The sequence below is a fragment of the Bradyrhizobium sp. URHD0069 genome, assembly GCF_000701345.1.
Taxonomy (GTDB): Bacteria; Pseudomonadota; Alphaproteobacteria; order Rhizobiales; family Xanthobacteraceae; genus Bradyrhizobium.
Window position 1 is genome coordinate 1 of the sequence record NZ_JNIJ01000045.1, and the last position, 51278, is coordinate 51278.

Consider the following 51278-nt stretch of genomic DNA (forward strand, 5'->3'; position numbering starts at 1 on the left):
GCGTTTACCATGCCCTGGACTCGCACAACCCTTTTCACTCGATCGAGGCTGCCGAGGGTCTGGCGAACGTTAGCTAACATGACCAAACCGACTAGCCGAGCGGCTTGATATCCCTGCTCAGTTGTAAGCTCGGTTCCAACCTTTCCGATGATCACCTTGCCGTCGGTATTTCGGGGGCCAACGCCCGACATAAACAAAAGATTGCCGACCTGAACGCCGTTGCTGTAATTCGCTACAGGTCGTGATTCATATTTCGTGACATCTATTCCCATCGCCTTCAATTTGGCTTCGGGACCGGCTTTGTCTTGCGCTCGGACAGAATCGAACGTGCCGAACACCGATGCGGCAATGAACATCGATGCGGTTATGGCAAGTAAGGCCCTCATGACCTCCTCCATCTGACTGCTGGGTACTGCCGTCGATCCGATCTTATTGCGCTGCAGACCCGTGCAATAGTCGAAAATAGAGAACCGGCTCAACAGAGCCGTTTTTTGATGCTTCGCACAATCGCCGTTTTGCGGCTCCGCTGGTGTTCGCGAGTAGGCATCGCTTCCGCTTTTGGCACATTTCGGACGTCACCGATCACGCTGACGATGTCCGCTCATCGGGGTAGACCAGACATCCCGGCTGCGCCAGCCGAGGTTCGGAAATGACCCAATTCGGACCTAGACGCTTCTTATGCGGTCATGGAAATGTGGTGTGGCGTAACTCAAGGAACGGAGGCGATGATGAAGTGTCTGCGCGTTTACTCTACAGCGGACGGCGAGTCCCACTTCGATGAGGTCGAAATCCCGACAACCTCTCGACAGGTTCACCCCAATGCTGCGGCATTCGAAGTGTCGGCGAAGTACGCGGCGTCAAACATCCGTTTCACGCGCATTCCGTCGGGTGTGCGACAGGTAGATTGGCATACAGTGCCGGAGCGCGTACTGACAGTGCGGCTCGATGGATCGGCGGAATACCAGACAAGTGACGGCGATGAGAGGCTCGTACCGGCCGGTAGCTTCGTCTTGTTTGAGGACGTTGATGGCAAGGGACACAAATCGCGACACTCGCCCGAAGAGCAAACGGTCATCTGGATCAGTCTGCCGCAAGGTCTCGACAACCCTTGACGTCGAGTGGCAATGATCGCCGAACCGGTTTGGCCCGACCCTATGACTGTTGATGGCACTTTTCGGACGTCAGCAATCACGCTGACGATGTCCGTACATTGAGGTAATCCCGCTGACCTTCAAGCCGTAACTCCGACAGTCTGCCATGGCTGCTCGTGCGCGGGCAGCGCCGACACCCTGCCGTGGGCGGAGCGGCATCTGGACTAGGCACACGTTCGCCCTTGAAGGTACAACGGACGTACCCGGTACGAACTGGGACACTCCCGAGTTGGCTGTTTCCCGATCACAAACTGGAAATTCCTCCTACCATCAACGCCCTGATCAACTGGCTGAACGAACCGTGATCTGCGAACCTGACAAGTCCGGAATGCGGACCAAAGGGGACGACCGCCGACCACGCTAAAAAATGACTAGCAGTTGGTCGTCACCATTTCGCCAGCGAGATGACGTTGCTCGCGGCCGGATGCGGTGCCGCGCGGGGCTGGCGGAAGGGGTGGGATTCGAACCGACGGTAGAATTGTGGCTGCGGCAAAACAACCCGACGGGCAAGCTTTCACTTTCGCCGTCGGGCAAATCACGTTTAGGACTCCCGCCATCCTGTCCCCGAGGTAGGGGCGTTGGCCATCGTCACCGAACGTTGGGATGGGATGCGGTGGACGCGGCGGCGTTGGGCGCGTGATGTGGTCGCAGGGCGGGTTGGCGAAAGACCCGTGAGCGGCCGAACGGCGCGCAGACGAACGATGCTTTCGCGTACGGCAAAACCGTGTGGTCCTGGCACCCGTTGCTGGTGCTAAGTCGGCGGAGGCGCGTCGGCCCAACCGGGCTTAGACAATCCATATCCGCCGATGACGGTGACAAAACGAATTCGTCGCCGAGGAGAGCGCGGCATAAGCCGTAAAGCCATTGCGCAGGGAATGCCGGATTGCCTCCGCTGAACCTGTATGCTCGTGTGCGTTTTCGTTACCTGTTTTGCACGCGAGACCGCGGGTGCAGCGCGCATCCGGCATTCCTTGCTCCCTCCTGTTTGAGGGACCACGACACGCAAACCTCGGGCGCCTCCCGCCGCGAGAATGCGGACGTGTATCCGCTGTTTGAAATTCGAATCGAATTCCCGGCTCGATGTTCAGGAGCTTGGTGGTGCGGGCCACAACGCCTTCACGATCGCATCCAGCCCATCGGTCAACGCGGCCGGCCCCGGCTGCAGGATTAGCGGCGACTTGATCTCGACGATGCGGTCGTTGGCGACCGCAGGGATATCGCTCCAGCCCGGCCGCTGTCGGATCCGGTCCGGCACCACCTTCTTGCCGCACCATGACGCCAGGATCACGTCCGGCGCTGTCGCGCGGACGGCATCGGGCGCGATGATCCGGTCCTTGGCGGCCTGCTGAAACCTTAGGTTCGGCAGCGCGTCTTCGCCGCCGGCGATCTCGATCAACTCGGAAACCCAGCCGATGCCGCTGATCAGCGGATCGTCCCATTCCTCGAAATAAACTTTTGGTTTTGCATCCGGCCGCGGTGTCGCCGCGATCGTTGCGAGACGCCTCTCATAGCCGGCCGCGAGTTGATCGGCGCGCTCGGCCGCGCCGATCAGCGCGCCCAGGGTGCGGATCATCGCCAGGATGCCCGCGATGTCGCGCTGGTTGAAGACATGGATGGCGACGCCGGCGCGCACCAGATCGGCGACGATGGCCGCCTGCAGATCCGAGAAAGCCAGCACGAGGTCCGGCTCCAGCGCCATGATTTTCGGAATGTCGGCCGAGATGAACGCCGATACCCGCGGCTTCTCGCGCCGGACCTGCGGCGGCCGCACCGCGTAGCCGGAGACGCCGACAATCCGGTCCTGCTCGCCAAGCAGATATAGCGTCTCCACGGTTTCTTCGGTGAGACACACGATACGGCGGGGAGGGAACTGGCGCATGACCGACGATATGGAGAACAATGGATGGTTTGTCACGCCCCGCCGGCAACGTCATGCCGGGCTTTACCTCACACGTAATCGTTTCAAAAACTGTTTTTGACGAAGATTGATGGATGCGCGGGTCGAGCCCGCGTATGACTGGAGCAAACGGGAGCCGCCGATCATGACGCCGCTTGAAAAATTGAACTCGATGAAGATGCCTTTCGCGGAATTGAAAGGCGTGACCTTCACCGAAGCCGGGAAGGATCGCGTGGTGGCGCGGATGCTGGTACGGCCGGACCTCTGCACCCTCGGGCATATCATTCATGGCGGCGCGATCATGGCGCTGGCGGATTCGGTTGGCGCCGCGGCGACCGTGATCAATTTGCCTGAGGATGCGAAGGGCACCACTACCATCGAGAGCAAGACCAATTTCATCGGCGGCGCCAAGGAGGGAGCGACGGTTATCGCCACTGCGACGCCGGTGCATCGCGGACGACGCACCCAGGTCTGGCAGACGCGGCTGGAGACCGAGGATGGCAAGCTCGTCGCGGTGGTGACCCAGACGCAAATGGTGCTCTGAGGGGTGTTAGCTTCGCGCCCCCTGAATGGTTAACGGAATCGCGTGGTCAATGAACATGTCGCGACATCGTGCCGCCTAATTGAGGCGAGACGCCGGCTTGAATTTTATGCTGCGACGCACAATATTCGGACTCTAGGGATTCGACGCCTCCTCGAGGGCAATCCAAGAGGAGTTTTCACGTGAGCCACCAAGACACTGCGCGGCCGGCGCCCGCCAAGGGCACCGTTCGAACGCTGCGTCAGCAGGAAGAATTGCCGCTGCTGCGCGATCATCTCTGGAGACTCGATCCGGCGAGCCGTTATGACCGCTTTCACGGGTTCATGGACGATGATTTCATCGAGCGCTACGCCGCAAAATGCGCGGACGACGGCACTGTCATCATCGCCTATATCGAGGACGGCGTCGTACGCGGCGCAGCGGAACTGCATCCGCCGGACCAGTCGCCCGACGCACTGCCGGAGATCGCCTTCAGCGTCGAGAAGACCGTGCGACGCCAAGGCGTCGGCAGCATCCTGTTCAAGAAGCTGATCGCGGAGGCGCGATCGAAGGGCTATCAGTCCTTGCGGATTACGACCGGCGCGCAAAACCACGCGATGCGCGCGCTTGCCAACAAATTTGGCGCGCACCTGGTTTTCCGCTACGGCGAATCCACCGGAACCATCGATCTAGAGCAGCAACCGGAGCCACAATTTGCGCGGCTTGCGATCACGACACCGATCGATGCGGCACGCGCCATGCTGAACCTCAACCGCGCGTGCTGGCAGTTGTATCTCGGAATGTATGGTCTGGGCCGGACAGCAGAGCGTTACAAATAGGTGCGCTTTGCCGCTGCGCGAATGGCCATCGCGAAGCGCACCTAGGCGGTGCGCTTGTCGTTGCCGAATTTCCTGGTCACCCGGCGTTCGACCACGACCGAGCGCTGCGCGCCTTGTTCGCCGGCGATGACGCGGGTCGAAGAGCGCGCGGATGTGCGCGCGGCCTTCTTCACCTCGGCCTGCACCGATTCGATCGGGAGCCCCATCAGCGAAGCGGCGATTTCAGCCTGCGCTTCCTGGTCGTCGGTAATGCCGATCGCGGCAAAAATGGCTTCTTCCAGCGTCGGCGGATCGCGCCGAACGCGCCGCGTGCCATACTTCGTATTCCAGTCTTCGCTCATCGGGGCCTCTCGTCTGATCCCCATAACTAGGAGCCATCATGCTGCATTGCAATATGAAATTGGTGTGGCAATCCAGCTATGCATCCACCGATTTGTCCACCGATTCGAGGGAATCTTCTCGCGCCGTCACGCTGCCGGTCACTGCGATCATCCTGCCCCCCATCGCCATCGTCATGGAATTGAGTCGCCGGCACCGGCAAAGTCTATGGCCTGCTGCGGCCAGCGCTTCAGCGCGGCACGTCCGGCATCGGTCAGCACATAGATGCCGCGCTCGGCGCGATCGAACCAGCCGTAGACATTGTGCAGCAGAATTTTCGGGGCGTCCGGAATCTCAGGCTTGAGATCCCGCACCCGCCGCGGCCCTCGTGACAGCGCCGACGCGCAGGCCAGCGCCTGCTGGCGATAGGCCGTCATGATCGGTGCGCGCGTGCTCCCGCCCAACGCCGGATCGCCGATGCGGCGTCGATGCTCGGCGACGAGGCGGGAACGCTTTTTGGGATCGCGGCGCGGGCTTGTCGTGGGCGGCTTGACGAGCACCTCAACATCGCCGGTGTTGGTGACCGCGAGCATGCCGAAGCCGAGCCGGCGGCAGAGATTGCGGTAGCGCGCGTCGCTCTCGCGCCCCTTGCCCCGCGCAGATATTTTGGCGGCAAGCCACACCTCGTCGCAGGCGCCGGCGCGGTCGACCGCCTGCAGAACCAATTCAAGATTGAAGGAAAGCTTCAATTCGCCGATCACAACAATGGGAGGATCGTCGCCGCTCAGCGCCACCAGGTCACAGCCGCCGACCTCGCCCTTGACCGTGAAGCCGAGGTTTTCGAGGAAGCGTTTGACGGGCAGATAAAGCGCAGTTTCCAAGGGAGCTCCGTGTCGCCGGCGCGACTCAGTGGCTCCAGTTTAGCAGGGATCGCTGATAGCGCAGACCCGGGATTTGACTAGGGCAGCGCCGGAACGGCTATCCTATGCCGGGAGCGAACGGGCGCGCACGACAAACAAAGCATTCAGTTCAAAATTGAAGCTGCGGTTGTTCATCCCGGACTGAGCGGACGCCCCGCTATCTGCCGTTGTGGGAAATCGGTGGAGGCCGTAGGTTGCAGGCCCGGATGGTGGGCCGGAGCGGCAATGCTGAAGGGACTTTACAAGGTGGAGATGCACACGGTGCATGGTTCGCGCCGCGGCGTTCTCTATGCGTATGACGGCAAGATGATGGGCGGCAATTCGGCTTTCGCGTTCATCGGGACCTACCAGGAGACCGATAGTGGCGAGGTTATGGTCGACATATCGACGGTGCGCCACAATGAGGATCCGAACTTCCAGCCCTTGTTCAGGGCCGACCAGATCACGCTGACGCTCAGAGGCAACAAGCGGGGCGAGCAATATTTTTTCGAAGGCGGCACCACGCAATCGCCCGGCGTTGCCTTCAACTCGGTGATGACCCCTATCAGCGAAGATGCTGCACCGCCGGCACTTCCGGTCGGACACGGTGGTATATGCAACGGCGTTTATTCCATTCATATCCGGATGTTTGACGGCATCGACGGTGGCAACACCGGCGTCATGGTGCTGCACGAGGGCCGGATACGCGGTGGCGACGCGTTCTTCGATTATGTCGGCTCCTACATTTGCGCGAACGGCAGGTGGAAGGGCGAGCTCGTCAACCACGAGCACACGCCGAGCCAGGGCGAGCGGCCGGTGTTCGGCGGCTACGAGGTCGGCATCGGCTTTTCCGGCACCTACACGGATGACGGCGCGGTCGCAGAAGCGACTGCGCTCGTCGGCAAGCGCAGCATTCGCTTTAGCGCAGTCTTGAAAAAGCTGGCTGAGGCGTGAGGTCTCAGCCGATCAACCGATCGTAATCGGCGTGCGACCCGAGAGTGCGGGAGTTCACACCCGCCCGCTCACGGGGAGCAGCGCGCCGGTGACAGCGCTGGCGGCGTCGCTTGCAAGGAACAGGATGACGTTCGCCAGTTCTTCCGGCGTCACCCATTTTCCGAAATCCGCTTTCGGCATGCTGGCGCGATTGGCGGGCGTATCGATCGTCGACGGCAGCACGGCGTTGACCGTGATCTTGCCTTTCCACTCGGCGGCAAGCGCTTCGGTGAGGCGATGCACGCCCGCCTTGGAAGCGGCGTAGGCGCCCATGCCGGCGCCTGCTTGCAGCGCGCCCATCGCGCCGACATTGACGATCCGCCCGGAGGAGGAAGCCGCGAGATGCGGGAGCGCCGATTGCGACGCATTGAGCGCAGTCAGCACATTGAGCGCATACATGCGCTGCCAGGTTTTCGGATCGCCCTCGGCGACGGCCTCGAACGCAAAGCTGCCGGCGATATTGATCAGCGCATCCAGCCTGCCGAAATGCGACGCCACCGCGTCGATGGCGTTTTTGGCCTGCGCCGCATCGGACAAATCGACGCCGCCGAGTTCGACGCGATTTGCTGTCGTCGGAACCTGCGATGCCGCGTGGTTTATGCCGGCCACCCGTGCGCCCCGCGCAAGCGCCGCCTCCGCGACCACCTTGCCGAGCGCGCCCGAGGCGCCGGTCACGACAACGACTTTTTGATCCATGATCGGTCTCCAGGCCAAGGGAAGGGGCTCACACTCTATCGCCACGCGAAATTCATTTGCAATGCTGCGAAATCTTGCGCCCGATGTGGTTTCACGGGGTCGCTTCTGAAAGCGGATGTTCACATGCCCGACGATTTTCCGAGATGCGAGATAGCCCCCAGCCTTATCCGGTTCGACCGTCCGCTCTTTCACCTGGCAAAACAGCTCGAAGGCGCAGGGCCTATCAACATAGTGGCGATCGGGTCGTCATCGACCGCTGGCGAAGGTACGATTCCGCCCTATCCGGAAAGGCTGCAGACGCGGCTCCGGCTTCGCTTTCCTGGTCGTGCGATTGACGTGATCAACAAGGGCCAAGGCGGCGAGGAGGCGGCGGCAGAGTTCAAACGGTTTGATGAGGATGTCATCAGGCGAGCGCCGGTCCTCACCATCTGGCAAGTCGGCACCAATGCGATTTTCCATGACGGCTACGATCTGGACGACGTTGCGGCGGCGATTGACTCCGGCCTGAAGCGGTTGAGCGCCCTTGCGATGGACGTGGTGCTCATGGACCTGCAATACGCGCCGGCAATCCTCCAGCCCGGAAAGATCGCGGGCACCCACCGCATGGTCGATCTGATCTCAGATGCCGCGAAAAAGGCCGGCATCAACGTATTTCGCCGGTTCGTCCTGATGCGGCGTTGGAACAAGGACTGCAATATTCCTATCGATCAGATGATTAATCCCGCCGACGGTCTGCACCAGACGGACTGGTGCACCAACTGCGTCGCACAGGCGCTCGATGCCCTCATTTCGGATGCCGCGGCGAGGGCTTACCCGATCATCCCAACTCATTAAAATTTGCCGGATTTTTGTAAGCGAACGGCAGAACAGCCCCGCTATAGGTGAGGCTGTTCAATCCACGGGCTGGGAACACCACAATGAGATATTTACCTGACCACGGTTTACCGCTTGTTCAGCTTAAGGAGCAGCGGCGTGATCTGATTGTCGCGCTGCAAAATCGGAATGGCCCGGTCGGCGGCTGGGAGCTGATGCAGATCGCCGCGGTTCAACAGGCGATTTCGGCATGCGAGGACGTCATCGCCGACCTCGACGCTGAAATGGAAGCTGCCGCGTAGGGCAATTCGATCTTTCGCCTCAAACGAAAGGAGTTCAGGACTCCAGGTAGCGCGCCTGCAGGCTTGCGCGTTCGCTCGCCCGGAGCCCTAACCCCTCGCTAAAATAGTTTTTGAGGTTGCCGTAATCGGCGGTGATGGCGTCGAATGCTGCAGCTAAGAACGAAGCTTCCACCGACGCCAACACCTGCTTGACGTCCTCGGGAAGGTCAGAGCTCGCCGACGGGTCGCGCCGATAGAAGCGGTTGGTCAGTAGATAATCCTCGGCAATCAGATCGTCCGGTACGCCGAGCGCATGCAGGATCAGTGCGCAGGCGAAACCGGTGCGATCCTTGCCGGCGGTACAATGAATCACCAGCGGCGCGTGGTCCTCAAGCAGATGCGCGAACAGCGTGCGGAAACTTTGCGTGTTGTGGCGTACGTAGTTGCGATACGAATCCTGCATTACCTCCAGCGCATCCGCTGATGACAGCGGGACGCCGCTGGCAAGGCGCGCCCGCAGCGCGGCAACGACGGTCGGCTCGACCGGCAGCGAATGAACCGTGATCTCGGCAAGACCGCACATGGCGGCAACGCGCTCCTCGGCGCCGCGAAAATCAAATGCGCTCTTCAGCCCCAGCAGCCGTACAACCTCGATATCCGCCTCGGTGAGATGACCAAGATGGTTGGAACGGAAGATCTGCCGCCAGCGGACTACGCGGCCATCTCTGGTGGAATAGCCCCCGAGGTCGCGGAAATTGCTGGCGCCGGCGAGATTGAGGTGGCGGGCAGGTGAATCTGACATGGCATAAGCTTAAGCCGGCCTCTGCGGCGGAGAAATGACCCGAACGGCGTATCGCCTGAGCGACCGGGTTCGGTGTATAATTAACTTTCCCGGGGGCGAACATGAATTGGCGAAAGATCTCGATTTTCGGTGCGGCGTTGTTTGTTGCCGGAGTTGCAACCGGCACATCAGCCGCGTTCGCGCAGACGTTCCAGAGCTATCGGTGCACCGACGGCTCGCAGTTTATTGTCGGATTTTTTCAATACGACCCGCGTGCCCATCTGCAGATCGATGGCAAGGCGGTGACGCTCGCCAAACGTCTGGCCTTATCGGGCTCGCGTTATTCGGGCGGCGGCGTCACGTTGAAAATCACCAAGCGGGCCACCACGATCAAGCACGGCAAGCGGCCGACCACGGCGTGCGAGCTGACATGAAAAAGGGCCGAAACGTTTTCGTTTCGACCCTCTTTCTTTCCGCTTCGGATATCGCGCCAAGGACCCGCAAGGCATTGGCCCCGTCGGCATCAGCGCTCCCGCCCCGGCTTGGGCTCCTGAAAAGCTGTATTAATTGCCGCTTCATGGTACCAGCAGCCGGCTTCGTACACGTAAGAGAAATCAGGATCCGTAGCGGGCTTGGTTTCCTCGGAGCGACCTCCGCCGAGAGCCGAGCGACCCCCGGCAGGGAATTGGTAGATTTTGGCGGGCCCGTGATTCAAACTCGTATTCATCGTGGCTCTCCTTGCGTCGAGGCATCCCAACGGATGCTGCGCTCGACTCGTTCTCGACTGGTTATTTAACCCGATATCGTCTGTGCTCTCCGCTCGTGCAACCTGATGAAAACAAAATCATTCGCTGTATAAATTATAGGCACTTTTGCCGTTGCTCCCGAGAAAGCCACCGCTAGCCGGCTAACGCCCAGGTGATCGCCAAGGTTGCGGGAGCGGTTGGCTTTCTGGAGGATTATTGCCGCGGAGTGCCCAGGCTTTAGTCGTAGCGGCAGACCGGGATCCGAAGTGCTTCGGAATCAGGCGTAGTTCTCCGCCTGAGGCCGATCCGCGCGGCTCCCGCCGACACCAACCCGCGCGGCTTTGCCGCACCTCACATGGGCTCCGGCGCCGGGTCGCGGAAGGAGATCTCCCCTGTGGCGGGCGTTCTGCAGCGCCCGCTTTTGGCACTTTAATTGCTTGGCAAGGAGCGGCCGATGATGGCCGGGTACGCTTGTGGTGACCGGAATTTTCATTCCCACCTTCGCATCATCAACTCATGAGAGAGGTCAATGACCAAGTTTAAACTCGAGTATATCTGGCTCGACGGATACACGCCGACGCCGAATTTGCGCGGCAAAACGCAGATCAAGGAATTCAATTCATTTCCGACGCTGGAGCAGCTTCCGCTGTGGGGCTTCGACGGAAGCTCGACCATGCAGGCCGAAGGCCACAGCTCCGATTGCGTGTTGAAGCCGGTCGCGGTTTATCCGGACGGTGCGCGCACCAATGGCGCGCTGGTGATGTGCGAAGTGATGATGCCCGACGGCAAGACCCCGCACCCCACGAACAAGCGCGCCGCCATTCTCGATGATGAAGGCGCCTGGTTCGGCTTTGAGCAGGAATATTTCTTCTACAAGGACGGCCGTCCGCTCGGCTTCCCGTCGAGCGGCTATCCCGCGCCGCAGGGGCCGTATTACACCGGCGTCGGCTACAAGAACGTCGGCGACATCGCCCGCAAGATGGTGGAAGAGCATCTCGACCTCTGCCTCACGGCCGGCATCAACCACGAAGGCATCAACGCCGAAGTCGCCAAGGGCCAGTGGGAATTCCAGATCTTCGGCAAGGGCTCCAAGCGCGCCGCCGATGAGATGTGGATGGCCCGCTACCTGATGCTACGGCTGACCGAAAAGTACGGCGTCGACATCGAATTCCACTGCAAGCCGCTCGGCGACACCGACTGGAACGGCTCCGGCATGCACGCCAACTTCTCCACCAGATTGATGCGCGAGGTGGGCGGCAAGGAATATTTCGAGAAGCTGATGGAAGCGTTCAAACAGAGCCGCGCCGAGCACATCGCGGTCTACGGCCCGGACAACCACATGCGTCTGACCGGCAAGCACGAGACGGCGTCGATCGATACCTTCAGCTATGGTATCGCCGATCGCGGCGCCTCGATCCGCGTGCCGCACTCCTTCGTCAATAACGGCTACAAGGGCTATCTGGAAGATCGCCGCCCGAACTCGCAAGGCGACCCCTACCAGATCGCGTCCCAAATCCTCAAGACCATCGCTTCCGTTCCGACCGCCGCCAAAGCGGTCGCGGCTTAAGTGCTCTACGATACGGCCCGGATGTCCGGGCCGCCAATCTGATCCGCCAAGGCGCAACGCGTTTTGGCGGATCATTGCGTTTTGCCGGGTCTTGATCCCTGATGCGCCTGGTGTAGCCGGCAAACCCGGGACCAAGGATCGCCGATGGAAAATGTCGTTCGCCTGCTCTCGACGCTCGCCCTGATGGGTGCCGTGCGCAGCCTTGCCGGGCGATACCAGGCGGCCGGCGGGGCGCGCATCGATGCCGATTTCGCGCCGACGCTTGGAATACTGGATCGTCTGCGCAGCGGCGAGGGCGCCGACGTCGTCATTCTGACACGGGAGGCCCTCGATGATCTCGCGGCGCAGGGAATCGTGGTTGCCGAGAGTCGCCTCGATCTGGCGCGTTCCTTTGTCGGTATCGCGGTGAAGGCCGGCGCCGATCATCCTGACATCGCAACCGAACCCGCGCTGCGCGCGGCGCTGCTCGGTGCCCGATCGGTGGCGTATTCGCGCATCGGCGCCAGCGGCATTTTCTTTGCGCAACTCATCGAGCGATTAGGGATCGCCCCCGAGATCAATGCGCGTGCCCGCATCATTCCTTCCGGCTTTACCGCCGAACTTCTTGTCACCGGAGAGGCCGAACTCGCGGTACAGCAGATCAGCGAGCTGAAGCAGGTCGGGGGTATTGAAGTGGTCGGAGCGATCCCGCTCGAATTGCAAACTGCTGCGGTGTTCTCCGCCGGGCGCCTGGCGGCGTCAAAGAGAGTGGCGCAATCCGACGCGCTTCTGAAATATCTGGCCTCATCGGAGGTCGCGCCGCTGCTGCGCGCGTCCGGGCTCGAGCCTTGAATCCGCCCGCACTTGGAAGCTAACCTCTCTCCAGCATGTGCGTCATGATGAAACGATCCCAGGTGCTTTCGTCGGCTGCGATCGGCCGGATCGCCTTTTCGGCGATTGCGATCGCGGCGGCTATCCCTTTGACCAATCCCTCGCGTGTCAACGCGCAATCGGCCGATCTCGTGCTGTGCGACCGGGTCGCCGCCGATCCCGCCGATCCGGACAAACCGGCCGACGTCAAGGGTACGCCCGACGTCGCGCCATCGGATGTCGCGACCGCGATCAAATATTGCAAAGTCGCCGCCGGCTCGTCGCGGCGCGCGCTCTATCAATTGGGCCGCGCCTATGCCGCCAACGGGCAATTGCCGGAAGCGATCGGCGCTTGGCGCAAGGCGGCCGACAAGGGCTCGACCTCGGCGATGGTCGAACTCGGCGTGCTCTATGGAACGGGCGCGGGCGTTGCGAGGGATGAAGCGCAGGCGCGCAGACTGTTCGAACGCGCCGCGCAAGCCGGCAATCCGCGTGGCGTGACCAATCTCGCGGCGCTTGGTGGCGGTGGCAGTGCGTCGTCGGATCCCGGGAGAGCCAGAGAGCTGTTGGCGAAAGCCGCCGAGACCAATGCCGAGGCGCAGTATCAGCTCGGACTGATGATGGCGGACGGCACGGGCGGGACCAGGGACGATGCCGGGGCGCGCAACCTGTTCGAAAAGGCGGCCGCGCAAAATCACGCCGGCGCGCTGGAGCGGCTGGGCGCGTTCACCCAGGAGGGCCGCGGCGGGCCGAAGGATTCCGCCGCCGCCAAAACCTATTACGAAAGAGCCGCAGCGCTCGGCGACGAAGACGCCAAGAAGGCGCTTGAACGCCTGCGATGTCCATACGTGATCAAGGACAAGCGCGGGAATGTCGTGACCAACCTTTGTTTTTAGGCGGAGGCAATCGTCCCATGATCCGCAAATTGAGGTCAGGCGAATATCGGCTCTATTCACGGAAGGTGAATCCGAAAACCGGCAAGCGCCGCAATCTCGGCACCTTCAAATCCCGGGCGGCGGCGGAAAAGCACGAGCGGGAAATTCAGTATTTCAAGCGGCATTAGGCCTTTTGCAAGCCTCCAAACCTGCGCCCAAACGCCTGATATACCGGTTTCCCCGGCGGTGCTATCTGGTAGATAGAGATGGGATATGGCTGGCGGGTAGCTGCAGTGTTGGACGGACTTTACAAGGCTGAGTACGGCATAAACAACGCGTTTGGCCGCAGCGTGATGTGCATGCATGCCGGCAAGTTGCTGGGCGGCAATTCCGCCTTCGCCCATCTCGGCAGCTATCGAGAGCGCGACGGCGGCATCGACGCCGAGGTCATCACCGAGCGGCATAATGATGATCCCAATTACAAGCCGCTGATGGGCGCCGACGTCGCCGCGTTCAGCCTGCGGGGCAAGTCGCAAGGCAACACCATCCGCCTTGAGGGCAGCGCGACGCCGATGCCCGGCGCACTGTTCTGGGCGGTGTTGACGCGGCTCGATGACAAAGCCCTTCCGCCTGTCGGCGCGGTCGGGCAGGGCGGCATCGTCAACGGGCTCTATTCCATTCACCTGCGCACCCTCGATGGCATCGACGGCGGCCTGTCCGGCGTCATGCTGCTGCTTGACGGCCGCATTCTCGGCGGCGACGCCTTCTTTTATTATCTCGGCTCCTACACCAGCGCGAACGGCCGCTGGAAAGGCGAAATCGTCAACCAGGAGCATACCCCGGCGAAAGGCGAGAATCCGGTGTTCGGCGGCCGTGAGGTCGGCATCGGTTTTTCCGGCACCTGCAACGAGCAAGGCGCCGAACTGGAAGCCATCGCGCTTGCGGGCAAGCGCAGCATTCGATTGACCGCCGTGCTGAAGCTGATGCGCCCGGCATAGCAACAAAGCCCGGATCACCCCGATCATGTCGGGGAAGGGCATGATAGTGTGGATGCCATGACCCATCGCATTCTCGTGTTCTACGGCTCCTATCGGTCCGATCGCACGGGCATCCGTCTGGCGCAATTCGTCGTCGAAGGCCTGCGCGGCCGCGGCGAGGATGTCGAACTGATCGACGCCAAGGCGGTAGGCCTGCCGATGCTGGACCGGATGTACAAGGAGTATCCGAAAGGCGCGGCGCCTGCCGTGCTGGAAAAACTCGCAGGCCAAATTCGCGACGCCGACGGTTTTGTCTTTATCACCGGCGAATACAATTGGGGCGTCCAGCCAGGCCTCAAAAATCTCACCGATCATTTTCTCGAGGAGTGGTTCTGGCGTCCCGCCGCCATCGCCAGCTATTCGGCCGGCCGTTTCGCGGGCGCGCGCGCCGCAACCGCGTGGCACGGCACGCTCTCCGAGATGGGCATGGTGGTGATTTCGAGCAGCATCGCGGCAGGGACTATTTCGCAAACGTTGTCCGCGGACGGCAAGCCGATCGGCGAGGGCGGCAAAGCGCTGGAGCGCGCGTTTCCACGCTTCGCCGATGATCTGATGTGGTGGATCGAGGCGGCGAAGCTGCAGCGGGCGAGAAAAGCACCGCCGTATTGAGTTTCGTCCGGTGCAAGTTTTGGTAGGCCGCAGATGCGCGCCCGATGACAGGCTCCGCGAAGCAATCCATTTCGCTAAAAGAAAGAATGGATTGCTTCGTCGCGTCCGCCTTCGCTTGTTGAGATACGGCGGACAAGTCGCTCTTCGCAATGACGTCAAGAGTCGTCATACCCCGCGCATGCGGGGTATCCAGTACGCCGCGGCCTCTCGTTTCCATCATCAATGTCTCTGGAATACTGGATCGTCCGCCTTCGCGGACGATGACAACTGGGGCACGACGCCGTCGTACTCGGTGCATTACCAACGATTCACATTTCAAACAGCCAAGGCGCATTGAATTTTGAGCCGGTCATTGCGAGCGAAGCGAAGCAATCCACAGCCCGAGCAACGGTGACAATGGATTGCTTCGTCGCTTCGCTCCTCGCAATGACATCAAGAGTCGTCATACCCCGCGGATGCGGGGTATCCAGTACGCCGCGGCCTCTCGTTTCCATCATCAATGTCTCTGGAATACTGGATCGTCCGCTGGAGCCTGTCATCGGGCGGCGCTATGCGCCGACCCGTTGGCGGACGATGACGGGTGGGAGGGTCGCGACGCAAATCCGCATTCTCGCGGCGCGCTGCGCCCGAGCTTTGCGTCGATTTTCACCCTCGAGAAACAAGAGGGCGCAGGGAAAGCCGGATGCGCGCTGCACCCGCGGTCTCGTGTGCAAGATGCACATAGAAAAACGCACACGAGCATACAGGTTCAGCGGAGGCAATCCGGCTTTCCCTGCGCGATGGGTTACGGCTTATTTCGCGCTCTCCCCGGTGACCGGGCTTTCTTGCCACCGTCATCCCTGAGAAACTTGTTTCTCAAGAACTTGACGCCAGCGTCGGGGCGTCAGGACCACACGGCTTCACCGTCCGCCACAGCAGCATTCGTCATGCGCCGCCATCGCGTCCACCGCATCCCACCGCGCGTTCGTGACGATCGCGAGCCGCCCCTCTCATCGGGTGAGACACGCGGAGCTATAGAGATGATTTGCCCGACGAGTTAAGCGGAATGTTTTTGCGCGAAGGGCTCGACAGGGTTTGGTGATTTGCCCGTCGGGTTGTTTTGTCGCGGTTCGGGGCCGGAAGATTTCGCTTGCGCGCGAGGCGAAGCAGGACCGTAGGGCGCAATAGCCGCCGGGTCCGCGCTTCGCGCGGCCCGAGACAGGCTCCGCATATTGCGCCGATCGGTATGAAGACATCGCGGAATACGCCTTCGCTATTCCGCGCTACGGGCTGCCCGCCGCGCTCGCCTCGGCGACCTCGTCGAGCTTGCCGGTCTTGACGTCATAGATGAAGCCGCAAATCGGGATGTGTTTCGGCACCAGCGGATGACTGCGAATTCGCTGGACATCCTCGGTGACGCTTTTGGCGTTGTCCTTGAAGGTGTGCCAGTGGATGTAATGACCGGCGACGGAGCCGCCGCCGTGCTTCGGATTCGACCAGGTCTTGCCGTCGAACTGCGCGGTTTCAAGGTTGTCTTCCAGCAGAGTCCCGATGATCTCCCCGGTAAACAGCTGCATTCCGCAATCGCTGTGGTGCACGACGAACCATTCCTGGGTGCCGAGCAGCTTATGGGAAATAACCAGCGAGCGAATGGCATCGTCCGATGCTCGGCCGCCCGCATTGCGGATGACGTGGGCGTCGCCTTCGGCCAAGCCGGCGTATTTTGCGGGATCGAGCCGGGCGTCCATGCAGGTGAGGATGGCGAAGCGGCGGGCAGGCGGGAGCGCCAGTTTTCCCTTGTCTCCGAAGTTTTTCGCGTAATCCCTGTTGGCGGAAACGACCTCATCGTAAGTCCTGCTTGGCTTGGCCATGAAATTCGTCCTCATTGCGGTTGCGTTGCTGGATGATCTGCGCTGCGGCTCAAAAGTTGGCGGTGCGCCCAGATTGGGGATTGGAGCGAGCGGCGTGGGAGCGGTCAAGGAAACGGAAATTTGTAATTTACGCGAAGTCGCTATGTCCTTGCTTGGAACCGTGGTGAGCGGCAGAAGATTTTCGTTTTCCGGTCAATCGTTCTGTTGGGGCGATGGGCGCCGCAGGACCGTAGGGCGCAATAGCCCCCGGGTCCGCCCTTCGCGCGGCCCGAGGACAGGCTCCGCGTATTGCGCCGACCTGCGTGTATAACTTGGCGGAATACGCTTCGCTATTCCGCCCTGCGAGTTGTTCCGCCCTACGAGCTAATCCGCCTTTCGCGATGGTTGCCGAGACAGTCATCGGTCGATTTGTAGCGAGGCGCATCCCGAGCACGTGAGGTGATCCGCGGCCGCGCGGAACCATACCTGCACGGGACGCTTGAATGTTCTGTCGTGGCCGCAGTTTCGCGTTCCTGGCCTAGAGCCAATTGGAGCGGCTAACTCTCGCCTGTCGCTCGTCCCGCCCGGTCGCGTTCTTTACGATGAACATGGAGAAGTTGGCATGAGCATGCTGTTCACACCGCTTCGGTTCGGCTCCGTCGAGTTGCCCAACCGCATTGTCATCGCGCCGATGTGCCAGTACTCGGCCGTCGATGGCTGCATGACCGACTGGCACCTCATCCATCTCGGCCATCTCGCGCTCTCGGGTGCGGCGTTGCTGACCATCGAGGCGACCGCCGTCCTGCCCGAGGGACGGATCACCTACGCCGATGTGGGACTCTGGGACGACGCCACGGAAGCCGCGATCGCCAGGACCTTGGAGAGCATCCGGCGCTGGTCCGGCATGCGGGTCGCCATTCAACTGTCGCATGCCGGCCGCAAGGCCTCGACGGAGGTTCCGTGGAAGGGCGAGATACAGATCCCACCCGATCAAGCCAATGGCTGGCAGACGGTCGCGCCCTCCGCGATCCCGTACGAAGACGGCGAGCACCCGCCGGTCGCGCTCGATCGGCACGGCCTGACGCAGGTGCGTGAGGCTTTCGTCGCCGCGGCTCAGCGCGCCGTGCGGCTCGGAGTCGATGCCGTCCAGCTTCACGCCGCCCACGGCTATCTGCTGCACCAGTTCCTCTCGCCGCTCTCCAACCGGCGCGACGATGAGTATGGTGGCAGCCTGGAGAATCGCATGCGCTTTCCGCTCGAAGTCTTCGATGCGGTGCGCGCCGTCTTCCCGCCCGAGCGTCCGGTTACGATGCGCGTGTCCGGCACCGACTGGGCGGACGGCGGCTGGGACATCGGCCAGACCATCGCGTTTGCGCAGGCGCTGGAGGCGCGCGGATGCGCCGCCATTCACGTCTCGAGCGGCGGTCTCACGCCGTCTCAGCAGATTCCGGTCGGTCCGAGCTATCAGGTTCCCAGGTTCCCCTCGCGCGCGCCGTGAGAAGCAATACGCGGATGCCCGTGATCGCCGTCGGGCTCATTACCGAGTTTGAGCAGGCCGAAGCCATTGTCGGTACCGGCGATGCCGACCTGATCGCGCTGGCGCGGACGGTTCTCTACAACCCGCGCTGGCCATGGCATGCCGCCGCGCACTTCGGTGCGCAAGTGAAAGTGCCCGACCAGTATCTGAGGTCACAGCCGCGGCAATATCCCGACCTGTTCGACATCGGGCACTAAAATGCCGTCGGCAGTTCGCCATCGACGGGAGTAGATAGAATCAAGCATCAGGCCTGAGCCGTTCCGACCTGTGAGATCGTCGCAATGACGACAAACAATGCAATTCCCGATTCAATTTTCAAACAGCCTCAACGCAAGGGGTTTTTGGCATAACGGATTGAGCGAATGCTTTGGGAGTAAGGCCGCAAGGCGGCAGGGCCCTTTCGCAAACGTGTCTGCGGACGGCAAGCCGATCGGAGAGGGAGTAGGCGTGGAAATATCAGGCGGCTCGAATCCTAATCAAACGACAACCCAATATTGCTTCAGCATGCCCAAGGCGATAGCGTCGGCCATCATGCCGGGACATGTCGAAATCACCGTGCGGTAGACAACGCGAGTGCCGTCGTCAGGCATTGTTCTTGAAGGAGGCCGCACTTTTTTGTCGGTCTCATGTTCTCCGAAATGCAAGCCATTGGCGCGCAATAAGTGGGGCGTTGCTGCGCCTTCACAACTTACCTTCTTGGGAGGACGCTATGAAGCGCACTTTGTTCTCCGCAATAGGCCTCTCTTTCCTTCTGACGTGGGCTCAGCCAGCGACAGCGCAGGATTTGGCCTCCCAGCTCGTTGGAGTGTGGAAATTCACTAGCCAAAGCACCAAAGAAGTAGCGACAGGCAAGATTAGCCATCCCTACGGGGAGAAGCCGACTGGCCATGCCGTATACACGAAGGGCGGACACGTTGCCTTTGTCCTTGTCGGCGACAACCGCAAAGCTCCCGCGGGGGCCGGTACCACCGACGCCGAACGTATCAACTTGTTCAACACGATGGCCGCCGCCAGTGGGACCTATAAGGTCGAAGGCAATACCATAATCGCGAGCTACGCGGCGTCATGGAACCAGACATGGACCGGCATTACTTCAAAGCGCCAGTTCGAGATAGTGGGAAATAAGCTGACGTTGACATCGGCGCCGGCCAAAGACATGGCTGGCCAAGACATCGTCTTTGTCGTGACCTACGAACGAGTCGAGTAGGGCGTAGGATGGGTTGAGCCCTTTGCGAAACCCATCGAGGCATGAATAGTAATTGATGGGTATCGCTCCGCTCAACCCATCCTACGGGCTGCGCATACGAAAGGCCGTTCGTCGGCTGCATGATAATTCAAACTGCGGCAGGTCCGAGTTGACCCGCAACGGGAATTGCCAAAGGCGAGTCATGGGCTGAACGGGAGTGCGCAGCGCGCACCATCTGGCGCATCCCGTAGGATGGGTTGAGCCCTTTGCGAAACCCATCGAGGCATGAATAGTAATTGATGGGTATCGCTCCGCTCAACCCATCCTACGGGCTGCGCATACGAAAGGCCGTTCGTCGGCTGCATGATAATTCAAACTGCGGCAGGTCCGAGTTGACCCGCAACGGGAATTGCCAAAGGCGAGTCATGGGTTGAACGGGAGGGCGCAGCGCTACCGCTGCGTCCTCCGTTCCGGACACGCGGCAACCCTCCGACAGCCCGATGCGCGCAGGAAGATTGCAGCGGACTCCGTTGACGCCGTCGAGCGGGGACACGACATATCCTGTACCGTCGACCCAGGTCACTGCTCAGGAGCAAGTTATGGACGCGTCGCCAAACATCGATCCCGTCTCCGCGCATTCTTACAGCGACGTTGTGCGCTGGCTGACAAACGACACGCGCGATCAGCGCTTCATTGACAATATTTTCGCTGAGCTGTGTGTCCGGCTCCAGCAAGCGGGCATTCCCGTCAAGCGGGCGTCGCTTCATATCCTGATCTACCATCCGCAGTGGCTTGGCGCCCGGATCATGTGGACCGACGGGATGCGCGAGGCCGAGCTTGCGAGAGTTGACTACGATGTCAGGGAGCGATCCGAATATATCGATAGTCCCGCCAACGAAATCCATGACGGCGCCACCGAGGTGCGCGAGAATCTCGAACGCGATCCCTCGCTTGGCCGCAAGCACGCCGTCTATGACGAGATGCGGGCGAAAGGCCTGACCGACTATGTCGCGTGGCCGCTGTACCATACGCTCGGCAAGCGGCATATCGTGACCTTTGCAACCGACCGGCCCGGAGGTTTCGACGACGCGCATATCGCCGGCCTGTTGAAGCTGTTGCCGGTTCTGGCGCTGGTCAGTGAAATCCGTGTCAAGAACCGGCTGGCGCGAACGCTGCTCGAAACCTATGTCGGATCGCACGCCGGCGAACTCATTCTGGCCGGCGCCACCAGGCGCGGAAGCGGGACGACGGTACGCGCCGCCATCATGATCTGCGATCTGCGTGATTTCACCCGGATCTCCGACAACTGGCCGCGCGATGACGTCATTGATCTTCTGAACGGCTATTTTGACGCGATGTCGGAGCCGATCGCGCGACATGGCGGGGAAATACTGAAATTCATCGGCGACGGTCTGCTCGCCATTTTTCCGCTCAGCCAGCCGTCGGCCTGCGCAAAACTGCTGCATGCCGTGACCGAAGCCCGTCAGGCCATGACTGCCCTGAACGAAAGGAACGGCGAAACCGGTCGTGCGCCGCTGAATTACGGCATCGGCGTCCACGTCGGAGACGTCATGTACGGCAATATCGGCTCGCGCACCCGGCTCGACTTCACCGTCATCGGTCCTGCGGTCAACATGGCTTCGCGTCTCGAAACCCTCACCAAACAATTGGGGAGAACGGTGCTGCTGTCCCGCGCGTTCGCCGACTTCGTCGAAAGCGATTTCGATCTCGAACGCGTCGGCGAATATCCGGTGCGCGGCTTCAATGACCCAATCGAGCTGTTTGCGTATCACGGCTGAATGGCGGTCTGTCGCCCGGGTGCCGAGCCGCTCAGGGACAATCACGATCAGGATCCGGCACAACCGCTCCCGGATGGCCAGATTTTTCCGCTTCCTCTACTGCGAGCCTTACGTAGTGCAGTGATTGGTCGAGCAGCCCCCTGTAAAACAGACAGCGCGCCATGCGTCCAGCTCCACGCCGCCCACGGCTATCTGCTGCACCAGTTCCTCTCGCCGCTCTCCAACCGGCGCGACGTGCCCGACCAGTATCTGAGGTCACAGCCGCGGCAATATCCCGACCTGTCCGACATCGGGCACTAAAAATGCCGTCGGCAGTTCACCATCGACGGGAGTAGGGTGCGCGCCGTCATGCCGGTGGCAGAGCGGCGCATGAGGGTGATGGTGTGCCTGCTCGCGGAGAGCCATGGCTTGATGGGACTCGGCCATGGCTCTTCCTTCGGTCGGATCGGCCACGGCCATCTCTGAGCCCTTGGCCTCCGACATCCCGCTAGCCAATGATGGCGAATGAATCTAAGTTGGGCAACAACATGAAAGTATCCTTGTCTAGACTGTTTAGGCTGATGAAATTTATCGTGCCCGCCCTCTATATCGCGGGAGCAATGGTTATCTGGCTGGCTTTTTATAGAACGAACCCTGATGGCCTTGCCAATATTTGGATTGCAATCTACACGTTTCCATTTTTCATAATCGGCACCTTTCTACTGGGAGGCGAGTTCCCATATGTGCCTGGCCGCTACTATGAAGCGCACGCCCTCTACTTCTGGCCAAGTGTAGCCCTTTTGGCTCTTGCACTATTTTTCATTTTCCATGCCTTGCAGAAAATCGTCCAACCCGCCGTCCCAGTGGACGCGCAAAAGGCCGCGCGCCACTGAACTGATTGCGATTTCCGCCTCAGATAGAATCAAGCATCAGGCCTGAGCCGTTCCGACCTGTGAGATCGTCATCGCGAGCCAACGGGTCCGCGCTTCGCGTGGCCCGAGGATAAACTCCGCGTATTGCGCCGACCCGGATTGTGCAATATGGCGGATTAGGTCTAGAATATGCTCGTCTGCGAACGAGAATCCAAAAGAAAACAGAGCGACGTTCTGCTGGTCGAACGCGCGTGAGAATAATCTGAGAAGATCGTAATAGACGCGTTCTAGAAGGGTGGCATGGAATTTTCGTAGATTTGGCAGAATGAGAAAGTGTTCCTTTAGGAAGGCATCTACTTTTGCTGGGTCCACCGTATCTGTCGATGAAAGCGGAGGAACAGGCTCGGTTTCTAGTACCAAGCGGTCCGAGCGCTTGCGCCATGACAGAGAGCCATGGAGTTTGATGAGATTTATGGTCGGAATCTCTATTTGATGGCTGTAGAACGTGCCAGATCGATAGGTTCGGTCGAAATAGCGCTCTGGCGCAAAGGTTGGGAGTCCGATTACAGACGATCTGTCGAAGCCATCGTTCAACACCAGTCCGGGAATTCGGCTCGCCGCATACTCAAGAAACATGTCGTAGTTGGTAGTAAAAATGTTGGCTTGCCTTGGGAGAAGAATATTTTTTCGCGCAAAGAGAATTTTGTCGATAGACGATAGGAAATTAATATAGCTCCTTCTAACTTTCACAATAGCTGGAGGAGGAGCGGGGCCCCAGGTAGTTGAGAGTCTGGAATTTACGGCGCTAATTGCCGTAATGAACTCGAGGCTCTTCTTATTGGCTTCAGCATCATTGTTTGCGGCCAACAAGGCGTTGATGTCAGCTTCGATATTTCCTGCAGTTTTGATTGCGGGAGCTGAAGCTCCTGATCCGATCAGGAAATTCAGATTTCCGGATTGAAGGTAGGGTTCCAAAAATTGTGCCGCTGGCTCATTTTCAGAATTGAGATTGACTATTTCGGGCATCCAAAATCTCGTTGGTCGAATTAGTTGTGCCGCGTCCTATGGACAACCATTTTACCCTCGGTGTGCATGCTGTCAGCAAAAAAGGCGGCCTCTCTGCCGCCCTCTTTAGTCTTGGATGCCCGGGTCAAGCCCGGGCATGACGATTACCAATAGCTTAGCTGCACCCCGTCGTGCTTCCACACGTATCGCACTTCATGCACGTGCCATTCCGCACCAGCGTGAAATTCCCGCATTCGCCGCACATCTCGCCTTCGTAGCCCTTGGCCTTGGCTTCGGCGCGGCGTTCGGCTTTCGACGGTGCGGCGGCGGCCGCGGCGCCGGCCTTGCTCCACTGCATGGCCTCCAGCTTTTCGGTCGGCGAGAGGTCGTGCTGGGCTTCCTGCTTCAGCGCGACCGAGCCTTCGACGGCGTCGCTGTTGCGGGCGGTTGCGCCGTGCTGGGACATCGAGGTGACGTTGCCGGAGGCGCGGGCGTCGGTCTCGCCGGTGCTGACGCCGCGCATGACGACGAGATTGTCGGTGCGCGAGCGGGTCAGGCCTTTCGACAGATACTTGTTGCTCGGCGCGTCCGGCTGTTTGCCTTCCTCGACGCCCTTGCCCATGGCGTCGAAGTTGGACTCAGAGGGATCGACATGGGCGAGATCGAAGCGGCTCATGTAGCTGACCGCGAGTTCGCGGAACACATAGTCCAGGATCGAGGTCGCGTATTTGATGGAGTCGTTGCCCTGCACGGGCCCTGCGGGCTCGAAGCGGGTGAAGGTGAAGGCGTCGACATATTCCTCCAGCGGCACGCCGTATTGCAGGCCGAGCGACACCGCGATGGCGAAATTGTTGATGAAGGAGCGCAGCGCCGCGCCTTCCTTGTGCATGTCGATGAATATCTCGCCGATCCGGCCGTCGTCATATTCCCCGGTGCGCAGGTAAACCTTGTGCCCGCCGACCACGGCCTTCTGGGTGTAACCCTTGCGGCGGTCCGGCATCTTCTCGCGCTCGCGCATCACGATGATGCGCTCGACCAGTTTTTCGACGATCTTTTCGGAGACCTGCGCGGTACGCGCGGCCATCGGCTTGTCGTAGAAGGTGTCGATCGCGTCGTCTTCCTCCTCGTCGTCGCTGATCAACTGCGAGTTCAGCGGCTGCGACAGCTTCGAGCCGTCGCGGTAGAGCGCGTTGGCCTTCAAGGCGAGCTTCCAGGAGAGCAAATAGGCCTCCTTGCAATCCTCCACCGTGGCGTCGTTCGGCATGTTGATGGTCTTGGAGATCGCACCCGAAATGAACGGCTGCGCCGCCGCCATCATGCGGATGTGGCTTTCCACGGAGAGATAGCGCTTGCCGATCTTGCCGCAGGGATTGGCGCAATCGAACACGCTGTAATGCTCGGCCTTCAGATGCGGCGCGCCTTCCACCGTCATCGCGCCGCAGATGTGCACGTTGGCGGCCTCGATCTCGCGCTTTGAGAATCCGATCGCGGCGAGCAGGTCGAAGTTCGGCGCCGCGATGGTTTCCGGTTCGATCTTCAGGGTATCGCGCAAAAAGTCTTCGCCGAAGGTCCATTTGTTGAAGGCGAATTTGATGTCGAACGCGGTCGGCAGCGCGGCTTCCACTTTTGCGAGAGCTTCATCGGTGAAGCCCTTGGCACTCAAGGTAGAAACGTTGATGGCCGGCGCGTTGGAGAGCGAGCCGTGGCCGACGGCATAGGCCTCAATCTCCGCGATGTCGCTCTCGCGGTAGCCGAGCGCGCGCAGCGCCTCGGGAACCGCGCGGTTGATGATCTTCCAGTAGCCGCCGCCGGCGAGCTTCTTGAATTTCACCAGCGCGAAATCAGGCTCGATGCCGGTGGTGTCGCAATCCATCACCAGACCGATGGTGCCGGTCGGCGCCACTACCGTGGTCTGCGCGTTGCGGTAGCCATGGAGTTCGCCGAGTTCGAGCGCCTTGTCCCAGGCGGCCTTGGCGTGGACGATGATATCCTGCTGCTTGCAGGAGGCATGATCGAGCGGCACCGGACTGACGGCCAGCGCCTCATAGCCTCTGCTTTCGCCATGCGCGGCGCGGCGGTGGTTGCGGATCACCCGCAGCATGTGCGCGGCATTCTTCTTGTAGCCGGGGAAGGGGCCCAACTCCTTGGCCATCTCGGCAGACGTCGCGTAGCTGATGCCGGTCATGATGGCGGAGAGCGCGCCGCACAGCGCGCGGCCTTCCCTGGAGTCGTAGGGCAGGCCCATGGTCATCAACAGACCGCCGATATTGGCGAAGCCGAGCCCCAGCGTGCGGAATTCGTAGGACAGTTCCGCGATCGCTTTCGACGGAAACTGCGCCATCATCACGGAGATTTCGAGCACCACGGTCCAGAGCCGGCACAGATGCTCGTAGGAATCCACGTCAAAGGTTTTCGTCGTGGTGTTGTAGAAGGTGATCAGATTGGCCGAGGCCAGATTGCAGGCGGTGTCGTCCAGGAACATGTATTCCGAGCACGGATTGGACGCGCGGATCTCGCCGGACGCCTTGCAGGTGTGCCAGTCGTTCATGGTGGTGTTGAAGTGCAGGCCGGGATCGGCGGAGGCCCAGGCGGCGTGGCCGATTTTCTCCCAGAGGTCGCGCGCTTTAAGAGTCTTGACGATCTTCTTGTTGGTGCGGCCGATCAGGTTCCAGTCGCCGTCGGTTTCCACCGCGCGCAGAAAATCGTCCTTCAGCGATACCGAATTGTTGGAGTTCTGGCCGGAGACCGTGAGGTAGGCTTCCGAATCCCAGTCGGTGTCAAGAATCGGAAAATCGATCTCCTTGTAGCCTTGCCTGGCGAACTGGATGACGCGCTTGATCATGCCGTCGGTGACCATGGCGCGGCGCGCCAGCTTGATCTCGCGGCGCAACGCCGGGTTCTTCTCGGGATCGAAACAGTCGTCGCCGGAGCCTTCGCAATTGACGCAGGCTTTCAGCACCGCCTTGAGGTGCCGCTGGTTGAGCTTCGAGCCGGTCACGAGAGCGGCGACCTTCTGCTCCTCCTTCACCTTCCAGTCGATATAGGTCTCGATGTCGGGATGGTCGGCATCGACCACCACCATCTTGGCGGCGCGGCGCGTGGTGCCGCCGGACTTGATCGCGCCGGCGGCACGATCGCCGATCTTGAGGAAGCTCATCAGGCCCGAGGAGCGGCCGCCGCCGGAAAGCTTTTCGCCTTCGCCGCGCAGCCGCGAGAAGTTCGATCCCGTGCCGGAGCCGTATTTGAACAGGCGGGCTTCACGCACCCAGAGGTCCATGATGCCGCCCTCGTTGACGAGGTCGTCGGCGATGCCCTGGATGAAGCAGGCGTGCGGCTGCGGATGCTCGTAAGCCGATTTCGATTTTGTAAGTTTGCCGGTCTTCCAGTCCACGTAATAGTGGCCCTGGCCGGGGCCATCGACGCCATAGGCCCAGTGCAGGCCGGTGTTGAACCACTGCGGCGAATTCGGCGCCACCATCTGCTTCGCCAGCATGTAGCGCAGCTCGTCGGAGAACGCGCGCGCGTCTTCTTCCGACGAGAAGTAGCCGCCCTTCCAGCCCCAATAGGTCCAGCAGCCGGCGAGGCGGTCGAACACCTGCTTGGCGGAGAGTTCGCTGACATAGCGCTCGGACTCGGGCAGGGCGGCCAGCGCCTCGGTGTCCGGCACCGAGCGCCACAGCCATGACGGCACGGTCTCTTCCTCGACCTTCTTCAGCCGCGCGGCGACGCCGGCTTTGCGGAAATACTTCTGAGCCAGCACGTCGGAGGCGACCTGCGACCAGAACTCCGGCACCTCGACGTTTTCGAGACGAAATACCACCGAGCCGTCGGGATTGCGGATCTCAGATGTCGTCAATCTGAAATCAATTCCTGCGTAGGGTGACTGGCCTTCAGTGGTGTTGCGTCGTTCGATTCGCATGGTCGTGCCCCGTCCTTCTTGACCGGCTCGCTCTACCGCGGCGCCGGGTGGTTTTCCTTGAGCGAACCCTTGAGTCACAGTCTTGCAACTGCGGCCCGAAACGTTCGCACGCTCAGCCGGTGGACCGGCCTGTTTCTCTCTGCGAAAAATCGATGCGAGCATCGATCTTGTCGCGGCACGATGCCGGTTGATTTCCGGCCCGTGCTTTCAACGCCCCAACTCGTTACTTGAGCCGTTTTTGGCTCGTTTTAGCGCCCGAAGATCCCCAGAATTCAGGGCAGACAAGCCCAACACCTGCTGCCTCGACCGGCGGCCGGAGTGGTTATTATGGAGCCCTTCTGGGAGCGACCGGCGGGACCCAAACACACTCGCGCCGAACAGGACCAAAGCTAGGACAACTCCGTTGCGCCCGTCAAGGACTAGTACGAGTTCCTGAATCAAATACTAAATATGGTGGAAAAGGGAGAAAAACAGGGGGTCCCTCGCGCGCCCTGTCATGCCAAGTATCAGTGAGTCCTCAGGGATTCCCAAGAGAAAAAAATTGTTCGAGCGGGGTGAATTTGCGCTTCGCCCGCTGTTCACAGGGCAAGTATTTTTTGTCCGGGAAGGGTTGCTCTCGCGAGACTCACCTGACGCTGCGGAACTGCGGGCTGGCATGCCCGCCCGCCGATGGTCTCCGGCCCCGATAACCGGCAAGGTGCCACCGATTCTTACCGGTCGTTATCCCCATGGCAGACTCAAAATCGGCGACCGCGCGTGCTCACATCACGCCCGCAGGCCTCATGTTCCTCGCCATCACCTCGGTCGGCTGGGGCTTCAACTGGCCGGTCACCAAATATCTCCTGAGCGAACTGCCGCCGCTGATCATGCGCGGCTCGACCGGCGTGATCGGGGCGAGCCTGCTGGCGCTGCTGGCCATTTTCAGCGGCCAGAGCCTGCGCGTTCCCCGCGAATTGTGGCCGCGGCTGGTGCTGGCCGCCTTCCTCAACGTCACCTGCTGGATGGCCCTGATGGGATTGGCGTTGCTTTGGCTGCCGGCCAGCGAGGCCGCGCTGATCGCCTACACCATGCCGATCTGGGCCTCGATTCTGGCGTGGCCCATTCTCGGCGAGCGGCCGAATCTGTTGCGCGTCATCTCGCTTGTCATGGCGTTCGCGGGTCTGGCGGCGATCATGGGCGGCAATGGATTTGCCGCGAGCGCGGCGAAGATGCCGGGAATCATCATGGCGCTCGGCGGCGCCCTCGGCTTTGCGCTCGGCACCGTGTTGGCGAAGAAGCTGCCGCTCGACTTGCCGCCGCTCTCCGCCGCGGCCTGGCAGATCGGAATCGGCTGCCTGCCGGTGGCGATGGTCGGTCTGCTGGTCGAAAAGGCCGACGTGGCGGCATTATCCAATCTCGGCTGGATCCTGCTCGTCTATGCGACGGTGATCCAGTTCTGCGTCGCCTATGTAAGCTGGTTCGCAGCACTTGCGCGTCTGCCGGCTTCCGTCGCGGCGATCGGCACCATGGCGGTGCCGGTGATCGGCGTCGCCGCGTCCGCGGTGGCGCTGCACGAGCCGCTCGGCGTCGGCCAGATCGCAGCGCTGATCTTTACGCTCGCCGGCGTCGCGCTGGCGACGCGTTCATAAACGACCACGCGTTCATAAACGAGAAGGACGGCGCAGGGGGAATGCGCCGTCCTTCGAGATTGCACCGTGCGATGTTGGTTACGGGCAGGGATGCCGCAAACCGTCATAGCCGAGATACGTTCCCGACGCGGGATCGTAGGATTTGAATTTCTGCGTGCAGTAGGCAACTGTATCGTCGCCGATCGGAGCCGCGACGGCCGCGACGGCGCCATCATCGTAGTAGCCGCCATCGTCGTAATACTGGTCGTCGTAGTAACTCGGCGCGTAATAGTCCGATCCACCATAATAGCCGTAGCCCGGCGAGGCGAGCGCGCCGCCGATCACAGCCCCGGCGACCGCGCCCGGAATAAAGCCGCCGCCACCGCGGTGGTAACGATAGCCGGCGTAGCGACCGCGCCAGCCGTCGCCGTAGCCACCACGCCAGCTTCCGCCGCCGCTATAACGCGTCACCGGAGCGCCCGCGGCGCGACCTATTTGCGGCGTAGCTGCCGCGGCAGCGCCGCCGCCGAATTGCGGAGCCGCTGTGCGGAAACGATTGCTAGCCGCAACTCCGCCGCCACCTAGTTGCGGAGCAGCTACCGCCGCAGCGGCGCCGCCACCCAATTGCGGCGCAGCTGCGCGAAAACCACCCGCCCCAGCGCCGCCGCCACCGCCCATTCGTACGGCCGGAGCGCCACCTCCGCCGCCCGGCGCAGCGACGCCGGCCCTGGCGCGATTGGAACCCTGGGCGAAACTGGTCGAGGCCAGCGTCGGCAAAACCAGGGCCACTGCAGCAGCGGTACTCAAAATCTTCAGACTGATCATTATCGGCTCCATGTGCGGGTCATGATCCAACCCTTTCAGAGGACGGACGTTCCCGAGCCTCGCACCCATTGTGCGCGCGGCGAGACTGCCGGCTTGGAACTGTATGCGGAATGAACGGATTGCGCCGATTTCGCGACAACCAGTCGCCAAAACCCTCGGCTCGCGCGCTTCGCCCGATCGGGGCAAAGCGAGCGGACATTACTGGACAATTCGGCCTGCCAATGGCATCAGAACCGCAAGCGCTCTCGAACCGGCCAGACCTTATGAAACAGTTTCTGCTCAAGTTTTTCACGTGGTGGAACGGCCAGACCTTCGGCACGCAATTGTGGACCTGGCGGTTTGGCGAACCGGTGGGCGAGGACGAGCAGGGTAACCGCTACTTTCGGACCCGCGGCGGCAAGATCGATCCATCGCTCGGTTTCGAGCGGCGCTGGGTGATCTATAACGGCTATGCCGAGGCCACGCGCGTGCCGCCGTCATGGCACGGCTGGCTGCACCACACCGTCGACGTCCCGCCGACGGAAGAGAGCTACACGCCGCACGCGTGGGAAAAGCCGCACGTCCCCAACATGACGGGAACGCCGGCGGCCTACCGGCCGTCCGGCTCGACGCTGGCAAGCGGCCGCCGCCCCAAGGCCACCGGCGACTACCAGCCGTGGACGCCCGGGAAATGAGCGTCGAATGACAACGAGATCCTGCAGGGCTCACTGATCCAACGCGTCCAAGCGATCCTTCGCCTTCTGAATTCCGCGGGCATGAGCCTTCGCATAGAGTTCGCGCGCCTTCGTCGCATCGCCGCGCGTTCCGTATGTCCCCGATGTGGAGAGAATGGCGGGATCATAGGTCTCCGCAAGCGTGAAGCTTGCTAGGGCGCTACCCGTCTCGGCAGCGCGCTCAAGCACGAGCCGCGCCGCGCTGATATTTCCCTGATCGAGCAGTGCGCTGGCGCGCGCCATCAACTTGGCCAGATCCGGACCTTGCGACGCCGGCTGCTTCGGAGCGGGTTCCTCCACAGCTTGCGTCACATCGGCGACCTGGCTATTCGCAGCGTGCTTAAGCGTCGCGCGCGTATCGATCGCGGGCTGCGCCGATTCAGGCGCCATTGCCAGTTTTTGCGACAGCGCATCGGCCCCGTCGCGCTCCTGCTGCGGTCCCACCGTCGTCTTCTCCGCAGTCTGCTTGACCTGCGCCGCATCGTCGCGCGCCTTGTTCAGCAGCGCTACGTTTGCCTCGATTTCGCGGCGCGCCATCGCGAGTTCGCTCGCCAGCGCGGCACCGCGCGCGCTTTCCTCGTCGAGCGCTTGACGATGTTGCGCCGCGCTTGCGGTTAGCTCTTGTCGCGCGGCGGTGGCATTCTGGCGCTCCTGTTCGAGCAATTGTGCGGAATTCGCGGCCGCCGCCTCGGCCGCGTCGCGCTCTTGCTGCAGAGATTGTCGCAGTTCCGCCATTGCGCTCTCCGTCGCCTGCTCGAGCTGCTTTGTTTCGTCGCTCGCCTTGCGCAACAGCGCCGCCTGCGTCTCAATCTCGCGCTGCGCCTCCGCGAGTTCGCTCCACAGTGCGGCACGGCGCGCGCGTTCCTCCTCGAGCGCTTGACGATGTTGCGCCGTGGTCGCGGTCAGCTCTTGTCGTGCGGCGGTGGCATTCGGGCGCTCCTGTCCAAGCAATTGCGCGGAGTTCGCGGCCTCCGCCTCGGCCCCGTCGCGCTCTTGCTGCAGTCCCACCGTCGTCTTCTCCGCAGTCTGCTTGAACTGCGCCGCATCGTCGCGCGCCTTGTTCAGCAGCGCTACGTTTGCCTCGATTTCGCGGCGCGCCATCGCGAGTTCGCTCGCCAGCGCGGCACCGCGCGCGCGTTCCTCGTCGAGCACTTGACGATGTTGCGCCGGGCTCGCCGTCAGTTCTTGTCGCGCGGCGGTCAACTCCTGCGTGAGGGCGACCGTTTTTTCGCGCTCCTGTCCGAGCAATTGCGCGGAGTTCGCGGCCGCCGCCTCGGCGCCGTCGCGCTCCTGCTGCAGCCCCACCGTCGTCTTCTCCGCAGTCTGCTTGAACTGCGCCGCATCGTCGCGCGCCTTGTTCAGCAGCGCTACGTTTGCCTCGATTTCGCGGCGCGCCATCGCGAGTTCGCTCGCCAGCGCGGCACCGCGAGCGCGTTCCTCGTCGAGCGCTTGACGATCTTGCGCCGGGTTCGCCGTCAGTTCTTGTCGCGCGGCGATCAACTCCTGCGTGAGGGCGACCGTTTTTTCGCGCTCCTGTCCGAGCAATTGCGCGGTGTTCGCGGCCTCCGTCCGCAGCTGCAGATTGAGCCCATCGATAACGCGCCGAGCCTCGGCCAGCTCATTCGCCAAAATCTGAGCGCGCTGCTCCTTCTCCAAAGATTGTCGCGCTTCCGGCGCGGACGCGGCTTGCTTCACCTCCGCAGGTTCCTGCGCCCGCGCTCTGGCCTGATCGGCCTCTGCGTACTGCTGAAGCGCCAATAAGTCGGTCTTCCACTGGATCTCTTGCTCGAAATACAGGCCGATGAGCGCCGCCACGATGACAGTCGCCGTGATCGAGGAAGCCGCAAATCGCCGCCGCGCACGCGGCGAGGACGGCCCGACCTGAGAGGCGTTGCTCGATCCTTCGTCCTCTTGCAGGAGATATTTATCGCTCGGCATTGGATGCCAATGTGTCGGCGCGATCTTGCTCGGGTCGCCGTTTTCTCCGACCCATTCACCCGTTTCAGCCGACCCATGAGCGACGTCATAGGTCTCACTTGCGTCATGCTCGAGAATGACGACTTTCCCACCTCTCGGTGCGGTTTCGATCGCGTGGCGCATGTACGAGACCGGTCTTATGGCGGGCCCGCCAGATGGCCCACACCTTGATTGTGAATCGGTGTGGCGTTTGCCCCCCAATCAGCGTCCAACAATGTTGAACGCCGATTGACACTCTATCCGTTTGACACCCTAACCGGCGGCTTGGCCTATCGAATACTACTCCTTTGGAGGTATTGGCCCACTCTTACGTGGCATGGCCGGTGAACGTACCTTGTTGATGCGCATCGTTCCCCGCGCTGAAGCTCTCTCAGAGGCCGCCGCCGTCAGTTGGCTTGAGGCGACGACGATGTGGGGTTTGGAGGGAGAGCGGACTCCCTCATTCCCGCCATCCAAGCCCAACGAGTTCTTGCCTAGCCAACGCCCTTCCGTCTCTCTCTCTCTCTCTCTCTCTCTCTCTCTCTCCCGGATGCAGGCCGACTGATTGGACGAGCGGAGTAATTCCTCAAGCGGGGGGAATGAGCGGAACGCGACTCATGGTCCAACATACCCCGCTGGAAGTGTGCGGGCTTGCGTTCCTGCTGGCAGAGACCTACGATTCACGTGTGCTCTCGTTGTGGAACCCGCATGCTATTCCCGGCGACTGTGAAAAGGCGCGAGCTCTACGCGCGTGCAGGAATCACACAGGCGCGAGCGCGGATCGAGGCAACGAAATAGGCGCCACGAACATCGGCGAAGGCGCGATCTGCGGGCCGGATTGATCGAGGGCAGGCCGGCCTACAGAAGAGTGCCATGTGCGGCAGAGTCCCACATGCGGCGCGACTGGGCTAGGCGGAGCCTACGATGAACATCGGATTGAGAGGCAACTTCATTGCCATCGCCGAGGATCGTGAGACAGTTTGCAGACCACATGGCAAGCTTGTGCCTATGCGATTGGCGACGGTTGTTTGCTTGCTAATGGCCTGCATGTTTCATCAGGTTGCGCCATCGATCGCGCGAACGAATGGGCCTGAAGCTGCACCACAGATGCAGCCCTATCCAATTCAGTCCTATCCAATGCAGTCCTATCCAATGCAGTCCATGCCTCGACTGGCACAAGCCAAGCGCTCCCCTAACACAAATACGGTTGGGATCGTGACGGGCCGCCCAAGCGGGACTGATTTCGCAATCGCTCAAGATATCTCGACGGTTCTCGCGACCGGACAGGAGACCGGTCCGAGAGGTGAGGTGGCATTGCGGATTGTGCCGATGGTCGGCAAGGGCGGCATTCAGAACGTTCGTGATGTGCTGACCCTATCGGGCGCCGATATGGGCATTACGCCCATGATTTTGCTCGACCGCCTGCGCGCCAGCAAGGAGTTGGGTGATATCTCGAAGAGCTTGGTCTACATCGCCCCGCTCTTCCATGAAGAACTCCACATCCTTGCTCGTCCAGAGATACGCACCGTTTCCGACCTCGCTGGAAGACGCGTCAACCTTGGTGAGGAGGATAGCGGTATGGAAATCCTGGCGCGGGACATCCTCAGTCGACTGGGCGTGAAAGCGAGAGAAGTTAATGTTGATCAGAATGCAGCTGCGGAAGGCATGCGGAACGGCGACATCGCGGCCACCGTGTTCATCACGGGAAAACCCGCCCGCTGGCTCGAACGATACGGGCGCGAGGACGGCTTCCATCTCCTTCCGGTGCCACACGCATCATCCTTGGAAGAGGACTATCTGCCGGCGACTTTCATCCACCAGGATTACCCGAACCTGATCGCTACTGACGAGAGCATCGCCACGCTTGCGGTTGGTTCGGTCCTCATTGCTCACAACTCGCCTCGGACAAGCGAGCGCTACCAACGCTTGGAGACGTTCGTTAACGCGTTCTTTTCGCGTATTTCGGAGTTCGAGAGTCCGGCGCGGCACCCGAAATGGAAACAGATCAATGTTGCGGCGGTGTGGCCCGGGTGGAACCGCTTCGCTCCCGCGGAACGCTGGCTGAAGCAGCGCCGATTGACGGCACCCGCTGCCGACTCGCGGGCGGAGTTTGAGCGGTACCTGGATCAGTCGGGGAAGGTTCCTTCCGCCAGCGAGCGCGAACGCTTGTTTCAGGATTTCCTCCGCTGGCGAGAGGGGATCAGAGACCGCTGATCGATCGCACATCCGATCGCACATCCGTTGGAGGACGGACCCGGAGCAACAAGGGAAGGCTCATGACAATGATGGCGCGTGCATGTTCCATCGGCTTTCTGGCCATCCTCGCCATGCCTCTTGCGGCGAACGCGCAGACAGCACGCAAAACGGAAACGCTCACGCGCAGTCCGCCGAAACGAGTGGCGGTGCACATAAGCGACAGAAGGAAGAGCGAGCGCATAGGATATAAGAAGGTGAGCTCGCTGGTGAATTTTCCGCCCTTCTTCCCCGGCATCGGCGCGCTTTACGTTCAGCCCAACACGCTCCCGAACGGACCATACCGTGCTTTCGACCGCAGGGGCAGACTGAGCAGCACCATCTACATGATCCCCATCGAGGACCTTGAGAACCGCACGAAGTTCGATGTTGCGGGCCTCGCTGGAAAGGGCGACCACGCAACCTTCTACTTCAATTCCGGTCACCCTGGACTCGACAAGCCCCATTATCACATCCACATTTGGCACGTGAGCAAGAAGGGGGAAGAGAGGGTTGCGAAATAGCGAGTAGTGGATCATGGCGCGGTTTCGAACATCGATATTCGTTGCGCTGGTCGCGATGCTCGCACAGCCTGTTTATTCAGTACGCGCGGACCAATTGACGCCTCGCAGCGGCATGTATGAGATCACGGTCCGGCTAGAGCTCCCGCATGTCGAGCGCTGGGCCGTTGACCAAACGGCGACAATTTGCCTACCCACTAAAAACAGCGGCGGAATACCCGTTCCCGTGCTGAGTGCGAACAACCCGTTTGCGAAATGCGCTGCGACCAATCTCACGACGAATGGCGCGACCCTCGAATACGATATCGTCTGTCCGGGGCGCGGGGACGCCAAAGCGCATGCGATCTACACGCTCGCGGCAGATACATTCGCTGGCCGCGTCGCGATGGTCATGGGTGCAAAAAACATGACGATGACCGAACTGCAGCACGGCCGCCGCCGTGGAGACTGCGGTCCGCTGGAATCCGAAGCCCTCGACGAATAGCGCGGACCTTGCGCGGCCCCGATTTTGTGAGGACACGGCCTTGCCGGAAGGACCGGTAAGGGGCCTTCACACGAATGCCATCATCGAACCACAAAATTGCGGTGGGAGTGCCTCGGTCGAGGCCGCGGCGACTACAGCGTTCGCGCGGGCAGACCAACCGGGCTGACCGGCCCTGACCGAGAGGCGTAGCTATCCGCCCGCGAGCGACATCCCGCGACGATATCGGCGCCGCCCGCAATGGCGATCGCAGCTTATGGCGGCGATAGAGCGGCCGCCGGATCAAGGGATCCTCGGATGGATCTGTCGGCCAACGCTTTCGATGTATTCAACGAGGACGCTAAGGTGGTCCTTTGCCGGGACCGCGACGGAATGCGCAGGAGTCGGGCATGGTCACGTTGGCAGTTGCGCTCGTTCCCCGCCGAACAACCGCAACAGAAAAGCGGTACAATGAACGACCTCGCGAAAGGACCGCACGTGCCGCAGTGAAGCGAAGCTTGGCCACTGGGACCTAACCCCGGAAGGGATCCAGCTGATGCAGCAATCTCGCCTACAAGGAAAAGCTGCTTCGATAGTACTTCCGATCGCGACCGCCGTGATCGCGATTGCTGTCTTCATTGCTGACACGGTGACGGACCTCGAGGTGCCATTCGCGGTCATGTACGTCGTGGTCATCCTGCTGGCGGCTCGCTTCTGCCGCGCGCGGGCCCTCATGCTGGTCGCAACCGGGTGCGTGGGCTTGACGGTGGTGAGCGACATACTCACGCCGGGCATCTCCGCAGCCGAAGGGTTTGCCAGTACGCTGTTCAGTCTTGCAACAATCCTGTTGACGACCCTTCTCGCCTTGCAGGCCCAAAAAGCCGCGGCGGCATTGCAGGAGCAGGCGAACCTCCTTGATCAGGCGCATGACTCGATTTTCGTTCGCAATTTGAACGACGTCATCACCTACTGGAATCGGGGGGCGCAGGAGCAATACGGATGGAGCGCGGAGCAAGCGATCGGGAAGAGCTCGCATGAATTACTAAGGACCGTTTTCCCAGCGCCGCTGGACGAGCTTCGCGCGGAATTGCTGCGAACAGGTCGCTGGGAGGGTGAGCTGCACCACACAAGGTCCGACGGGACCGAGGTGATTGCCGCCAGTCGATGGTCGCTACATCTGGACGACCGAGAGCAGCCCGTTGCCATCCTGGAGACAAACAACGACATCACCGAGCGCATACACCGCGAAAACGAAATTAGACGGCTCAACCAGGAACTTGAAATCAATAGGCTAAACCAGGCACTTGGGGAGCGGGCTGCGGAAATCGAAGCAACCAACAAAGAGTTGGAGTCGTTTGCCTATTCGGTCTCGCACGACCTGCGCGCGCCACTTCGCCATGTGGTCGGGTTCTCGGAGTTGCTACAAAGACAGGCATCTTCTGTGCTCGATGACAAGAGCCGTGGCTACATACAAACGATTGTCGACTCAGCAAAAAGAATGGGCAACCTGATCGACGATCTGTTGGCGTTTTCCAGGATCGGGCGGGCTGAGACCAAGAAGACGCCGGTGAACCTGGAGCAACTCGTCACGGAGGTGGTCGCAGAGCTCGGGCAGGAGACGAAGGGGCGGGACATCGTGTGGAAAATCAATACCCTTCCGGTCTGCTATGGCGACCGGTCGATGCTGAGGCTGGTTGTGGTCAATCTCGTTTCCAACGCGGTCAAATTCACACGCATGCGAAAGCCGGCGACAATCGAGATTGGCTGCGTGGGCGGAAGCAAAAGTGAAGTAGAGTTCTTCGTGAAGGACAATGGCGCAGGCTTCGACATGCGGTATGTCAATAAGCTGTTCGGTGTGTTTCAGCGTCTGCACAATTTGGAAGAGTTCGAAGGCACTGGAATAGGACTGGCTAGCGTTCAGCGCATCATTCACCGCCATGGCGGGGAGGTCCGGGCCGAGGGAGTGGTCGATCAAGGCGCGACCTTCTATTTCTCACTCCCGATACGAAAAGATGCAGCAGGGAGCACGCTATGAGCCAACTGGGACGCATCTTGCTCGTCGAGGACGACCCGAGCGATGTAGAACTCACGCTGACGGCGCTGGGGGAATATAAACTTGCCAACGAGGTCGTCGTCACACGCGACGGACAACAGGCGCTGGATTATCTCCATTGTGAAGGAGAATTTAACAATCGCCCCAACGAAAATCCTGCGGTCATGCTGCTCGATCTAAAACTTCCGAAGATCGATGGCCTGGAGGTCTTGCAGCACATCAGGTCCGACGAGCGTCTTAAGTTGATACCCGTGGTCGTGCTGACATCGTCCCACGAGGAAAAAGACAAGCTGCGGAGCTACACGCTCGGAGTGAACGCGTATGTCGTGAAGCCGGTCGATTTTCATGAGTTCGTCAATGCAGTCAAGGAGCTCGGCGTCTTCTGGGCGGTCATCAACCAGCCACCGCCGGGCAGCGTGAAGAAGTGAAATCTCCTCTCCGTATTTTGTTGCTGGAGGACGACGCACATGATGCGGAGCTCGTTCGCGAGCTCCTTGAAGCCGACCATTTGGCCTGTGAGGTAGTCCGAGCTCAGACTCGCGCCGAGTTCCTCGGCGCTCTCGAGAGCGGTGGAATCGACCTAATTCTCGCGGATTACCAGCTCCCTTCGTTCGACGGTCTTTCTGCATTGAAGCTTGCGCTGAGTGAACGCCCTGATGTGCCTTTCATCTTTGTTTCCGGCACGCTCGGCGAGGAAGTAGCGATCGAAGCGCTCAAAATTGGAGCGACCGACTATGTTCTGAAGACCCGGTTATCGAGGCTCGTGCCCTCCGTGCAGCGCGCGCTGCGCGAGGCTCGGGACCGAGCCGAACGCAAGAACGCCGAGGAGGCCCTGCGCCGGAGCGAGATGTATTTGGCGGAGGCGCAGCGGGTGAGCCGCACCGGGAGCTTCGGCTGGAACTTTTCCAGCGGGGAAATCTACTGGTCCGAAGAGACCTATCGGATATTCGAATGCGAGCCGACGATAAAGCCGACCGTTCAGCTGGTGATCGATCGGGCGCACCCGGACGATCGGATGCATCTGCGGCAAATCATCGACCGCGCCGCGACCGAGCGGAGAGAATTTGCAGCCGAGCATCGCCTGATGATGGACAACGGCTCTGTCAAGCATGTTCGAATCGTGGCTCATCCTTCCACCGAGGGCGATCCGGAGGGCGTCGTCTTCGTGGGGGCGGTGATAGACATCACCGAGCGCAAGCGCGCTGAAGAAGAGCGCGAAAGACTGCTCGAACTCGAGGCGGATCTTGCGCGCATGAACCGCGTGAGCATGATGGGAGAACTGGCAGCCTCACTGGCTCACGAAATCAAGCAGCCGATGGCTGCCGCCGCCATCAACGCCGACGCCTGCACGCGATGGCTCCGTTCCGAGCCACCCGGCGTGGCAGAAGCACGCGAGGCTGCCGCGGCAGTGGCCGCGGCTGTGATGCGCGCCGCCGCGATCATCGATCGCGTTAGCTCACTCTACAGGCGAGGTGCGCCGGAACGGGAGTTGGTCGACGTCAACGAGATCATTCGAGGTCTGACCGTTCTGCTGGGCGATAGGGCCAATCGGAGCTCGATTTCGATCCGCGCCGAGCTTACCCCGGGGCTTCCTCGGACGACAGCAGATCGCGTACAGCTGCAGCAGGTTTTGATGAACCTCATGCTCAACGGCATCGAGGCGATGCAAGACACGGGCGGTGAACTGACTGTTGCATCGAAGAGGAGCGAGGATGGTCAATTACTGATTTCGGTGAGCGACTTGGGCCACGGGATCTCCATCGATGAAGCCAAGCGGATTTTCGAGGCATTCTTCACCACCAAACCGAAAGGCACCGGCATGGGCCTGTCGATCTGCCGTCGAATCATCTCGTCGCATGGCGGCTCTATATGGGCGAGCCCCAACACGGGACGGGGCGCGACTTTTCAGTTCACCCTGCCGCCGACGTGACGGCGTCCGTGCCTTGGGCGGTTTGACGCCGCGCCTTGTGCGCTTTGCACAGTAGCGGCTGGGCGGATGAGGGATTTCAGAAATTTTACCAAGTTTCGTCGCGGTCAAGCCGCGCTTCTGTCTGATGATTTGCTGCGACGTGGCGGTATCGGGATCTGTGCTTTGAAAGCATCCACTTCCGTTCCTGGCAGGCACCTTTGAGACATGCCGACGGACGCTGAAATGGTCCGCTTCTCGAGGTCAGCCTGCAAATCCCTGAAATTCGGAGCTTGAATCTTTTCGAACGCACTTTTTCTGAAGTTGCGATGCGTGCGACTTTGGCGTGGCCGCCGCGGTGACGGTGTCGTGGTTATCGCTAGTCGTTTCCACCGCTATTGCCTCGGTCAGAGATTGAGAGCACGCGGCTCATGGACTCGCATTTCCTTCCTACCTCGCGGGATGATTATGACTGACCTCCGGCCGGCTGCGGAACTATTCGGCCTGCGCCGACGCAGGTCGCACCGTAAAAAAGAGTCCAATTGATAAGCATCCATGTGGAACAGGCAGAGGGCCAAGCAGTAGAGTCCCGACAAGAGCGTCGGCGCCGATACCGCCCGATCCGGGGTAAGAAAAGGAAAAAGTGGTGAAGGGACTTGGCGCGGTTCTACGCTCCCCAGCGACGGAAGGGAGAATGGCGATGCGCGTAAGATTCATGAGGACAGCCAACGTCGCAGGTATTGCCATAGGGGGATTATCGGCAATGCTCGCCATCGCCGCGCATGGACAGATGGACACGGCTCGGTCGAGCAACGGGCAGAAAGCGGAGGCCGTCGAAGACGCGGCCGGTAATTTGCGTGTACCCGACGCCTATCGCACCACCTATCAGTCATTGGGAAGCTGGGCGGTAAGTGCTGACCAGGGGAGCGGCTCGAAGGAACTCCATCTCGTCTATGCGTCGCCGGGGACTATCGCTGCCTATAGCAGGGACGGCCATTTTCCTGACGGCACAGTGCTTGTGAAAGAGGTGTACGAGGCTGCCACCGAACCAATGACGACAGGCACGGTTAGCCATGCCGACACCTTGAAAGGCTGGTTCGTCATGGTGAAAGACAGTAGTGGCCGCCATGCCGGGAATAAGTTGTGGGGCGACGGCTGGGGCTGGTCGTGGTTCGATGCTGCCAACCCGTCAAAGACTACGTCTACAGATTACAACGTTGATTGTCTGCCATGCCATCAGCCGGCGCGAGCTTCCGATTGGATTTATGTCCAAGGATACCCCGCGTTGAAGCGATGACTATTACGCCTGCCAGGATTTCGAAGCAGGGGTAGTGGGAGCGCCTCCTCGCCGCGCGCACAGGCGATCCAAATAACAGATTCACGGCAGTAGTAGAGGAGTTCAAAGCTCCCCGACCGCATCGCATCGACGCAGGTTTGCAAGCAATCGGGGGAGCCAACTGCGGCGAGTTGGAGTTAGCGCCGGCTTCTGCCGTTGTGGGGCGCCGGTGGCAAGCGGGCTGCCTGCCCAGCAAGAATGAGATTTGGAGCGCGAGTGTCGCGTATCTGGCGCAGCACGCCGCGCAATTTGGCACGGTGACCAGTCCCTCGCCACCGATATTGCAAAGGTTCGCCAGCGCCGCCTACGGCGTGACGGCCGATCAGGTGATTGGCAGCACACTCAAGCTTCATTATCAAGAGCACAACGGCCGGGGCGAATTGGTACAAGCTTGTCAACAAGAGTGGCGCCGGCGGCCCTGGCCTTTCCGGTCAGGTTCTGGCTCCAGGCGATCACCTTCATGCCGAAGGCGAGACCGCGGTCCTGTCGAAGCTATCAGCCTCAGGTTCGGTAACTCGGCCTACACCGGCGCTTCGGACGGGCGTCGCGACCGGGTGCGCGGACAGATGGCCAATTCTCGCGCGGATGACCTGGAAGACCGACGGACATTGCGGGCCACTGATGAGACGAACGGGCATATCTTCGATCCCGGACGGCATTCAACGCTTTGGGTCGATGAGTAGGGTGACACGCAACGGAGTTGCTCATCCGGAGCCTCCTGCCAAGGAGTGTCGCCATGTCCCGCATCTCGATCCTGAAGCGCTCAATCCGCACGGCCGCTGCAGCTCTCGTCTTCGTCGGCCTGCTTTCGCCGGCAAATGCGAACTACCAGCACGGTTCTGTCAGCATCTTCCCTGATCTGCCGATTAGCATGACTACAGATCATACCGACGCCAAAACGGCGGTTGCAAGAAGAAGCCGGTCCATAGTGCTGACCTCGCGCCTGCCCTGGCTTGCTCCGGTCGGCCATCGCCAACCGCGCCAAGCCGACGTCCCCCAATCGGAGGCCGTGTCGGCATGGGAGCGCCAGCAGCAGCAGCTCGACCAGGAGCTGGACCGCAGGCTGATTATCTGTCGCGGGTGCTGACCGGTGCATACGCCCGCAACCTTCGGCTACGTGGCGACCCAGCTCGATCGCTTGGGCATCGTTTACCTCCACGTCGTTGAGCCGCGCATCAAGGGCACTGAGGAGATCTCGCATGGGCAGGCGCCGATCGCAGCCCAGCATCTGCGGCCGAAGTTCTCGCAGACCTTGATCGCGGCAGGCGGCTTCGCACCGGATTCGGCGGAGGCCATCGTCGCGGCCGGGACGCCGACCTCGTCGCATTCGGGCCGTCAATTCATCTCCAATCCGGATTTGCCCGAGCGTATCCGTCGGGGCCTGCCGCTCAATCGCTACGACCGCGCCACCTTCCACGGCGGTAACGCGCGGCTAGGCTATACGGATTACCCGCCCGCCAAGGCGACAGCGGCGGCCTGACCGGTCTCTCGCCTTGATCTTCTAGGCCAGCGAGGACGCATCGCCGCCTCTCGCTGGCCCAGGCTCGTCAATCGTATCCCTTTCGGCAGGCTTCGCTTCGGCAAGTGCTGCAGGCCTTGCGAAGACGTCCCAGCCGGACGGCTCCTGCATCTTGCGCCACTGCGCCGGAGTAACGCCCATGTGGCTCTTGAAAGCGCGCTGGAACGCCGCTTCGGATTGATAGCCCACTGCCTCCGCCACAGCGGCGGTGGAAAGGGTCGATTTCGTCAGTTCATTCGCTGCGAGCGTCATTCGAATGTCGGTCAGGAGATCGGCGGCCGATCGTCCTAGCTTCTCTTGGAATTGGCGGGCGAGCGTGGCTCGCGACATGTTGGACAGACGTGCAAGCTCCGGCAGCGACCATGCTCGCGCAGGCTCATTGAACATTGCGGCCACCGCCGGCGCCAGGCGCGTGTGGCCGGCCAAGGCGAGGAGCCCCCGTGGCGCGTCGTCCATCTCGCTGGCGAGCCGCAGCACAAGCGTGAACATCGCGGTCGACAGCGCGTTCAGCATCGCGCGTCCGCCCAGGTGATCGTCCGCGGACTCGCTCCGCATCAGGGAGACGAGGCCTGTGAGCAGCGCGGCCGTTTCGCTCTGTTCGGCGTGAGTGCCGGCATGCACGACCAGGCGCGGCGGCAGATAGCTGCGCAGCAGGCGATCGTGCGGCGGAGTGACGGCGAAGTGTCCGCACAACAGATCGAGCCGTTCGTCCGAGCCGAGATTTTCGCTGATCGTGAAGTTGAGGGACGCGCGGTTGCGTGACGGCAGCGGCGCGGCCCCGCTGCCGTCGTGCATGACGTGACGGGCATTGCCGGGGAGCAGCAGGATGTCACCGGGCTTCAGCTGCAGCGGTCGACCGCCCGCCGGATCCTCCAGCGTCGCGGAGCCGGCGAGCACGGCGTGGTACGGGATTTCGTTGGCCTCGCCGGGCCCCTGATCGATGCGCCATGGGGCGCCGTAGTTGCAGCGCAGGTTGAGCCGCCCGCGCACCGGCATCATTTCGAATAGCCGGCTAAGCCAATCCATGGCGACCTCCTGAAAGCATCGAACATGAGACGGTGGAGCATATAATCAAGATTGGGCGACATTCAAAGTCTCAAGACGCGGTCATACCTTCACTTTGCAATTTCACCAACTCCAACCAAAGAGTGCCGCCATGTCTCGTCTTTCAGTCCCGAACCTGGAATCTGACACCGGCCCGTCTGGCCAGATCTATGGCCAGATCAAGAAGGCGATCGGCAGCGTGCCGAACACCTTCGCGACCATTGCCGCCCACGGCCCTGCCGCCCTCAAGTCGGTCCTCGCCGCTGACGCCGTGCTCGCTGCAGGCAGCCTGACCAAGCGCGATCAGGAGGTCATCAAGCTCGTCATTAGCGCTGCCGCCGGCTGCGACTACTGCGTCGCCGCCCACAATCATCTCGCCAAGCTTGCCGGCGTGAAGCCGGAGGTACTCAAGCAGATTCGCGAGGGCCAGCTCACCGGTGACGCCAAGCGCGATGCACTGGTCGGGTTCGTCCGCAAGCTTGCGCAGTCCAGCGGCACCGTCAGCGACGATGATTACGCCGCCATTAAATCGGCCGGCTACAGCGACGCTCAGCTGGTGGAGATCAGCCTGGCATTCGCCACGACGGCCTTCACCAACGTGTTCAACCGCATCTACGACACCGAGATCGACTTCCCTGCAGTCGCGTGAAGCGACTGTGCCCCATCGCACCATTGAATGAAAGGATCACGCATGACCACAATTACCAACACCACGCAAAACCCGCTCGTCCGCGCGCTGCACAGGTCCGGCCTGCTCACGGAGGATCTCGACTATCATGTCGTCCGGGCCTCCATGGTGATCATGTTCTTCTTCTTCGGTTACCAGAAGTGGTTTCCGTACGAGTTCGAAAGGCTTGTCCCGTTTATCAGCAACGGCCCGCTGATCTGGTGGCTGTATCCGGTGTTCGGCCACGCGGGCGCCAGCTACTTCCTGGGCGTCTCGGAGTGGACCATCGGCAGCCTGCTGCTCGCGGGCTTCTGGGACAATCGGCTCGGCGTTCTTGGCGCCCTCGGCTCGACCGGCACCTTCATCGCGACGGTCACGATCATTCCGTTCATGCCTGAGGGCTGGGACGTCGCCGCGGGAGGCTTCCCTGCGATGACGGGCAACGTTCCCTTCCTGATGAAGGACATCGTTCTGCTCGCCGTCTCGCTCTACCTTCTGAGGCAGGGCGTGGTTCGCCTGACGCGGCAATAAGGTGGCACTCTGCTGATGGCGATGCGTCGCCGGCGAGCTTACCGCTTGCCGGCGATTGCGCGTTCCTATGGCAGCGGTGTCGCGATCAAGAAACTAAACGATTTAAAACGTGATCTACGTCCGGTTCGGATGGCCGCGCTAACCTCTGCGGATCCGATCACGCGCTCTGACCTGGCGCATCTCGGCGCTCAGCATTGCGGCACGGTACTCCACGGGTGTCATCCCGTAGCCGCGTCGGAAGGCGCGAATGAACTGGGCCTGATCCGCGAAGCCGCAGGCATAAGCCTTTTCCGCAGCGCGGCGATGATCCGCCGGATCGGCAAGCGCGGCGCATATCCGTTGAAGGCGCCGGCCGCGGATAAAGGCGGCCACGCCCCCGCTCGCTTCGAACAACCGATAGAGCGCCGACCGAGACAGCCCCAGCAGACGTGCAAGGTCTTGCACACCAAAAGCCGGATAGTGGAGATGCTGCTCGACGAGCGCTTCGGCACGCTGGCGCGTGGCCAGTTGCATGATACTCCGTGTGTCGCTTTCCAGCTCCGGCTCCGCGGGATGGTCGAGCGAAACGGCAAGCATGTGGAGAAATGCTCGCGCGAGCGCAGGGCCGCTCTCCGCAGGAAGGGTCAAAAGGTGCGGCGCAATAGCCCTCACGTGATCCATCAGTGGTTGCGCGCGGGCCGTGCCTAGTACCAATCCGTGCAAGTCGCGCACCGGCGGCAAGACTTCTTCCGCGAGCGCACGCGGAATCGCAAATGTCATTGAGCGGCTTGCCGCCGCCGTCCAGTGACTGCGACGGCTCAGATCGCCAAGAAGGACGCCGCCGTCGCAAGCGAGCGAGCGCCCTTCGGCATCGCCCGCGCCTTTTCCGCGAAACAAAATTAGAACGCCGAGATGATCAAGGCCGTCGCCGCGGATGCGGCTTCCGGTCCGGACGTAGTCGAGCCCGGCCATGCGGGATCGCGTGATGGCCAAATCGCGAAAGCCAAATGTCTCGCTCTCCGCGAAAAAGGCGCCCTCGCGCGGTTGCGTTTCGAACACCGGCGCGACGCTCGGCCATTCCCGACATCGCCACGCCTCGTAGGCCTCGGGCGCGGCAATGCCATTCGTCGTGAAGAAGGTTCGTTTAGTCATGACGGGACCGAAGGAAAAGCCGGAGGGAAGCTAGGTCTTGAAAGCTAGGTCTTGAAAGCTTGGTCTTGGGACTCTCAGGCAGAGAGGCAACGTGCGGCAAGTGCTCACCCAGCTTGCCACGTTTGCCCCGCTGATTGGGACAATATGCCAACAATTGGGACGTGACGCCAGTTGCGACTGTGTCTCTCCACTCGATAGAGGAACAAAGGGTCGGGGCGGCAAAGATTCTCGGTGAGGCCGCCATTGGATTACCAAACCATGGGTGATCAGCGCGCGCGAATTGCGCCGATGAAAAAATTGTTCTCGATCCTGGTAACGACCACCGGCCGCCCATCGATCGGATCACGACACATGATCCGACACGCTGATCGATTTTGGATAGCACGCGTCGCGTCCGCGACGCCTGGCCCTCCGAGTTCGATGCCATCCTGGGCGGTGACGTGGGACGTCGACGACATCGTCCGCAAGGAGGAAGCGGCCGCGATGGCAAGGAATGCGTTCGCGCTCGACGCCAGAGCGAATCCGGACCAGGCGCTGGAGTGGCACGCGATCGACGAGAAGCACTGGATCGAGAAGGGCTACGCACCGAACCATTGGAGGGATGATGGCCGATAGTGAGGCGCTGCTGAGCGCCTGCAGACGGCATGGGCTCCCAAGGCCGACGAAATCGAGCCGGCCGTGCCGCAGGTGGATGCTCTCAATTGGCAGCGGGAATGTTCTGGCTGTACGGCTCGGAAGAGAAGGTGCTCGTGAAAACGCCATCTTCCCCACGGGTCACATCGAACAAATTACATGTGACAGTATGGAAGTGAACAGACGGCTCGGTGCCCGTGGATATCTTCATCGATACAACGGGGGTATAGGGCCGTGTTGGACGTCGTGATTACTGAGCGAAGCCCGACTAGGTGGGAATGGCGGGTCTGCGATCGCCAAGGCAGCCCGATTATGGGCGGGTTTGAAAGCACCCGACCCGCGGCCAAGTACAGCGGCAATCGAGCGCTGTTTCTCCTGCTGTCTACCAGCTGGCGTCATTTTCCCCGGAGCGGTGACCGGGTTGCAGGGCGCTCCCCCAGATGAAGCGTGCCGTGTTTTAGAGTGGGCAGCCTATGCCGGCCTGTCGCGGTCGCTCCAGCCAGATTATGGATTTGCTGAGTAGCGCTGGAGGCGCTGATCGCAGGCAATAGGTGGCCACGACGATCGTGAATGCATTCTTCGGCTATCGCATGCGCTGCGTGACGCCCCCATACAACAGCGAGGTAAAGGAGCTGTTCAAGAAAATGAGAGACGAGACGCGCTGAAACGTGAGCGTGGGATGTGAACTGGATCACAGCACAATCTGGAGATGGATCGTAAGTCGTATCGGGGCTCAGCAGAGAGCGTAAAATGTGCGAATGGAAAGCAATCGACACCGCTCCAACGGACGGCACATGGATCAAGGTGCGGGGATGGGATTTTGGGATAGAAGGATTGCGCCGACACTATGCCACTGCGTTCTACGAAGACGGTAGTTGGATCAATGTCGGCAGCAATGGCAATCGGCTTCGATACCTGACGGACTGGCAAAAGCTTTCGTAAACATCACAGACATGCGCACCAGACCGCTAACCGACGAAGAACTTGATGCCATCGTAGCGCGTCGCGAGTTACTTGTCTGCTTTCGGCGGTAGACCGGAAGTGACCTGCCGACTTTCAAACCGACGCAATTGACCCGGAGCGGACTTCGGCCCCACCTCGGAGTACGCGCCGCCGGGCACGGTCCAGATGCAGATGATCTACGCATTTCACTCGCGCCGCCGCAATTCCGGCGACTTACACGCTTGCCCCTTAATCTTCTCAGTCGTGAGGTGAGTACTTCTTACATTCTTACCGATCTCATCTGGAATACGACATTTGCTTGAATTAGCCTCGATAAAACTGATCATCCTGAGCTCGGCTTCTTCATAGCGGAAAGTATTCAGCGTCCCAAGCATCCGTTCGAAAGAGGATTTTCCCGTACATTAGAAACTTGTCGTCGGACCGATACGGACGGTTGGAGCTTCCTTTGATCTCAACGTGGGACGATATCTGCTGGATATGGTCGAAGAGGGTGTCCAGCACAAGTATTGTCGCGAGCCTGTACCATCTCGCGGTGGTACCCTTCCACTTGGTTCAACAATTGGACAGAAATGTCGCATGACTCGCGATTGTTATCTGCGTACTTGAGTGTCGCCTCCGCGGCTAAGGAGGCATGATAAAATGCTCCGCAGCGCTCCGATGGCGGTGCTCTCATCGCCTGTTTCCAAGCCTCTGTGGCCGCATTGCGCAGTCGCAGGTATTCTTGGCACGGCGTCCGCGCTTCGACCTGAACCCCGAGCCCGATTATTATTATCATTGCGAAGGCCGGCACTGCCTTCAGCGTCATAGGGCATCCTCGCAAGCGTTAGTACCACCAGGTACGCAACAGCATTCCGCAATATTGGTCCATCGGGTACGGCGGATATACGACCACACCGTTTGGGTTACCCGCGAATGGAGGCAGGGTAAATCGGTGTCCGCGCGGAAGTTCCGCTGTTGGCGCCATGAGCTGCCATTGCCGGCAAACCGATGCACACACGGGCGGTCTTTAAGCGTTAGCTTAATCAGCCGCAATTCCAGATCGGCCCGATCGGCGTCCGCGTCCAGCAAGGGCCGAAGCTGCCGCCATTGTAGCGACCGCCGTAAAAGCCAGGTCGGCCGAAATAGTGCCAGTCGCCATCGTACCCGTAATAACTTGGGATTGGGTCGATATACCAAGGGCGCCGGTTGTGGCGCGCCATGCGCGAAACCAAAGCTTTCTGGGCGTAAGCTGGAAGGCTGTTATTCGGTGGCTGATGATAACCCGGCAGGAAGCCGTAGCCGTGCCAGCGTGGCGCCGGCCGCTTATGAGCCGGCGCAGCCGGCGCGACGACCGGCAGCAGCGATAGGACGATTGCAATCGACAGAAACACGAGGCGCGACATAACCACAGCATAGACGGCCGCCTGTTGTGAGGCGATTCAAATCTGAGTGCACAGTCCAGCGCAACTGCTTCCGGTTCGCTTGCGAAACGAGCACTTTGCGCCAGAAACGGTCGTTTTTTTCTAAAGGTCCCGATTCCATTTAGACGTAATGATCTAGAATCACTTGCCTTGCTTCGCGCCGTCTAGTCTCAATTCGAAATTGAAAAATACAGAGCGTCCGCCCTTCGGGCAGTTTTCTTGCAAAGCAAGCGGAAACGTCGCTCGGCGCGCTTGACGAGAAGACGTCCTTCGGTAGTCCCGCTCGGTCAAAATCTGATCCGGCGCCACCAGGTATTTGGTTGGTCGCTCCGCGTGCGATTCCAACCTACACCGCGGGCGATTACTTTGCCGCCATCGTCTCCAGTCACTTCCAAGTCGACGATCGTATCGCTCTGAACCTTTATAATCATAGCGGCGTGTAGCGCGCCGGTGCTGTCGCAGTAGATCACCGTCTCGCCGAGAGAGCTGTTTTCCAGCAGGCCGTTCTTCGCCAACGCAGGCATCGCTGTCATGGTCACCGCCAACACGATTGCACTCACAATCTTTTTCATTGTGCCAACCTCAGTTGTAGTTTCCTTTCCTCTGCAAACATCCTCGGTCGTTGGTGTAATTCCAGCCTTGGGCGATTTTAAGGAAATCGGCGGTCGGGCGCGCCGACCAGGGAATTGCGCCGGATCATCCACGGTCTCGACCCGCTAGCGCGACTTGGTCGGCAGGTGGGTGCGGCCACTACTTGTCGCCTTCTGGAGGACGCATCATTTGCATCCAGCAACGACCTCTGGCGGTCGATCCGGCGCGAGGCTGAAATGGATGACTGTCCTAACGGAGCTCCTACCCCTTCATGATAGGCAAGGCCTCAGGCAACAATAGAGAGGACCGAACCGCATGATATGAGATCGGTGCGCACATTCTCGCCCACTGACAGGTAGGCCTCACCCGTGCGCGAATCCGGACTTCCGCTGCTGGCATCTTTGAAACACGCCGACCGGCTCTGAGAACGTCTGCTCCCAGGGGTAGACCGCAGGTGACTGGCGCATGGTCAGAATGAGGAGATTGACGCAAAGCAGCCATTTCCCGGGTTCATCTGCTTTCTCGAAAGGCGATGTCTAAACTCAGAGCACCTGACCCTAACGCAGACGCATCCGAGCTCGACGAGCGTGTCCTTGACCGGCGCCGCCGGGGCTCGACGTTTAGCAGATAGCGCAACGACTCGAGAAGGGTTCGGCCATCACGCGGCCACCTTCGCTACCCCTGACGCTTCGCATGGTTGAGCGGCCACCGCTTAGTTTCTGGCAGCGGCCTCCAGTTCTGCGAGGTCGAATTTCACCATCTTGAGCATTGCTTCGGTCACCCGCTTTGCCTTCGCGCGGTCCGGATCCTTCATCAGCTCATCGAGCCTTTTGGGTGAAATCTGCCAGGAGAGCCCCCAGCGATCCCGCAGCCAGCCGCATTGTTCCGTGGAGCCACCCTCCTTGAGGGCATCCCAAAGCCGATCAATCTCTGCCTGCGTGTCGCATTCAACCATGATGGAGAAGCTGTGATTGAAGGGGTCGAGAGGGCCTGCCTCGATCGCCATGTATCGCTGGTCGCCGAGAGTGCAGGACACGATTTTGACGCTTCCCTCCGGGCCACTTGGAGTATCCGCGGGTATAGTGGTGGCCCATTCAATGGCCGAGCCAGGTATCAAGGACGTGTAGAAGTTGATCGCCGCCTCCATGTCCTTTTCGAACCAGAGATGTTGAATAACTTTCATGGCTATAATCCTCTCAGATATCGCGTGCGCCGACACCGGCAGCTTCGGTTCATGCGAACAGCAGGTGCCCGGCTAATGCACTCCCTTAGGACGTCTGAAGACACCAGCGCCCGACAATACGGTGGAAATTTTCTCGCACAGAGGTCAAGGCGATTACCGAAAAGCTGCAAAGTTGACGCCTATCAAGATGGTTGGCCGGCCTTCGCGTAAACTTGGAACTTCGCGCGTCTCTCTGACTCAAATTGGCAGAGGCGGCGTATGAACCAGTTCATCGATGTTGCCCCAAGACGACTTTCGAAACCTGCTAATCGAAGCTGGCGGTACAAGGTGGTACACGCAAAAACCAATGGCCGGGCTGGGAACGCTTCGCGTTAGAGGGGGAACAAGGCGAACCGGCGAGATGCTTTGATTCTGAGCGGATTTGGCATCAAGAGGAGAAATTGAAATGCGCAAGATCATTGGAGCCGCAGCGTTTGTAGCCATGGTGTTCGCAGCGCTGCCGGCATCCGCTCAACCAGATGATCCGTACGATTATCCCTACTGCCTACAAGGTCACGACTACGGCCTCCCGGGGTTGTGTCAGTTCACAAGCTACCTACAGTGCCAAGCCACAGCCTACGGGACATTTTCGTATTGTGGCATAAATCCTCGATTTGCATACGGATGGCAGCCGCGCGGCCGACGACCTTATCAGGTATGGTGATCGAGTGAGCGTGGCGACTTCCGTTGTTGATGCTGTGGACGGCTCCTCCACCGGCACTTGAGTGCCATGGATGTGGGCGCTGTTGAGGCTCCCACGATTCGGAGGAGCTATCCATGCTGACGGTCACGACAATCGGTCTCGACATCGCCAAGTCGGTCTTTCAGGTCCACGGAGTGGATACCGCCGGTCAGGTGGTCATCCGCCGCCAGTTGAAGCGTCGCCAGGTCCTGGCGTTCTTTGAGAAGCTGCCACCCTGCCTGATTGGCATTGAGGCCTGTGCCTCGTCTCACTATTGGTCCCGCGAACT

The 51278-nt window shown here is 60.7% G+C and carries 49 protein-coding genes and 3 pseudogenes; 34 read left to right on the forward strand and 18 right to left on the reverse strand.

Features of this window, described 5'->3' with window-relative positions:
- Window positions 1–386: RidA family protein (locus N554_RS36355; RefSeq protein ID WP_036053966.1), on the reverse strand; the 386-nt coding region annotated here is incomplete at its 3' end.
- A gap of 342 nt (window positions 387–728) precedes the next feature.
- Here N554_RS36355 and N554_RS0124330 point away from each other — a divergent pair.
- Window positions 729–1112: a cupin domain-containing protein gene (locus N554_RS0124330; RefSeq protein ID WP_029585875.1), complete on the forward strand. Its 384-nt coding sequence runs from the start codon at window positions 729–731 to the stop codon at window positions 1110–1112.
- A gap of 1123 nt (window positions 1113–2235) precedes the next feature.
- Here N554_RS0124330 and N554_RS0124335 read toward each other — a convergent pair.
- Entirely contained in the window at window positions 2236–3030 is a 795-nt protein-coding gene (locus N554_RS0124335; protein ID WP_029585876.1) for a cobalamin-binding protein, read from the reverse strand.
- 163 nt (window positions 3031–3193) lie between these two features.
- Between N554_RS0124335 and N554_RS0124340 the strand changes: the two genes are divergently transcribed.
- Together N554_RS0124340 and N554_RS0124345 are read left to right on the forward strand one after the other, a co-directional pair.
- Window positions 3194–3592: a PaaI family thioesterase gene (locus N554_RS0124340; RefSeq protein ID WP_029585877.1), complete on the forward strand. Its 399-nt coding sequence runs from the start codon at window positions 3194–3196 to the stop codon at window positions 3590–3592.
- 179 nt (window positions 3593–3771) lie between these two features.
- Entirely contained in the window at window positions 3772–4407 is a 636-nt protein-coding gene (locus N554_RS0124345; protein ID WP_029585878.1) for a GNAT family N-acetyltransferase, read from the forward strand.
- A 41-nt stretch (window positions 4408–4448) separates the two neighbouring features.
- On the opposite strand, the gene N554_RS0124350 is transcribed toward N554_RS0124345, so the two are convergent.
- Window positions 4449–4748 (reverse strand): hypothetical protein, encoded by a 300-nt coding sequence (locus N554_RS0124350; RefSeq protein ID WP_029585879.1) that lies wholly within the window; start codon window positions 4746–4748, stop codon window positions 4449–4451.
- Window positions 4749–4919: 171 nt separating this feature from the next.
- On the reverse strand, window positions 4920–5606 hold the full coding sequence (locus N554_RS0124360; protein ID WP_029585880.1) for a DUF2161 domain-containing phosphodiesterase: 687 nt from the start codon (window positions 5604–5606) through the stop codon (window positions 4920–4922).
- A gap of 264 nt (window positions 5607–5870) precedes the next feature.
- Between N554_RS0124360 and N554_RS0124365 the strand changes: the two genes are divergently transcribed.
- Window positions 5871–6578 (forward strand): GrlR family regulatory protein, encoded by a 708-nt coding sequence (locus N554_RS0124365; protein ID WP_029585881.1) that lies wholly within the window; start codon window positions 5871–5873, stop codon window positions 6576–6578.
- A gap of 54 nt (window positions 6579–6632) precedes the next feature.
- On the opposite strand, the gene fabG is transcribed toward N554_RS0124365, so the two are convergent.
- The gene (gene fabG / locus N554_RS0124370; RefSeq protein WP_029585882.1) at window positions 6633–7313 is read right to left on the reverse strand and encodes a 3-oxoacyl-ACP reductase FabG; all 681 of its coding nucleotides are present in this window, start codon (window positions 7311–7313) and stop codon (window positions 6633–6635) included.
- 123 nt (window positions 7314–7436) lie between these two features.
- Between fabG and N554_RS0124375 the strand changes: the two genes are divergently transcribed.
- Both N554_RS0124375 and N554_RS0124380 read left to right on the forward strand, forming a co-directional pair.
- Complete coding sequence (locus tag N554_RS0124375) at window positions 7437–8147, forward strand: SGNH/GDSL hydrolase family protein (RefSeq protein ID WP_029585883.1); 711 nt, start codon at window positions 7437–7439, stop codon at window positions 8145–8147.
- Between the two features lie 83 nt (window positions 8148–8230).
- Window positions 8231–8428 carry a hypothetical protein gene (locus N554_RS0124380; protein ID WP_029585884.1) on the forward strand — a complete coding sequence of 66 codons (198 nt, stop codon included), beginning with the start codon at window positions 8231–8233 and terminating at the stop codon, window positions 8426–8428.
- Window positions 8429–8462: 34 nt separating this feature from the next.
- On the opposite strand, the gene N554_RS0124385 is transcribed toward N554_RS0124380, so the two are convergent.
- A complete protein-coding gene (locus tag N554_RS0124385; RefSeq protein ID WP_029585885.1) occupies window positions 8463–9209 on the reverse strand; it encodes a tyrosine-protein phosphatase in 747 nt (248 codons plus the stop codon).
- 101 nt (window positions 9210–9310) lie between these two features.
- Between N554_RS0124385 and N554_RS0124390 the strand changes: the two genes are divergently transcribed.
- Complete coding sequence (locus tag N554_RS0124390; RefSeq protein ID WP_029585886.1) at window positions 9311–9622, forward strand: MliC family protein; 312 nt, start codon at window positions 9311–9313, stop codon at window positions 9620–9622.
- Window positions 9623–9711: 89 nt separating this feature from the next.
- Here N554_RS0124390 and N554_RS38735 read toward each other — a convergent pair whose 3' ends face one another.
- Complete coding sequence (locus tag N554_RS38735; RefSeq protein ID WP_081851391.1) at window positions 9712–9915, reverse strand: DUF2735 domain-containing protein; 204 nt, start codon at window positions 9913–9915, stop codon at window positions 9712–9714.
- 548 nt (window positions 9916–10463) lie between these two features.
- Here N554_RS38735 and N554_RS0124395 point away from each other — a divergent pair.
- The 6 genes from N554_RS0124395 (at window position 10464) to N554_RS0124420 (ending at window position 14871) form a co-directional block, all read left to right on the forward strand.
- Window positions 10464–11501 (forward strand): glutamine synthetase beta-grasp domain-containing protein, encoded by a 1038-nt coding sequence (locus N554_RS0124395; protein ID WP_029585887.1) that lies wholly within the window; start codon window positions 10464–10466, stop codon window positions 11499–11501.
- Window positions 11502–11645: 144 nt separating this feature from the next.
- Window positions 11646–12332: a substrate-binding domain-containing protein gene (locus tag N554_RS0124400; RefSeq protein ID WP_029585888.1), complete on the forward strand. Its 687-nt coding sequence runs from the start codon at window positions 11646–11648 to the stop codon at window positions 12330–12332.
- Between the two features lie 44 nt (window positions 12333–12376).
- Window positions 12377–13246, forward strand: a complete 870-nt coding sequence (locus tag N554_RS0124405; RefSeq protein ID WP_245283695.1) for a tetratricopeptide repeat protein — start codon at window positions 12377–12379, stop codon at window positions 13244–13246.
- A 17-nt stretch (window positions 13247–13263) separates the two neighbouring features.
- Window positions 13264–13413, forward strand: coding sequence for a hypothetical protein (locus tag N554_RS40260; RefSeq protein ID WP_156042078.1), 150 nt, complete (start codon window positions 13264–13266; stop codon window positions 13411–13413).
- Window positions 13414–13518: 105 nt separating this feature from the next.
- Window positions 13519–14223: a hypothetical protein gene (locus N554_RS0124415; RefSeq protein ID WP_029585890.1), complete on the forward strand. Its 705-nt coding sequence runs from the start codon at window positions 13519–13521 to the stop codon at window positions 14221–14223.
- 57 nt (window positions 14224–14280) lie between these two features.
- Window positions 14281–14871 (forward strand): NADPH-dependent FMN reductase, encoded by a 591-nt coding sequence (locus tag N554_RS0124420; protein ID WP_029585891.1) that lies wholly within the window; start codon window positions 14281–14283, stop codon window positions 14869–14871.
- Between the two features lie 1262 nt (window positions 14872–16133).
- Here N554_RS0124420 and N554_RS0124430 read toward each other — a convergent pair.
- Window positions 16134–16721: a beta-class carbonic anhydrase gene (locus N554_RS0124430; protein WP_029585893.1), complete on the reverse strand. Its 588-nt coding sequence runs from the start codon at window positions 16719–16721 to the stop codon at window positions 16134–16136.
- 601 nt (window positions 16722–17322) lie between these two features.
- Between N554_RS0124430 and N554_RS36360 the strand changes: the two are divergent.
- From N554_RS36360 to N554_RS0124450, 3 genes and pseudogenes are all read left to right on the forward strand, one after another.
- Window positions 17323–18434: pseudogene (locus tag N554_RS36360) on the forward strand (NADH:flavin oxidoreductase/NADH oxidase).
- Window positions 18435–18946: 512 nt separating this feature from the next.
- A complete protein-coding gene (locus tag N554_RS37510) occupies window positions 18947–19444 on the forward strand; it encodes a lipocalin-like domain-containing protein (protein WP_197033724.1) in 498 nt (165 codons plus the stop codon).
- Window positions 19445–20022: 578 nt separating this feature from the next.
- Window positions 20023–21222, forward strand: coding sequence for an adenylate/guanylate cyclase domain-containing protein (locus N554_RS0124450; RefSeq protein WP_029585895.1), 1200 nt, complete (start codon window positions 20023–20025; stop codon window positions 21220–21222).
- 255 nt (window positions 21223–21477) lie between these two features.
- On the opposite strand, the gene N554_RS41135 is transcribed toward N554_RS0124450, so the two are convergent.
- Window positions 21478–21648 (reverse strand): hypothetical protein, encoded by a 171-nt coding sequence (locus tag N554_RS41135; RefSeq protein WP_197033726.1) that lies wholly within the window; start codon window positions 21646–21648, stop codon window positions 21478–21480.
- Window positions 21649–21794: 146 nt separating this feature from the next.
- Between N554_RS41135 and N554_RS0124460 the strand changes: the two genes are divergently transcribed.
- Window positions 21795–22094, forward strand: a complete 300-nt coding sequence (locus tag N554_RS0124460) for a hypothetical protein (RefSeq protein WP_156042080.1) — start codon at window positions 21795–21797, stop codon at window positions 22092–22094.
- Between the two features lie 36 nt (window positions 22095–22130).
- On the opposite strand, the gene N554_RS0124465 is transcribed toward N554_RS0124460, so the two are convergent.
- Together N554_RS0124465 and N554_RS0124470 are read right to left on the reverse strand one after the other, a co-directional pair.
- Window positions 22131–23099: an SIR2 family protein gene (locus N554_RS0124465; protein WP_051677677.1), complete on the reverse strand. Its 969-nt coding sequence runs from the start codon at window positions 23097–23099 to the stop codon at window positions 22131–22133.
- Window positions 23100–23253: 154 nt separating this feature from the next.
- Window positions 23254–26997 carry a vitamin B12-dependent ribonucleotide reductase gene (locus tag N554_RS0124470; RefSeq protein ID WP_029585899.1) on the reverse strand — a complete coding sequence of 1248 codons (3744 nt, stop codon included), beginning with the start codon at window positions 26995–26997 and terminating at the stop codon, window positions 23254–23256.
- Window positions 26998–27725: 728 nt separating this feature from the next.
- On the opposite strand from N554_RS0124470, the gene N554_RS0124475 reads away from it, so the two are divergent.
- Complete coding sequence (locus N554_RS0124475; protein ID WP_029585900.1) at window positions 27726–28625, forward strand: DMT family transporter; 900 nt, start codon at window positions 27726–27728, stop codon at window positions 28623–28625.
- A gap of 78 nt (window positions 28626–28703) precedes the next feature.
- On the opposite strand, the gene N554_RS0124480 is transcribed toward N554_RS0124475, so the two are convergent.
- Window positions 28704–29429, reverse strand: coding sequence for a BA14K family protein (locus tag N554_RS0124480; protein WP_029585901.1), 726 nt, complete (start codon window positions 29427–29429; stop codon window positions 28704–28706).
- A gap of 263 nt (window positions 29430–29692) precedes the next feature.
- Between N554_RS0124480 and N554_RS0124485 the strand changes: the two genes are divergently transcribed.
- Entirely contained in the window at window positions 29693–30103 is a 411-nt protein-coding gene (locus N554_RS0124485; RefSeq protein WP_029585902.1) for an NADH:ubiquinone oxidoreductase subunit NDUFA12, read from the forward strand.
- Between the two features lie 30 nt (window positions 30104–30133).
- Here N554_RS0124485 and N554_RS0124490 read toward each other — a convergent pair whose 3' ends face one another.
- Window positions 30134–32242, reverse strand: a complete 2109-nt coding sequence (locus N554_RS0124490) for a coiled-coil domain-containing protein (RefSeq protein ID WP_029585903.1) — start codon at window positions 32240–32242, stop codon at window positions 30134–30136.
- 780 nt (window positions 32243–33022) lie between these two features.
- On the opposite strand from N554_RS0124490, the gene N554_RS36370 reads away from it, so the two are divergent.
- The 10 genes and pseudogenes from N554_RS36370 to N554_RS0124545 all read left to right on the forward strand — a co-directional run bounded on the left by N554_RS36370 (window position 33023) and on the right by N554_RS0124545 (window position 42086).
- Window positions 33023–34312 (forward strand): TAXI family TRAP transporter solute-binding subunit, encoded by a 1290-nt coding sequence (locus tag N554_RS36370; protein ID WP_081851393.1) that lies wholly within the window; start codon window positions 33023–33025, stop codon window positions 34310–34312.
- 62 nt (window positions 34313–34374) lie between these two features.
- Entirely contained in the window at window positions 34375–34854 is a 480-nt protein-coding gene (locus N554_RS0124505) for a hypothetical protein (RefSeq protein WP_156042081.1), read from the forward strand.
- 13 nt (window positions 34855–34867) lie between these two features.
- Window positions 34868–35335 (forward strand): DUF3617 domain-containing protein, encoded by a 468-nt coding sequence (locus N554_RS0124510; protein ID WP_029585907.1) that lies wholly within the window; start codon window positions 34868–34870, stop codon window positions 35333–35335.
- Window positions 35336–35867: 532 nt separating this feature from the next.
- On the forward strand, window positions 35868–37346 hold the full coding sequence (locus N554_RS0124520; protein WP_051677680.1) for a sensor histidine kinase: 1479 nt from the start codon (window positions 35868–35870) through the stop codon (window positions 37344–37346).
- On the forward strand, window positions 37343–37792 hold the full coding sequence (locus N554_RS0124525) for a response regulator (protein ID WP_029585910.1): 450 nt from the start codon (window positions 37343–37345) through the stop codon (window positions 37790–37792). Before N554_RS0124520 ends, N554_RS0124525 begins: the two co-directional genes overlap by 4 nt.
- A pseudogene (locus N554_RS43135) lies at window positions 37789–38106 on the forward strand (response regulator); the annotation flags it as partial. The gene N554_RS0124525 and the pseudogene N554_RS43135, both read left to right, overlap by 4 nt.
- 30 nt (window positions 38107–38136) lie before the next feature.
- The gene (locus tag N554_RS0124530) at window positions 38137–39294 is read left to right on the forward strand and encodes a sensor histidine kinase (RefSeq protein WP_156042082.1); all 1158 of its coding nucleotides are present in this window, start codon (window positions 38137–38139) and stop codon (window positions 39292–39294) included.
- Between the two features lie 670 nt (window positions 39295–39964).
- Complete coding sequence (locus tag N554_RS0124535; protein ID WP_245283696.1) at window positions 39965–40567, forward strand: cytochrome P460 family protein; 603 nt, start codon at window positions 39965–39967, stop codon at window positions 40565–40567.
- Window positions 40568–41342: 775 nt separating this feature from the next.
- Window positions 41343–41693: a hypothetical protein gene (locus N554_RS42245; protein ID WP_051677682.1), complete on the forward strand. Its 351-nt coding sequence runs from the start codon at window positions 41343–41345 to the stop codon at window positions 41691–41693.
- A gap of 3 nt (window positions 41694–41696) precedes the next feature.
- On the forward strand, window positions 41697–42086 hold the full coding sequence (locus tag N554_RS0124545) for an oxidoreductase (protein ID WP_029585914.1): 390 nt from the start codon (window positions 41697–41699) through the stop codon (window positions 42084–42086).
- A gap of 21 nt (window positions 42087–42107) precedes the next feature.
- Here N554_RS0124545 and N554_RS0124550 read toward each other — a convergent pair whose 3' ends face one another.
- The gene (locus N554_RS0124550; RefSeq protein WP_051677683.1) at window positions 42108–43151 is read right to left on the reverse strand and encodes an AraC family transcriptional regulator; all 1044 of its coding nucleotides are present in this window, start codon (window positions 43149–43151) and stop codon (window positions 42108–42110) included.
- A 130-nt stretch (window positions 43152–43281) separates the two neighbouring features.
- Here N554_RS0124550 and N554_RS0124555 point away from each other — a divergent pair, with 130 nt between their 5' ends.
- Both N554_RS0124555 and N554_RS0124560 read left to right on the forward strand, forming a co-directional pair.
- Entirely contained in the window at window positions 43282–43818 is a 537-nt protein-coding gene (locus N554_RS0124555; RefSeq protein ID WP_029585916.1) for a carboxymuconolactone decarboxylase family protein, read from the forward strand.
- 42 nt (window positions 43819–43860) lie between these two features.
- Complete coding sequence (locus tag N554_RS0124560; RefSeq protein ID WP_029585917.1) at window positions 43861–44367, forward strand: YkgB family protein; 507 nt, start codon at window positions 43861–43863, stop codon at window positions 44365–44367.
- Window positions 44368–44505: 138 nt separating this feature from the next.
- Here the strand turns inward: N554_RS0124560 and N554_RS37520 are convergent, their stop codons facing one another.
- Window positions 44506–45498: a helix-turn-helix domain-containing protein gene (locus N554_RS37520; RefSeq protein WP_051677684.1), complete on the reverse strand. Its 993-nt coding sequence runs from the start codon at window positions 45496–45498 to the stop codon at window positions 44506–44508.
- 258 nt (window positions 45499–45756) lie between these two features.
- Here N554_RS37520 and N554_RS0124570 point away from each other — a divergent pair, with 258 nt between their 5' ends.
- Complete coding sequence (locus tag N554_RS0124570) at window positions 45757–46113, forward strand: hypothetical protein (protein WP_029585919.1); 357 nt, start codon at window positions 45757–45759, stop codon at window positions 46111–46113.
- A gap of 2003 nt (window positions 46114–48116) precedes the next feature.
- Here the strand turns inward: N554_RS0124570 and N554_RS0124590 are convergent.
- The 3 genes from N554_RS0124590 to N554_RS0124600 all read right to left on the reverse strand — a co-directional run bounded on the left by N554_RS0124590 (window position 48117) and on the right by N554_RS0124600 (window position 50268).
- Window positions 48117–48476, reverse strand: coding sequence for a hypothetical protein (locus N554_RS0124590; RefSeq protein ID WP_029585921.1), 360 nt, complete (start codon window positions 48474–48476; stop codon window positions 48117–48119).
- A gap of 305 nt (window positions 48477–48781) precedes the next feature.
- Window positions 48782–49066, reverse strand: coding sequence for a hypothetical protein (locus tag N554_RS0124595; protein ID WP_029585922.1), 285 nt, complete (start codon window positions 49064–49066; stop codon window positions 48782–48784).
- A gap of 731 nt (window positions 49067–49797) precedes the next feature.
- The gene (locus tag N554_RS0124600) at window positions 49798–50268 is read right to left on the reverse strand and encodes a VOC family protein (RefSeq protein ID WP_029585923.1); all 471 of its coding nucleotides are present in this window, start codon (window positions 50266–50268) and stop codon (window positions 49798–49800) included.
- Between the two features lie 445 nt (window positions 50269–50713).
- Here N554_RS0124600 and N554_RS38750 point away from each other — a divergent pair, with 445 nt between their 5' ends.
- Together N554_RS38750 and N554_RS0124605 are read left to right on the forward strand one after the other, a co-directional pair.
- Window positions 50714–50971 (forward strand): DUF3551 domain-containing protein, encoded by a 258-nt coding sequence (locus N554_RS38750; protein ID WP_081851397.1) that lies wholly within the window; start codon window positions 50714–50716, stop codon window positions 50969–50971.
- Window positions 50972–51084: 113 nt separating this feature from the next.
- Window positions 51085–51278, forward strand: a pseudogene (locus N554_RS0124605) (IS110 family transposase); the annotation flags it as partial.

Coding starts and splice junctions, on each gene's coding strand:
- N554_RS0124405 (WP_245283695.1), top strand. CDS start 12,377: ATGATGAAACGATCCCAGGTGCTTTCGTCGGCTGCGATCGGCCGGATC.
- N554_RS0124490 (WP_029585903.1), bottom strand. CDS start 32,242: ATGCGCCACGCGATCGAAACCGCACCGAGAGGTGGGAAAGTCGTCATT.
- N554_RS38750 (WP_081851397.1), top strand. CDS start 50,714: ATGCGCAAGATCATTGGAGCCGCAGCGTTTGTAGCCATGGTGTTCGCA.
- N554_RS41135 (WP_197033726.1), bottom strand. CDS start 21,648: ATGGCCGAGTCCCATCAAGCCATGGCTCTCCGCGAGCAGGCACACCAT.
- N554_RS0124590 (WP_029585921.1), bottom strand. CDS start 48,476: ATGTCGCGCCTCGTGTTTCTGTCGATTGCAATCGTCCTATCGCTGCTG.
- N554_RS0124485 (WP_029585902.1), top strand. CDS start 29,693: ATGAAACAGTTTCTGCTCAAGTTTTTCACGTGGTGGAACGGCCAGACC.
- N554_RS0124535 (WP_245283696.1), top strand. CDS start 39,965: ATGGCGATGCGCGTAAGATTCATGAGGACAGCCAACGTCGCAGGTATT.
- N554_RS0124340 (WP_029585877.1), top strand. CDS start 3,194: ATGACGCCGCTTGAAAAATTGAACTCGATGAAGATGCCTTTCGCGGAA.
- N554_RS40260 (WP_156042078.1), top strand. CDS start 13,264: ATGATCCGCAAATTGAGGTCAGGCGAATATCGGCTCTATTCACGGAAG.
- N554_RS37510 (WP_197033724.1), top strand. CDS start 18,947: ATGAAGCGCACTTTGTTCTCCGCAATAGGCCTCTCTTTCCTTCTGACG.
- N554_RS0124375 (WP_029585883.1), top strand. CDS start 7,437: ATGCCCGACGATTTTCCGAGATGCGAGATAGCCCCCAGCCTTATCCGG.
- N554_RS0124595 (WP_029585922.1), bottom strand. CDS start 49,066: ATGAAAAAGATTGTGAGTGCAATCGTGTTGGCGGTGACCATGACAGCG.
- N554_RS0124520 (WP_051677680.1), top strand. CDS start 35,868: ATGCAGCAATCTCGCCTACAAGGAAAAGCTGCTTCGATAGTACTTCCG.
- N554_RS0124390 (WP_029585886.1), top strand. CDS start 9,311: ATGAATTGGCGAAAGATCTCGATTTTCGGTGCGGCGTTGTTTGTTGCC.
- N554_RS0124430 (WP_029585893.1), bottom strand. CDS start 16,721: ATGGCCAAGCCAAGCAGGACTTACGATGAGGTCGTTTCCGCCAACAGG.
- N554_RS0124450 (WP_029585895.1), top strand. CDS start 20,023: ATGGACGCGTCGCCAAACATCGATCCCGTCTCCGCGCATTCTTACAGC.
- N554_RS0124365 (WP_029585881.1), top strand. CDS start 5,871: ATGCTGAAGGGACTTTACAAGGTGGAGATGCACACGGTGCATGGTTCG.
- N554_RS0124510 (WP_029585907.1), top strand. CDS start 34,868: ATGGCGCGGTTTCGAACATCGATATTCGTTGCGCTGGTCGCGATGCTC.
- N554_RS0124420 (WP_029585891.1), top strand. CDS start 14,281: ATGACCCATCGCATTCTCGTGTTCTACGGCTCCTATCGGTCCGATCGC.
- N554_RS0124555 (WP_029585916.1), top strand. CDS start 43,282: ATGTCTCGTCTTTCAGTCCCGAACCTGGAATCTGACACCGGCCCGTCT.
- N554_RS0124385 (WP_029585885.1), bottom strand. CDS start 9,209: ATGTCAGATTCACCTGCCCGCCACCTCAATCTCGCCGGCGCCAGCAAT.
- N554_RS0124335 (WP_029585876.1), bottom strand. CDS start 3,030: ATGCGCCAGTTCCCTCCCCGCCGTATCGTGTGTCTCACCGAAGAAACC.
- N554_RS0124550 (WP_051677683.1), bottom strand. CDS start 43,151: ATGGATTGGCTTAGCCGGCTATTCGAAATGATGCCGGTGCGCGGGCGG.
- N554_RS0124525 (WP_029585910.1), top strand. CDS start 37,343: ATGAGCCAACTGGGACGCATCTTGCTCGTCGAGGACGACCCGAGCGAT.
- N554_RS0124395 (WP_029585887.1), top strand. CDS start 10,464: ATGACCAAGTTTAAACTCGAGTATATCTGGCTCGACGGATACACGCCG.
- N554_RS0124505 (WP_156042081.1), top strand. CDS start 34,375: ATGACAATGATGGCGCGTGCATGTTCCATCGGCTTTCTGGCCATCCTC.
- N554_RS0124380 (WP_029585884.1), top strand. CDS start 8,231: ATGAGATATTTACCTGACCACGGTTTACCGCTTGTTCAGCTTAAGGAG.
- N554_RS0124350 (WP_029585879.1), bottom strand. CDS start 4,748: ATGAGCGAAGACTGGAATACGAAGTATGGCACGCGGCGCGTTCGGCGC.
- N554_RS0124480 (WP_029585901.1), bottom strand. CDS start 29,429: ATGATCAGTCTGAAGATTTTGAGTACCGCTGCTGCAGTGGCCCTGGTT.
- N554_RS38735 (WP_081851391.1), bottom strand. CDS start 9,915: ATGAATACGAGTTTGAATCACGGGCCCGCCAAAATCTACCAATTCCCT.
- N554_RS0124400 (WP_029585888.1), top strand. CDS start 11,646: ATGGAAAATGTCGTTCGCCTGCTCTCGACGCTCGCCCTGATGGGTGCC.
- fabG (WP_029585882.1), bottom strand. CDS start 7,313: ATGGATCAAAAAGTCGTTGTCGTGACCGGCGCCTCGGGCGCGCTCGGC.
- N554_RS36370 (WP_081851393.1), top strand. CDS start 33,023: ATGAACATCGGATTGAGAGGCAACTTCATTGCCATCGCCGAGGATCGT.
- N554_RS42245 (WP_051677682.1), top strand. CDS start 41,343: ATGTCCCGCATCTCGATCCTGAAGCGCTCAATCCGCACGGCCGCTGCA.
- N554_RS0124475 (WP_029585900.1), top strand. CDS start 27,726: ATGGCAGACTCAAAATCGGCGACCGCGCGTGCTCACATCACGCCCGCA.
- N554_RS0124600 (WP_029585923.1), bottom strand. CDS start 50,268: ATGAAAGTTATTCAACATCTCTGGTTCGAAAAGGACATGGAGGCGGCG.
- N554_RS0124330 (WP_029585875.1), top strand. CDS start 729: ATGAAGTGTCTGCGCGTTTACTCTACAGCGGACGGCGAGTCCCACTTC.
- N554_RS37520 (WP_051677684.1), bottom strand. CDS start 45,498: ATGACTAAACGAACCTTCTTCACGACGAATGGCATTGCCGCGCCCGAG.
- N554_RS0124560 (WP_029585917.1), top strand. CDS start 43,861: ATGACCACAATTACCAACACCACGCAAAACCCGCTCGTCCGCGCGCTG.
- N554_RS0124465 (WP_051677677.1), bottom strand. CDS start 23,099: ATGCCCGAAATAGTCAATCTCAATTCTGAAAATGAGCCAGCGGCACAA.
- N554_RS0124570 (WP_029585919.1), top strand. CDS start 45,757: ATGGGTGATCAGCGCGCGCGAATTGCGCCGATGAAAAAATTGTTCTCG.
- N554_RS0124470 (WP_029585899.1), bottom strand. CDS start 26,997: ATGCGAATCGAACGACGCAACACCACTGAAGGCCAGTCACCCTACGCA.